The 57671-nt window shown below is 44.7% G+C and carries 51 protein-coding genes and 1 tRNA gene (2 of these 52 running past the window's edge); 22 read left to right on the top strand and 30 right to left on the bottom strand.

Going from position 1 to position 57671, the window contains the following annotated elements; all coding sequences use genetic code 11:
• Both CCC70_RS01035 and CCC70_RS01030 read left to right on the top strand, forming a co-directional pair.
• Positions 1-937, top strand: partial view of a bifunctional lytic transglycosylase/C40 family peptidase gene (locus CCC70_RS01035; RefSeq protein ID WP_287084092.1) — the 3' portion only. 68 nt of this gene lie to the left of the window's left edge; 937 of the gene's 1005 nt are visible here — the last part of the coding sequence; its start codon lies off the left edge, out of view; it ends in the stop codon at positions 935-937.
• Between the two features lie 16 nt (positions 938-953).
• Complete coding sequence (locus CCC70_RS01030) at positions 954-1862, top strand: conjugal transfer protein (RefSeq protein ID WP_118209960.1); 909 nt, start codon at positions 954-956, stop codon at positions 1860-1862.
• Between the two features lie 80 nt (positions 1863-1942).
• Here CCC70_RS01030 and CCC70_RS01025 read toward each other — a convergent pair whose 3' ends face one another.
• Positions 1943-2299: a helix-turn-helix transcriptional regulator gene (locus CCC70_RS01025; RefSeq protein ID WP_118209959.1), complete on the bottom strand. Its 357-nt coding sequence runs from the start codon at positions 2297-2299 to the stop codon at positions 1943-1945.
• Between the two features lie 332 nt (positions 2300-2631).
• On the opposite strand from CCC70_RS01025, the gene CCC70_RS01015 reads away from it, so the two are divergent.
• The 8 genes from CCC70_RS01015 (at position 2632) to CCC70_RS00980 (ending at position 10859) form a co-directional block, all read left to right on the top strand.
• Entirely contained in the window at positions 2632-3324 is a 693-nt protein-coding gene (locus tag CCC70_RS01015) for a response regulator transcription factor (protein WP_118209958.1), read from the top strand.
• Between the two features lie 2 nt (positions 3325-3326).
• Positions 3327-4556, top strand: a complete 1230-nt coding sequence (locus CCC70_RS01010; protein ID WP_118209957.1) for a sensor histidine kinase — start codon at positions 3327-3329, stop codon at positions 4554-4556.
• A 62-nt stretch (positions 4557-4618) separates the two neighbouring features.
• Positions 4619-5314, top strand: a complete 696-nt coding sequence (locus CCC70_RS01005; RefSeq protein WP_118209956.1) for an ABC transporter ATP-binding protein — start codon at positions 4619-4621, stop codon at positions 5312-5314.
• Positions 5298-7640: an ABC transporter permease gene (locus CCC70_RS01000; RefSeq protein WP_118209955.1), complete on the top strand. Its 2343-nt coding sequence runs from the start codon at positions 5298-5300 to the stop codon at positions 7638-7640. Before CCC70_RS01005 ends, CCC70_RS01000 begins: the two co-directional genes overlap by 17 nt.
• 571 nt (positions 7641-8211) lie before the next feature.
• Positions 8212-8634: an RNA polymerase sigma factor gene (locus CCC70_RS00995; RefSeq protein WP_009009557.1), complete on the top strand. Its 423-nt coding sequence runs from the start codon at positions 8212-8214 to the stop codon at positions 8632-8634.
• Positions 8631-8870: a helix-turn-helix domain-containing protein gene (locus CCC70_RS00990; RefSeq protein ID WP_009009556.1), complete on the top strand. Its 240-nt coding sequence runs from the start codon at positions 8631-8633 to the stop codon at positions 8868-8870. Before CCC70_RS00995 ends, CCC70_RS00990 begins: the two co-directional genes overlap by 4 nt.
• Before the next feature lie 573 nt (positions 8871-9443).
• A complete protein-coding gene (locus CCC70_RS00985; protein WP_011861908.1) occupies positions 9444-9638 on the top strand; it encodes a DUF3173 domain-containing protein in 195 nt (64 codons plus the stop codon).
• 36 nt (positions 9639-9674) lie between these two features.
• A complete protein-coding gene (locus CCC70_RS00980; RefSeq protein WP_118024894.1) occupies positions 9675-10859 on the top strand; it encodes a site-specific integrase in 1185 nt (394 codons plus the stop codon).
• 80 nt (positions 10860-10939) lie between these two features.
• Here the strand turns inward: CCC70_RS00980 and guaA are convergent, their stop codons facing one another.
• From guaA to trmB, 6 genes are all read right to left on the bottom strand, one after another.
• Positions 10940-12517 carry a glutamine-hydrolyzing GMP synthase gene (guaA, locus tag CCC70_RS00975; RefSeq protein ID WP_021652384.1) on the bottom strand — a complete coding sequence of 526 codons (1578 nt, stop codon included), beginning with the start codon at positions 12515-12517 and terminating at the stop codon, positions 10940-10942.
• A gap of 100 nt (positions 12518-12617) precedes the next feature.
• On the bottom strand, positions 12618-14180 hold the full coding sequence (locus tag CCC70_RS00970; RefSeq protein ID WP_118368526.1) for an alanine/glycine:cation symporter family protein: 1563 nt from the start codon (positions 14178-14180) through the stop codon (positions 12618-12620).
• An 812-nt stretch (positions 14181-14992) separates the two neighbouring features.
• A tRNA-Lys gene (locus CCC70_RS00965) sits at positions 14993-15065 on the bottom strand.
• A gap of 94 nt (positions 15066-15159) precedes the next feature.
• Positions 15160-15333: a hypothetical protein gene (locus tag CCC70_RS00960; protein ID WP_158293305.1), complete on the bottom strand. Its 174-nt coding sequence runs from the start codon at positions 15331-15333 to the stop codon at positions 15160-15162.
• Positions 15334-15447: 114 nt separating this feature from the next.
• Entirely contained in the window at positions 15448-16776 is a 1329-nt protein-coding gene (locus CCC70_RS00955; protein ID WP_138276701.1) for an MATE family efflux transporter, read from the bottom strand.
• A 10-nt stretch (positions 16777-16786) separates the two neighbouring features.
• Positions 16787-17443, bottom strand: a complete 657-nt coding sequence (trmB, locus tag CCC70_RS00950) for a tRNA (guanosine(46)-N7)-methyltransferase TrmB (RefSeq protein WP_110103698.1) — start codon at positions 17441-17443, stop codon at positions 16787-16789.
• 629 nt (positions 17444-18072) lie between these two features.
• Here trmB and CCC70_RS00945 point away from each other — a divergent pair.
• The 9 genes from CCC70_RS00945 to CCC70_RS00905 all read left to right on the top strand — a co-directional run bounded on the left by CCC70_RS00945 (position 18073) and on the right by CCC70_RS00905 (position 26620).
• Positions 18073-18393: a hypothetical protein gene (locus tag CCC70_RS00945; RefSeq protein WP_173723319.1), complete on the top strand. Its 321-nt coding sequence runs from the start codon at positions 18073-18075 to the stop codon at positions 18391-18393.
• Between the two features lie 19 nt (positions 18394-18412).
• On the top strand, positions 18413-19456 hold the full coding sequence (locus CCC70_RS00940) for a V0D/AC39 family V-type ATPase subunit (protein WP_021653135.1): 1044 nt from the start codon (positions 18413-18415) through the stop codon (positions 19454-19456).
• 18 nt (positions 19457-19474) lie between these two features.
• The gene (locus CCC70_RS00935) at positions 19475-21415 is read left to right on the top strand and encodes a V-type ATP synthase subunit I (protein WP_044962505.1); all 1941 of its coding nucleotides are present in this window, start codon (positions 19475-19477) and stop codon (positions 21413-21415) included.
• Positions 21416-21482: 67 nt separating this feature from the next.
• The gene (locus CCC70_RS00930; protein WP_015525392.1) at positions 21483-21914 is read left to right on the top strand and encodes an ATP synthase subunit C; all 432 of its coding nucleotides are present in this window, start codon (positions 21483-21485) and stop codon (positions 21912-21914) included.
• 1 nt (position 21915) lies between these two features.
• Complete coding sequence (locus tag CCC70_RS00925) at positions 21916-22224, top strand: V-type ATP synthase subunit F (protein WP_118368530.1); 309 nt, start codon at positions 21916-21918, stop codon at positions 22222-22224.
• Positions 22225-22236: 12 nt separating this feature from the next.
• Complete coding sequence (locus CCC70_RS00920; RefSeq protein ID WP_118368531.1) at positions 22237-22824, top strand: V-type ATP synthase subunit E; 588 nt, start codon at positions 22237-22239, stop codon at positions 22822-22824.
• Positions 22817-24586, top strand: coding sequence for a V-type ATP synthase subunit A (locus tag CCC70_RS00915; RefSeq protein WP_118752346.1), 1770 nt, complete (start codon positions 22817-22819; stop codon positions 24584-24586). The genes CCC70_RS00920 and CCC70_RS00915 overlap by 8 nt, the downstream gene beginning before the upstream one ends.
• 15 nt (positions 24587-24601) lie before the next feature.
• A complete protein-coding gene (locus CCC70_RS00910) occupies positions 24602-25984 on the top strand; it encodes a V-type ATP synthase subunit B (RefSeq protein WP_015525388.1) in 1383 nt (460 codons plus the stop codon).
• Positions 25985-25996: 12 nt separating this feature from the next.
• Complete coding sequence (locus tag CCC70_RS00905) at positions 25997-26620, top strand: V-type ATP synthase subunit D (RefSeq protein ID WP_059086266.1); 624 nt, start codon at positions 25997-25999, stop codon at positions 26618-26620.
• A 658-nt stretch (positions 26621-27278) separates the two neighbouring features.
• Here the strand turns inward: CCC70_RS00905 and nagB are convergent.
• The 6 genes from nagB to CCC70_RS00875 form a co-directional block, all read right to left on the bottom strand.
• Positions 27279-28022, bottom strand: a complete 744-nt coding sequence (gene nagB, locus CCC70_RS00900) for a glucosamine-6-phosphate deaminase (protein WP_015525385.1) — start codon at positions 28020-28022, stop codon at positions 27279-27281.
• 103 nt (positions 28023-28125) lie between these two features.
• On the bottom strand, positions 28126-29436 hold the full coding sequence (locus CCC70_RS00895; protein WP_021653144.1) for an alpha-L-fucosidase: 1311 nt from the start codon (positions 29434-29436) through the stop codon (positions 28126-28128).
• 30 nt (positions 29437-29466) lie between these two features.
• Positions 29467-30312 carry a carbohydrate ABC transporter permease gene (locus CCC70_RS00890; RefSeq protein ID WP_021653145.1) on the bottom strand — a complete coding sequence of 282 codons (846 nt, stop codon included), beginning with the start codon at positions 30310-30312 and terminating at the stop codon, positions 29467-29469.
• A 20-nt stretch (positions 30313-30332) separates the two neighbouring features.
• Complete coding sequence (locus tag CCC70_RS00885) at positions 30333-31253, bottom strand: carbohydrate ABC transporter permease (protein ID WP_044962507.1); 921 nt, start codon at positions 31251-31253, stop codon at positions 30333-30335.
• Positions 31254-31343: 90 nt separating this feature from the next.
• The gene (locus tag CCC70_RS00880; RefSeq protein ID WP_059086268.1) at positions 31344-32699 is read right to left on the bottom strand and encodes an ABC transporter substrate-binding protein; all 1356 of its coding nucleotides are present in this window, start codon (positions 32697-32699) and stop codon (positions 31344-31346) included.
• Positions 32700-32763: 64 nt separating this feature from the next.
• Complete coding sequence (locus CCC70_RS00875) at positions 32764-34128, bottom strand: alpha-L-fucosidase (protein ID WP_227945571.1); 1365 nt, start codon at positions 34126-34128, stop codon at positions 32764-32766.
• 243 nt (positions 34129-34371) lie between these two features.
• On the opposite strand from CCC70_RS00875, the gene CCC70_RS00870 reads away from it, so the two are divergent.
• Complete coding sequence (locus CCC70_RS00870; protein ID WP_118062556.1) at positions 34372-35436, top strand: LacI family DNA-binding transcriptional regulator; 1065 nt, start codon at positions 34372-34374, stop codon at positions 35434-35436.
• 3 nt (positions 35437-35439) lie between these two features.
• A complete protein-coding gene (locus tag CCC70_RS00865) occupies positions 35440-36456 on the top strand; it encodes a LacI family DNA-binding transcriptional regulator (RefSeq protein ID WP_118752344.1) in 1017 nt (338 codons plus the stop codon).
• A 185-nt stretch (positions 36457-36641) separates the two neighbouring features.
• Here CCC70_RS00865 and CCC70_RS00860 read toward each other — a convergent pair whose 3' ends face one another.
• The 13 genes from CCC70_RS00860 to trxB all read right to left on the bottom strand — a co-directional run bounded on the left by CCC70_RS00860 (position 36642) and on the right by trxB (position 53139).
• Positions 36642-39125 carry a transglutaminase domain-containing protein gene (locus CCC70_RS00860; protein ID WP_118752343.1) on the bottom strand — a complete coding sequence of 828 codons (2484 nt, stop codon included), beginning with the start codon at positions 39123-39125 and terminating at the stop codon, positions 36642-36644.
• A complete protein-coding gene (locus CCC70_RS00855; RefSeq protein ID WP_118752342.1) occupies positions 39125-39871 on the bottom strand; it encodes a copper homeostasis protein CutC in 747 nt (248 codons plus the stop codon). The genes CCC70_RS00860 and CCC70_RS00855 overlap by 1 nt, the downstream gene beginning before the upstream one ends.
• A gap of 28 nt (positions 39872-39899) precedes the next feature.
• A complete protein-coding gene (locus CCC70_RS00850; RefSeq protein ID WP_015525379.1) occupies positions 39900-40661 on the bottom strand; it encodes a DeoR/GlpR family DNA-binding transcription regulator in 762 nt (253 codons plus the stop codon).
• 420 nt (positions 40662-41081) lie between these two features.
• Complete coding sequence (locus tag CCC70_RS00845; protein ID WP_287084089.1) at positions 41082-42395, bottom strand: M28 family metallopeptidase; 1314 nt, start codon at positions 42393-42395, stop codon at positions 41082-41084.
• A 205-nt stretch (positions 42396-42600) separates the two neighbouring features.
• Positions 42601-43290: a C40 family peptidase gene (locus CCC70_RS00840; RefSeq protein ID WP_270389266.1), complete on the bottom strand. Its 690-nt coding sequence runs from the start codon at positions 43288-43290 to the stop codon at positions 42601-42603.
• Positions 43291-44045: 755 nt separating this feature from the next.
• A complete protein-coding gene (locus CCC70_RS00835; protein ID WP_118752339.1) occupies positions 44046-44903 on the bottom strand; it encodes a YitT family protein in 858 nt (285 codons plus the stop codon).
• Positions 44904-45081: 178 nt separating this feature from the next.
• Positions 45082-45924: a Cof-type HAD-IIB family hydrolase gene (locus tag CCC70_RS00830; RefSeq protein ID WP_118752338.1), complete on the bottom strand. Its 843-nt coding sequence runs from the start codon at positions 45922-45924 to the stop codon at positions 45082-45084.
• 160 nt (positions 45925-46084) lie between these two features.
• Positions 46085-47764, bottom strand: coding sequence for a glycoside hydrolase family 13 protein (locus CCC70_RS00825; protein WP_118752337.1), 1680 nt, complete (start codon positions 47762-47764; stop codon positions 46085-46087).
• Between the two features lie 199 nt (positions 47765-47963).
• On the bottom strand, positions 47964-48794 hold the full coding sequence (locus CCC70_RS00820) for a PTS system mannose/fructose/sorbose family transporter subunit IID (protein ID WP_118062548.1): 831 nt from the start codon (positions 48792-48794) through the stop codon (positions 47964-47966).
• Positions 48791-49606 carry a PTS mannose/fructose/sorbose/N-acetylgalactosamine transporter subunit IIC gene (locus CCC70_RS00815; RefSeq protein ID WP_118062547.1) on the bottom strand — a complete coding sequence of 272 codons (816 nt, stop codon included), beginning with the start codon at positions 49604-49606 and terminating at the stop codon, positions 48791-48793. The genes CCC70_RS00820 and CCC70_RS00815 overlap by 4 nt, the downstream gene beginning before the upstream one ends.
• Before the next feature lie 104 nt (positions 49607-49710).
• On the bottom strand, positions 49711-50742 hold the full coding sequence (locus CCC70_RS00810; protein WP_287084088.1) for a PTS mannose/fructose/sorbose transporter subunit IIAB: 1032 nt from the start codon (positions 50740-50742) through the stop codon (positions 49711-49713).
• A gap of 434 nt (positions 50743-51176) precedes the next feature.
• Positions 51177-52214: a LacI family DNA-binding transcriptional regulator gene (locus CCC70_RS00805; protein WP_270427410.1), complete on the bottom strand. Its 1038-nt coding sequence runs from the start codon at positions 52212-52214 to the stop codon at positions 51177-51179.
• The gene (gene trxB / locus CCC70_RS00800) at positions 52201-53139 is read right to left on the bottom strand and encodes a thioredoxin-disulfide reductase (RefSeq protein ID WP_114001924.1); all 939 of its coding nucleotides are present in this window, start codon (positions 53137-53139) and stop codon (positions 52201-52203) included. The genes CCC70_RS00805 and trxB overlap by 14 nt, the downstream gene beginning before the upstream one ends.
• A gap of 168 nt (positions 53140-53307) precedes the next feature.
• Here trxB and CCC70_RS00795 point away from each other — a divergent pair, with 168 nt between their 5' ends.
• The gene (locus tag CCC70_RS00795; RefSeq protein ID WP_270427408.1) at positions 53308-55080 is read left to right on the top strand and encodes a DUF885 domain-containing protein; all 1773 of its coding nucleotides are present in this window, start codon (positions 53308-53310) and stop codon (positions 55078-55080) included.
• A gap of 10 nt (positions 55081-55090) precedes the next feature.
• Here the strand turns inward: CCC70_RS00795 and CCC70_RS00790 are convergent, their stop codons facing one another.
• The 4 genes from CCC70_RS00790 to tnpA all read right to left on the bottom strand — a co-directional run.
• Positions 55091-55372, bottom strand: a complete 282-nt coding sequence (locus CCC70_RS00790; protein ID WP_021651190.1) for a hypothetical protein — start codon at positions 55370-55372, stop codon at positions 55091-55093.
• A gap of 5 nt (positions 55373-55377) precedes the next feature.
• Positions 55378-55791, bottom strand: coding sequence for an acyl-CoA thioesterase (locus CCC70_RS00785; protein WP_270427407.1), 414 nt, complete (start codon positions 55789-55791; stop codon positions 55378-55380).
• Between the two features lie 364 nt (positions 55792-56155).
• Entirely contained in the window at positions 56156-57484 is a 1329-nt protein-coding gene (locus tag CCC70_RS00780) for an IS200/IS605 family element transposase accessory protein TnpB (protein ID WP_118625136.1), read from the bottom strand.
• 44 nt (positions 57485-57528) lie between these two features.
• Positions 57529-57671 carry the 3' end of an IS200/IS605 family transposase gene (gene tnpA / locus CCC70_RS00775; protein ID WP_118625308.1) on the bottom strand. It continues 289 nt past the right edge of the window, so the window shows 143 of its 432 coding nt (coding positions 290-432); its start codon lies beyond the right edge, outside the window — the gene reads right to left on this strand; it ends in the stop codon at positions 57529-57531.

Below are 57671 nucleotides of genomic sequence, written 5' to 3'. Positions count from 1 at the left end.
GGTGGTGATTGTCTTCTCGGATGAGGAAGACGGCGGAAGCGGCGGAAACCTTATCTATGGGGGTGTGAGCGTATCACAGGAAGTCCTCGCCCATAAGCCTATGCTGGAAAAGTATGCAAAGGAATATGGCATAGAGGAATACTTAAATGTACTGCCCGCCATCATTCAGGTGGAATCCGGCGGCACGCTAGAAGACGTTATGCAGTCCTCGGAATCTCTGGGGCTTCCCCCGAACTCCCTGAGTACAGAGGAATCCATTAAACAAGGCTGCAAGTATTTCTCGGAACTGCTCGCAGCGGCAGAAACAAAGGGCTGTGACTTAAACAGCGTGATTCAATCCTATAATTACGGCGGCGGTTTCCTAGACTATGTGGCAGGACACGGAAAAAAATACACCTTTGAACTGGCAGAGAGCTTCGCAAGGGACAAATCCGGCGGAAAGAAAGTCACCTACACCAACCCTGTTGCGGTAGAGAAAAACGGGGGCTGGCGATATTCCTATGGAAATATGTTCTATGTCCTCTTGGTATCGCAATACCTGACCGTGGCACAGTTTAATGATGAAACGGTACAGGCTATCATGGACGAAGCCTTAAAGTATGAGGGCTGGACGTATGTGTACGGGGGCGATTCCCCCTCCACTTCCTTTGACTGTTCGGGACTGGTGCAGTGGTGTTATGGAAAGGCAGGAATCGCCCTGCCACGGACAGCTCAGGAACAGTACAATGTAACGCAGCACATCCCCCTGTCCGAAGCAAAAGCAGGGGATTTGGTCTTTTTCCACTCCACCTACAACGCCGGAACCTACATCACCCATGTGGGGCTGTATGTGGGAAATAACCGGATGTACCATGCCGGAAATCCCATTGGCTACGCAGACCTGACAGGCTCCTACTGGCAACAGCACCTTGCCGGAGCCGGACGAATCAAACAATAAGAAAGGATGAACCGATATGATTCAGATTAGAAAAGAGGATAACCAGAAAAAGCAGAAAGAAAAGAAACTGAAAGTTTACAAAGTCAATACCCACAAAAAAACCGTAATTGCCCTGTGGGTGCTGCTGGCAGTGAGCTTCCTGTTTGCCGTCTATAAGAATTTCACGGCGATAGACATTCATACTGTCCATGAAACCAAAGTAATTGAGGAAACCATCCTCGACACCCACAAGATAGAAAACTTTGTGGAGAATTTCGCAGAAGTCTACTATTCATGGGAACAGTCCGCCGCTTCCATTGATAACCGGACAAACGCTTTAAAAGGGTATCTTACCGGAGAACTGCAAGCCCTGAATGTAGATACTGTCCGAAAGGACATCCCCGTATCGTCTGCCCTGACCGATTTTCAGATATGGGAAATCACAGAAGAAAAGGAACAGCATTATGAAGTGACTTATACGGTGGAACAGCGTATTACAGAGGGGGAATCCGGTAAAACCGTCCGTTCCGCCTATCAGGTGACGGTCTATGTGGACGGCTCTGGAAACCTGACGATTATCCAGAATCCTACCATCACCAGCGTTCCCGTAAAATCCGGCTATACGCCAAAAACGGTACAAAGTGACGGTACGGTGGATTCCATCACCACAGAAGAAATCAACGAATTTCTCACCACCTTTTTCAAGCTGTACCCTACGGCAACCGCAAAGGAGCTGACCTATTATGTGAATGAGGGCGTGCTGAAACCTGTGGGGAAAGAATATATCTTCTCGGAACTGGTGAATCCGGTCTACAACCGAAACGGAAATCAGGTGACGGCTTCCCTTGCGGTGAAATATCTGGATAACCAGACCATGACAACACAGGTATCGCAGTTTGACCTTGTGCTGGAAAAGAACGGGGAAAACTGGAAGATTGTGAAATAGAGCTATATAAATACAGAAGACACATTGTATTTCTTGAAAGATTACAATGTGTCTTCTCATTAAAATTCTGTTCTGGACATTCACCTGTCCTCTGTTTCGACTTTGGCTATCTCTTTTGCTGTGGCGGTGACTACCCGTATTCCTTTCTCGCTCATACTATCAAGCAATGTATCAAGTTGTCTGCGTTGTGTATCTTTTTCCGCTGATTTATCTGGGAAAAAGAATTGGTCTACGGATATATCATAACGTGTTACAAGCTCATAAAAGATTTGCAAACTCGGCTGTTGCCCTTTATTTTCAATGTTAGCAAGATAACGTGGTGAGATATACATTTCATCACTTACTTTCTTGCGGCTCTCTTTTCGTTCGGTTCTCGCTGCTTTGATAGCTTGTCCGAAAGCCTTAAAGTCATATTTAGCTGTTGGTCTTTTTGCCATATTTATTCACCCATATACATTCTACTGTTCCTCTTTCATACTGAATACGTCTACACAGTTCCTATTTATAGCCATAATAATTCATAGACTTGCACTTGCTATTATTCGTATGTCCGACTATAATTATACTGATATGATTTGTAGAAAGGACTTGGGTGTTATGGAATATATGTCTTGCCACGAAGCAGCGAAGAAATGGGGGATTTCTGAACGACGTGTACAGATTCTTTGTAAGGAAGATAGAATACCGAGAGTTTCAAAAATCGGTTATATGTGGTTGATACCAAAGGATGCAGAAAAACCTGTTGACGCAAGGAGAAAGGAGTTTAAGCATGAGTAACTTATTACTTTTAGAAGATGATATTAGCTTAATAGACGGGTTGTATTACTCTCTAAAGAAAAATGGTTTCTACGTTGATATTGCCCGTACTGTTGAAGAAGCAGAAAAGCAATTAGCGCAAATCGAAAAATACGATTTGCTTATTCTTGATGTGACACTGCCGGACGGAACAGGCTTTGAGGTTTGCAAAAATGTGCGGAAACATAACAAACAAATACCGATTATCTTTTTGACTGCTTCTGATGAAGAAGTCAATATTATTCGTGGCTTGGATTGTGGCGGGGACGATTATGTTACAAAGCCCTTTAAGTTGGGGGAACTATGTTCCCGTATTCGTGCCTTGTTACGACGTGCAGGAGTAACACCTCAGGACAAGGCAAGTGTATTGAAATGTGGGGACATTTCGATTGACTTTTTAAGTTGCCGCGTAATTTTGAACAATAAAATACTAGAACTGACAAACGCAGAATACCGTCTGCTTTGTCTGTTAGTACGAAATGCAAATCGCATTGTTTCTAGAGATATTATTCTAAATGATTTATGGGACGGTACAGGAAATTTTGTTGACGATAACACCTTATCGGTTTATATCCGGCGGCTTCGCGAAAAAGTGGAAACTGACGCTTCCCACCCGCAGCGCTTAATAACCATTCGCGGCTTTGGTTATCAGTGGAAAGAGGTGTAAGTATGAATATTTTTCGTGACAAGCAAATAAAACACTTTTCTCTTTTTATTGCTATATACAGTATTTTACTTGTGGGAGTTTCTACATGGTTTTCTATAAATCAATTAAATACAGCAAAGTCTATGTATCTGGAACATGATAGAGCTATTGTATCTGCCTTGTTGGAACAGGCGGTTTCAAAAGAAGTAATTGCCAATGCTATTTCTTCCACAGATATAAGTACCGCGGGAATGGAATTTTTAGATAATCTGGGAATTACCACAAATACGTTTGGTAGCTTGTTGCCACATTTTTCCCAGTTTCAATATCACTTTTTGCGTATAGCATTAGGAGGGGGAATTTGTCTAGTGATAATTCTTGTCATTGGGGTTATTTCTTTCCTACAAATTAGAAATAATCTATATCGACAGTCTGGAAAAATTATAGATAACTATATTAACAATGACTATTCTTGTCATTTACCGCAAGACAGTGAGGGGGAACTTTTTCGTTTATTTGCTTCTGTTGAACAGCTTGCAACTATGCTTAAAGCCAAAAGTGAAACAGAACATAAAACAAAAGAATTTTTGAAAAGCACAATTTCAGATATTTCACATCAACTGAAAACTCCATTAGCAGCTTTGATGATGTATCAAGAAATTATAGAAGCGGAACCAGATAATATTGAAACAGTAAAAAAATTTTCGCAAAAAACCGGAACCGCCTTAAAACGAATAGAACAGCTTATTTTGTCTATGCTTAAAATCGCACGTTTAGATACTGGAAATATTCTTTTTGACAAGCGTACCTGTCTTATACAGGAATTAGTTAAAAACGCTATCAGTGAACTTACAATAAGAGCTGCACAAGAAAAAAAACAGATTATTGTAAATGGAACATCTAATCAAGTTATTATGTGTGATATGGATTGGACAAGTGAAGCGATTGGGAACCTTGTAAAGAACGCGTTAGACCATACAGAAATAGGTGGAATAATAAAGATTACTTGGGAAAGTACACCAACTATGATACGAATTTTAGTTTCTGATAATGGAAGTGGAATTGCCCCGGAAGATATACACCATATTTTCAAACGCTTTTATCGCAGTAAATATTCCCTCAACACTCCGGGAATTGGGTTAGGACTTCCTCTTGCAAAATCTATTATAGAGGGACAAGAGGGGCTTATTTCTGTTCAAAGTGTTTTACATGAAGGTACTACTTTTTCAGTTTCTTTCCTTACGAAATCGTAAGGTGAAATTCACCGGATTGTAAGCTGCTCCTGTTATCCTTTAAGAAAGGAGGTCTATGATTTATGGAAATTTTAAAAGTTGAAAAATTATGTAAAACTTACGGGAAAGGCGAAGCAAAAGTAAATGCTTTAAAAAATGTGTCTTTCTCTCTTGAAAAAGGGGAATTTGCCGCAGTTGTAGGTGAATCTGGTTCTGGAAAAAGTACTTTGCTTAACTGCATCGGTGCTTTAGATATGCCGACTTCAGGCTCTATTTTTATTGACGGGCAAAATCTGTTTTCTATGAAAGAAGAAAAACGGACAATTTACAGACGACGCAACATAGGATTTATTTTTCAGTCATTCCAACTTGTGTCTGAGCTGAATGTAGAACAAAATATTATTTTCCCTCTACTGTTAGATTATCAAAAGCCAGACCCTAAAAAAGTAAACGAAATCCTCGATTTACTTGGATTGGCAGAACGCCGCTATCATTTACCTAGCCAGTTATCCGGAGGACAGCAACAACGAGTAGCGATTGGGAGAGCTTTGATAACACAGCCAAAACTAATTTTAGCTGACGAACCAACGGGAAACCTCGACAGTAAAAATAGTCAAGACGTTATTGATATGCTTATCAGTGCGTCAAGACATTTTAAACAAACAATTTTGATGATAACGCACAATAATAATTTAACATCTTCGGTTGACAGGGTGTTTCGTGTGAGCGACGGTATTCTTACAGACTTAGGAGGGACAGCAAATGAAGCATTATCTTAAACTTGTCCCTATATTGACCAAAATCCACCGCAAGCAAAGTAGAATGACCCGTATTTGTATTACTCTTGCGGTTATTTTGGTTGCTGTCATGTTTGGTCTTGCCGATATGTATTTACAGGGTGTTACGCAACACGAAATAGAGAAAAGCGGAAACTGGCATTATGCGTTTCATACTATTGATTCGCAGACAGCTTCCTTTATTTCAGCTCGTCCAGAGGTAAAAATTTCCGGGTGGCATAATACAGTTTCTTCTGAAGCAGGATATTCTATTAAAGAACAGCCTATTACTATCAGCGCACAAGATAAAAGGGTTTTTGAAGATATATTTCTGAACGGGATTGCAGAGGGAGAATATCCAGACGCACCAAACGAGATTGCAATATCTTCTTCACTTAAAGATACTGCTTCTGTTTTGTTGAATGATACAGTTGAATTGTATAATCCGAACGGAAGTGTGGCAGATTATCAGATAGTTGGCTTTTTAGATGATACAAAAACTTCACGCTTGATTGCTGAGAATTTGCCGATTGTAGTAATGACACCAGAGGGTTTAGGAACGCTGGCTGTTTCTAGCGCTAATGAAAGTTATGTTGCCCAGTTTTCACATTTATGCAATATACCGGACGCAATCAATGATATAAAAGCAGCCAATCATCTGACTGATGAACAGATAACCGGAAATACTCCTCTTTTGAGCATACAAGGGCAAATAGAGGGGAAAACAGGTGTAAACCAGATTTATCAAGTAGCCTTTATTCTTTCACTTATTGTCATGCTGACTTGCATTTTGATGATTTCAAGCAGTCTAAACAGCAATGTCGCAGAGAGAACAGAATTTTTTGGTATGCTCCGGTGTCTGGGGGCAACCAAAAGACAAATAATGCGATTTGTACGCTTAGAGGGGCTGTATTGGTGTAAAACGGCTATTCCCATTGGAATTATATTCTCCATTGTGATTGTCTGGATTTTGTCTGCCGCCATGCGGGTAATAAGTCCAGAATGGTTTTCTTCAATGCCGATTTGGGGTATTAGTTGGATAAGTATAGTCGCAAGTATTTTGTTAGGATTGCTGACCGTTTTACTGGCTGCCTGTTCTCCGGCAAAAAGAGCCGCAAAAGTTTCTCCGCTTACCGCTGTATCAGGGAATGCTGGACAAATAGCTACGTTTCACAAAGCAGCTAACACAAAGACATTTAAAATTGAAACCGCATTGGGTATTCATCACGCAAAAGCAAAGAAAAGAAATTACATTTTAATGACAGGGGCATTTGCTATCTGTATTACATTGTTTCTCACGTTCAGTACACTTGTTGATTTTATGCAAAATGCTTTTGTGCCCCCGGTTTATACGCCGGAATTATCCATAGCAAGTGAAACTAATACTTGTTCGATTGAGAGCGAAATGTTAGCACAGATTAAGAAAAATAATGATGTCAAGCGGGCATACGGACGTATGTTTGCTTATGATGTTCCATCAGAAAATAATGGAAAAAGCTACAATGCAAATCTTATTTCCTATGAGGAAAATCAATTTCAATGGGCGGCGGATTCTTTGGTAGCAGGTTCCATAGAAACAGTTATGCAGCAAGAAAATCAAGTGCTATTCGTACAGACGGGAAATGTTAATGTACAAGTTGGCGACAAGATAACTTTATCTATCAATAATACGAAAAAAACTGTTACGGTTGCAGGAATTTTGTCTGATAGCCCCTTAGCCCGTGTAAAGGGTACGGAAACCTTTTTCTGTTCGGAAGCAACCTTTAGCGCACTGACCGGAGAAACTGGCTATACTATTATCGACATTCAATTTGAGAACAACGCTTCCAGTGAAGATGTAAACGCAATTAAAAACATATTTACTAATGGTGGCGTAATATTTTCAGACAGCCTTTCTCAAGTGCAGCAGCAAAGAAATCTGTATTATACTTTTGCAGTTCTTGTTTACGGCTTCCTATCTATTATCGTTGCTATTACCATTTTCCATATTATGAATACAATCAATCTGGGAGTTGCCGCAAAAATGAAAGAATACGGAAGTATGCGAGCGATTGGAATGAGCAATCGCCAACTTATAAAAATGATAATCGCAGAAGCAGGAACCTACGCAATAAGCGGAGTGATTTGGGGTTGTATCATTGGACTTCCTATGCACTGGGTTATCTATGTAAGTCTTATAACAAATATTTGGGGAACAGCATGGAGTGTTCCGTTTATTCCCCTTATACTCATAATCGCTATTGTACTGTTGACTTCTCTTTTGGCAGTTAAAGGACCTGCAAAACGGTTACAGCGAATGTCTATCGTCGAAAATATTAGTGCACAATAATCTTTTGAGAGGGGGAATTTCAAAAGTGCCCCCTCTTTTTCTATCTTACAAATCCGTAAGCTAAAATTCATCTTAAAGTAAGTTGATATTGATAAAATAAATCAAAACATAATATTTGTTTGTTATCTGCCGGACGACGGCAAAAGAAAAAAAAGCCGTCGTAACGCAGACAGATTTTCACGTGCTTTTGAAGCGGTGGCTTTGATTTTTAGAGCCGCCGCTTCTTTTTGTCTATTACTGAACCAACAATGACGCAGAATATAAATAGCGGCATTTAGGAGGATTGCCGCTATGGGGATTTCTTTGCTGCTATATAACGTACATAGGCTACATTCATTAAAAAAAGTATAGCTCCTCCACTGTGGAAGTCCAACTTTGAATATGAACTGACAAGTCATATTTATTCTACTGTTATTTCTCATGCACTCATTTTTATTTTAAAATGGGTGTATTTTTTTATTCAAAAATGCAACTGTGCCCCCTGTCCTGTCGGGACTAAGAGCGAAAAGGGGGAAAGAAGCAGAAATTCCTATCAACTCGCTCCCTTTCAAGGCTGGAAAGGGGGTGAGCAATAATGAAGCCATCTGAATTTCAGACAACCATAGAGAACCAGTTTGATTATATCTGTAAAGTCGCTATGGAGGATGAACGCAAAGACTATCTCAAAGCGTTGTCCAGACAGTGTAAACGGGAAACCCTGTTCTGTGATATGGACGATTACACCGTCAATCTGTTTTCTTCCGAAGACACCTATCCATCCCACTTCCATACTTTTGAAATGGATGGATTTACTGTCCGCATTGAAAACAGCCTGTTAGCCGAAGCATTAGAAAGTCTGGACGGAAAGAAACGTGACGTTATCCTGCGATATTATTTTCTTGGATTTGACGATACGGAAATCTCAAAAATTCTGGAAGTCAACCGTTCTACCATCCAGAGAAGAAGACACGCCGGACTGGAATTTATCAAAAAATTTATGGAGGACGAAGCATGACAGCAAAGCACCCTATGATTCCGTTTCCTGTGATTGTAAGAGCTACGGACGGCGATATTGAAGCAGTCAACCAGATTGTACGCCATTACAGCGGTTTTATTGCCAGCCGTTCCATGCGTCCCATGAAAGACGAATATGGAAATACCCACATGGTTGTAGATGAAACCCTACGCCGCCGGATGGAAACACGTCTGATTGCAAAGATTTTATCTTTTGAAATCAGGGAACCAAACTAGAAATAACGCTCGCCTGTGGAAGCGTGGACAAACCCATGCTTCCCAGACAGAGCTTGCCAGTCTATTAAAGTGCATTATCACCAGTGCATTTTAACAGGCTGATAAAGCCGGATTGTTCCTTGAAAAAGAAAGCGTCTAATCAACGCAGCATAAAGCAGCCGAATACGTTTCGATAGAAAGAGAGCCGTTGGGCTGGCACGCCGTAACCCACCAAAGGAGGGATGATACCGGATAGCGATTCCTGCCAGCGTTCCATAAGTAGCTTACCGCAGAGCTGCCGCCATGACCTTTCTATTGTGATAATGATACTTCCGTACAGCCTTAGTCCGTGTGATGATGTAGCACCGCTGGCAAAGGGTACGGCTGGATGAGAACCATGCAGGGGTGAGATTCCCATGAGCTTTAGCGAAAGCTGTTCGGCTTGCTTAGATACCATTTTGAATTAGAATTTTTCATTCAAAATCAAATAACTATTTGCAGGAAATACAATCTTAATATTACTTTTGCCACAAAATCTGATATAATATAGACAGATATTGAGGGTTCCATATCTGGTCTATGGAAAGGAGGAACATGATTACAGTAACAAAAAAAGACTTAATAGAACTGGGTTATGGAACTTCATTCGCAGCAGACATCATAAGAGAAGCAAAAAAACTTATGATTTCAAAAGGGCATACCTACTATCAGTCACGCAAACTGGACAGGGTTCCCAGAGAAGCTGTGGAAGAATTGCTAGGGATTACTTTTACTGATAAATCGAACTGATTGTACTTCTTGCACATTTATGTAAGGAGTGAAATCATGGCAAAAGACCCTATTAAGAAAGCAGAAAACGGAACTTATTATTTTAGAGCAAACTTAGGTTTTCATCCGATTACCGGAAAACAGATTCAGAAATACAAAAGTGGATTCAAGACAAAAAAAGAAGCCAGAGAAGCATATTCAAAACTTATGCTGACATCCACAGAGGAATTAACAGAAAAGAAACAGCAGCTATCTTTTCAACAGTTTATTGAGGAAACTTATCTTCCTTGGTATAAAACACAAGTAAAGGAAAGCACCTATCTGAACCGCCGTTCTACCATTCAGAAGCATTTTTCATACTTTTACAAAATGACGGTGGATGAGATAGAACCCATTAACGTCCAGAACTGGCAGCTTGAACTCGCAAAAGAATTTAGTCCAAACTATATCCGTATTGTACAGGGTATGCTCTCTATTGCCTTTGACAGAGCAGTTGTTCTCGGTCTTGCAAAGAAAAATCCATCACGAATGATAGGAAACATCAAGAGCAAGAAAACAAAAGTGGATTTCTGGACACTGGATGAATTTCAAAAGGTAATTTCCCTGCTCTACAAGGGAGATTATTACGAACATTACCTTTTCATTTCATACTGGCTCCTGTTTATGACCGGAATGAGAATCGGAGAAGCCGCAGCCCTGCAATGGTCGGACATCAACTTTGAAACCGGACTTTTAAGTATAACAAAAACGCTGTACTATAAAACAATGGACGAATACAAATTTGTGGAGCCAAAGACACAAGCTAGTATTCGCACTATCTATATTGACACAGATACCATCAAAGAATTGAAAGCATGGCAGGAAGTACAGCAAAAGGTTTTAAAGGGCTGCGACCTTGTACTAAGCTACAATGGGATTCCCACCAGTAAGCACACCCTCCCACGGGCATTAGAAAAACTTGCTGGATTGGCAGGCGTACACCGTATCAAGATTCATGCACTCAGACATTCCCATGCTTCCCTGCTCATCAGTATGGGTGAAAATCCTTTATTGATTAAAGAACGTCTGGGGCATGAAAAGATACAGACTACGTTAGGAACCTATGGACATTTATATCCCAACACCAACGTGGAAGTTGCCAAAAAATTAACTGGTGTTCTCACTTATACTCCGGCAACAACCAGTGTTGCCGATTACACCAGCAATCAGCATACAGCAATCTATCACAGAGCCATTGAATAAAAAAATGCAATCAAAATGCAATTCTAAAAGGAAAGAGCCTCAAAACCCTTGAAAATAAAGGCTTTGAAGCTCTGCTCCAACTATTCAAACTCAATCGTTCCAGGCGGCTTACTTGTAAGATCATAGAATACGCGGTTTACGCCCTTAACTTCATTAATAATACGGTTCATCACCTTATTAAGTACTGCATAAGGAATCTCAGCAGACTCCGCAGTCATGAAGTCAATGGTCTTAACGGCGCGGAGCGCCACTGCATAATCGTATGTTCTGAAGTCTCCCATTACACCTACGCTTCGCATATTTGTAAGGGCTGCAAAGTACTGGTTCGGCATCCAGGACGGATCTTCTCCGTGTTCTTTTTTGTAGTCGGCGGCTGCATTGTCGACTTCTTCACGGTAGATGTAGTCTGCATCCTGTACGATGCGTACTTTTTCCTCGGTGACTTCACCGATGATACGGATTCCAAGTCCCGGGCCCGGGAATGGCTGACGGAATACCAGTCTTTCCGGAATTCCAAGCTCAAGGCCAGCTTTACGGACCTCATCTTTGAACAGGTCACGAAGCGGCTCAATGATTTCTTTGAAATCAACGAAATCCGGAAGTCCTCCTACGTTGTGATGGGATTTGATCACTGCGGATTCTCCGCCGAGACCGCTCTCTACAACGTCCGGATAAATGGTTCCCTGTGCAAGGAAATCTACAGCACCGATCTTCTTGGCTTCCTCCTCGAAGATACGGATAAATTCCTCACCGATGATCTTACGCTTCGCTTCAGGCTCTGTAACACCAGCAAGCTTATCGTAATATCTCTGCTGTGCATTCACGCGGATAAAGTTCAGGTCAAACTGACCATTCGGTCCGAATACACCCTCAACCTCATCACCTTCATCCTTACGAAGAAGACCATGATCTACAAATACGCAGGTAAGCTGCTTGCCGATCGCTCTGGAAAGAAGTCCTGCTGCTACGGAGGAATCTACACCACCTGACAGGGCAAGGAGAACTTTTCCATCACCGACTTTCTCGCGGATCTCTTTGATCGTGTGTTCAACAAAGGCATCCATCTTCCAGTCTCCGGCACATTCGCAGACACCAAGCACGAAGTTGGACAGCATTGTCTTTCCTTCTACTGTGTGCAGTACTTCCGGATGGAACTGGATCGCATACAGTTTCTTCTCTTCATTCTGTGCAGTTGCTACCGGACAGTCTGCAGTATGTGCAGCGATCTCAAATCCCGGTGCAGTCTGGGAAATATAGTCTGTATGGCTCATCCAGCAGATTGTTTTGTCGGATACATTTTTGAAGATCCTGGAATCTTTCTTATCGATGAGAAGCTCTGTCTTACCGTATTCGCTGACATCTGCCTTCTCAACTTTTCCGCCAAGGACATGCATCATGAGCTGTGCTCCATAGCAAAGTCCAAGTACCGGAATACCAAGCTCAAATAATTCTTTCTGGTAAGTCGGTGAATCTGCCTCATAGCAGCTGTTTGGTCCGCCGGTAAGGATGATTCCCTTAGGATTCATCGCTTTAATCTTCTCAAGATCTGTCTTGTAAGAATAAATTTCGCAATATACATTGCATTCTCTGACACGTCTTGCAACCAGCTGATTGTACTGACCGCCAAAATCAATGACAATAACTAATTCTCTTTTCAAGGCTTTCCTCCTGTTTTTTATAACATCTTTAGAATCTGTTACTCATTATAAATGAGTACATGCACTTTTACAATGCTAATTTTATCTCCCGCCGGACTTTTTATTTTCCGGAAAAATTTTTCACTGCTTTTTCTGCCTGCTCATCCCAGTAAGCGCAGTCATTTCTTCCAATTATCTCCGATGTAAACGGAGTACCATCATTCTTCTTATAATGTCTGGTCGCCCGGAAAACATATTTCGCACCGACATAAACGATCGGTACGTTGAAAAATACGATCAGAATATTTCCAAGATCAGAAAATGCCCAGAGATTTCCAAGCTCCAATCCTGCGATATTACAGAGAATACCAAATGCGGCAACAAAAAGACCAATACAGCGTACAAAATTAATACATATCTTATCCTTGCGGATACGGTTTGCTGCGATTTCCGAAAAGCTGATCATTCCAAGCAGACAGGTAAATGCAAACAGGCAGAAACATAAGGTTACAAGAAATGTAACGATCCCGTTCATTGCAGTTCCCGGAGTCAGCACAGCAATGGACTCCGTATATTTGGGAAGTTTGTCAAGAGCCTGCCAGCTTTCCGCATCTGCTCCCGTCCAGCAATGTGCCATAACTACCACAAATCCGGTAAGTGTACAGATCACGATGGTATCAAGAAAAACTCCCAGAGAAGCGATCACGCCCTGCTCGCATGGATGCTTTGCGTCAGCTGCTGCCGCTGACATGGTAATCGTTCCCTGACCAGCTTCATTGGACATCAAACCTCGTTTTACGCCCTGTGCAAGAACTGTTCCAAAAACACCTCCAAAAAATGCATCCGGCTTAAAGGCTCCTGCAAACACACTTCCGAAGAAATACGGAATACGGGTAAAATTCAATATGATAAGAAGTAACACTACTACCATATAGAGCACTGCCATCACCGGCACCATCATATCTGTCCATCTGGATACTTTTTTGATTCCGCCAAATGCGATAGCTGCTGTGAGGATTACGATCAGCGTACCTACTATATAATAGAAGGCTGATCCGCTTGGGATGGTTTTTCCGGTTACGATCTCTGCCATGCGTCCTACTGATGAAACAACGTTAAAGCCCTGTGCCGGCAGACAGCAAAGCGCATACAGAATATACAATACCGAAAGAAAAACACCGATCCATACCTTATTTCCAAGAAGCTTTCTCCCATAAAAAGGAAGACCTCCTACGAACTCATCGTCCTTCTTCTCCTTGAAAATCTGAGCAAGGACACCCTCCATGTATGCAACTGCCATCCCGAAAAACGCAGATATCCACATCCAGAACAGGGCCCCCGGTCCACCCACTGCAATAGCACCTGTTACGCCCAGGATATTTCCCGGTCCTACACGCATAGCTGAACTCAGGAAAAACGATGCAAGCGGCGAAATTCCTGTTTCCACAACACGTTTCTCCGTCATGGTCCTGATTCCTTTTTTAAAGTAAGTCACTTGCATAAAACCGATCCTAAAACTGAAAAAAATCCCGGACCCAAGAAGTAGTATGATCGCAAATGATATATTCCCCAGAATCGGAATACTGCTGTACCAGTCAAAATTCGTGGGGAACTCCCACAGAAAATCAGACAGTGGACCGATAAAGCTGAACACTCCATTGATTGCCTCAAATACTCTCTCCATAGCCATCTCCTCCCTTTTTATCTGAATACCTCAGAATTGAACCATTTTCCGGATATTACATTTTCCGCTGAATATAAAATATAGATATATTCATTTATACCCCTCAGAAAAATTTCCGCACCTGTTCATATAACATGTGTACCACATCCATCCTCGTTCATTTCCCCTCCGGATTTTTATGCTATGGTTTATTATACCGTATCGGCTTAAAAAAGTCTTATTTATTTTCACTATTTTTGTACAAATTTCAGAATTTTCTATTCTTACAAGCCCCACCGACTGCTATTGCTTTTCGCACCCCCCGCAGGGGACTTACTTGATTCGAGTCAAGCGGATATTCGCAATCCGCTTCGCTACGCGGCTTTACACCGAATAACTGCTTCACAGTTTATCAGACTTTATAAGATATTTAGACTTTCCTCACAAATTTTTAAAACGCTTCTCACAGTTCCATCACATTTTGACGGTATATTATTAATCAAATAAAGCACAAAGCTTTTTCATCTTATAGATCATTACTTATTTTTCTTTTCATACTCTGCCGGGTCCCTTCCAAGACCCGGCCCTCCTTTTTATCTTCTTACAAACTCCCATAGTATACCATCCTTTCTTTATTCAAAAGGATCTATACCTATAATCATGGTGTCTATATTAGACATTCTGATTCTATCTGATGATCGACATTTTCATCTCGGTCCATTTACTCCGCATCACTTCACGCCCAGATATCCTTATCCCCCCTGAAACCCGAATAAACACAACAAAAAAACACCGTCCCCGCAGCTCTATATCTGCAAAAACAGTGCCTTTAGTGCGTCTTCAGGGGTTCGAACCCTGGACACCCTGATTAAGAGTCAGGTGCTCTACCAACTGAGCTAAAGACGCTTATTTAATTGTTTGTCTTTCGTTTTTTGTTTCGTTCGTTCCTCAAGACATGTTGTATTATACGTTATGATTTGAAGAAAGTCAACACCTTTTTTTAATTTTTTTTATTTTTTTCTTTTTTATTTTTTATATCTTCATTTGATGCAATTTTATCCAGCATTTTTTCCATTTCCGACAACGAATTTCTGATATGGGCAGCCTGGCTGTTAATGCTGCGGCTTACCGTATGGAGATTCTGCTGCAAGGATCTGAATTTTCTTTTTTTCAAAGCTTATGGCCTCCTGCTTTGCGCAAATACCTTTCCAACATCACGGATATTTTATTATATGAAAATATCCTGATCTGTTTCCTGATATTTGCGCAAAGTATTTAAAGCGGACTCTTAGAAATCCACTTTTTTCCACCAGCGCCATACCAGCACCACCGCCAGCACTGCCGTAAGGAAATCCGAGATTGCCTGAGAAGCCAGAACGCCATGATACCCTGCCACCTTAAGAGCGATCATCAGTACAACCGCAAAGACCACTCCCTGTCTGCTCACTGATAACAGAAAAGCTCCCATAGCCTGTCCTGCAGACTGAAACGTACAGGTGCTGATCAGCACGATTCCCATACACAACATTCCCGCCAGCTGCAGCCGAAGCATCAGCGCGCCATTTTCCACAACGGAAGGATCGCTCATAAAGATCTTTACCATCTGCGGGGCAAAAAATCCAAGTACCGCCATCAGTACAAGCGCCATTCCTCCCTCAAGAAGATATGCAAACTTCAAAGTTGCTTTCAACCTTGTGCGGTTTCTCGCGCCGTAATTGTATCCGGTCAGCGGCTGTCCACCAAAGGCAAAACCAACCAGGACCAACGCAGCGATCATATTAATTTTCATAACGATTCCCATAGCTGCAACCTTATCGTCACCAAATCCCAGCAACGCTCGGTTTGTCAGCGCAATTCCGATGCTCTGCATCAGATTAGTAATAGAAGCCGGAATACCAATGGCAAAAACCGCTCCGATCTCCGACCTGGAAATGTGAAATCCCCTGGGATCCACAGAAAGATTTTTGCTCTTTTTAATAAGAAACCATACAAAGAAAATATCGGTACAAACATTTCCGATCACGGTCGCTGTAGCTGCGCCGGCCGCACCCCAGCCCAGTACAAAGATCATGATCGGATCCAGAATAATGTTTACAACTGCGCCAAGTACAGAACCAACCATCGAAGCCGTCGCAAATCCTTCTGTTCGTAACTGATTGGACGGTGTCAGCGCAACAATGATAAACGGCGCACCCAGTGCAATACAGGTATAATACTGTGACGCATACTCCCAGGTGGCCTCGCTTGCACCCAGAAGTCCCAATACCAGACTTCTGAAGATCATCAGTACAGCCGCAACTGCAACACCGCTGACGATCGCGCCATAAAAGCTGAATACGCTGATCCGCTTTGCGTCCTCGTATCTTTTTTCTCCAAAAAGCCTGGAAATAAAAGAACTGCCGCCAAGTCCAAAAATATCTCCCAGCGCGATCATCAGCGTAAAGATCGGCGATCCAAGGGCAACCCCCGCCACCAGATCCGTATTGCCGGTTCCTGCAATAAAATACGTATCCACCATATTATAAACAAGTGAGATAACCATACTGAACACAACCGGAAGTGCCAGCTTAAAATATGCCTTTGGTATAGGATACTTTTCAAAAATTTCTTCCTGCATCTTATTCCCTCTATTTCTGTCTGATCACCATTTTACAGATCGGATTTCCCATAGAAGAAAACTTCTCCTCATATTCCGTCATGACATTTCCCTTCACCAGCTCCTCATCATGATGAAGATCAAAGGTACACACCTCCAGATTCCAATCGGAATCCCTAACCTCTTCCAGGGAAAACTCAAACAGACCACGGTTATCTGTCTTAAACTCTACAGTTCCTTCTTTTTTCAAAATCTTCTCATATCTTGCCAGAAATTCCTTGGACGTAAGTCTTCTCTTTGCATGACGCGCCTTCGGCCACGGATCCGAAAAATTCAGATAGATCCCATCAACCTCATCCTTCTCAAAAATCTCCGGCAGCAATCTTGCATCCACCCTGATAAAAACAAGATTGGAAAACTCCTCTCCTGCCGCTTCCAGTTCCTCTCTCTTCTGCAGCGCCCGAAGAAGCACACTGTCATACATCTCAATTCCCACAAAATTTCTCTCCGGATGAAGTCTTGCCATATCCATCAGAAAACGCCCCTTCCCCATACCAACTTCCAGAAAAAGCGGTCTCTTCACTCCAAAAACCTCATTCCACTTTCCTTTAAACCTCTCCGGCTCATCAATTACCCACTCACAATCCAAAATAGCATCCTTAGCACCCGGAATATTTCGTAATCTCATAAATAACCTCCAATAATCTTTCCATAATAATGTCTCAATGATTCTTATCAAACAACATTCCAATACTCAACTATACATGTAACCCCCACCCCGCCGCAAGCAAAAAATAAAAAAAATCCTCAACCAAGCAACAACAAAAACGCCTCGCCGTCCACCCCAACACCACCGCATCCTCTCAAACCCAACCAACCAGGCGACAGCAACGCGCCTCGCCGTCCACTTCCAACACCATCCGCATCCACTCAAACCCTCTCAACCAGGCGACAGCAACGCGCCTCGCCGTCCGCATCCAACACCATCCGCATCCACATACATCGGCTCAACCTCACACATCCAACACCGCAGCATACATACACAAGTCAACAACCTCACACCGCCACAACCAAGAACTCCTAAAAAAAGCCCGAGGGGTGTGCAGAGGGGCCGTGGCTTTACGGCCCCTTTGCGGTTTTCATTTTTTCCCAAAACTCAATCATCGTCTAATAAACAAATTTCTTTTTTTCGTCTCTTTTTGAACATATTTATTCAATAATTGCAAAAAATTTAACAATTTTTTAGTTGTTTTTACCATAAAAAAGGTGTATCATATAAAAATCAATTATAAACTATAAACAAATAAGGAGGGCGCTATGGAACAAATCCTAAATAAGCTTTCGGAAATCGAAGCTACAGCCAATGCCATCATGCAGGACGCTGTGCGACAGAAACAGGCTCTCTCGGAAGAAGCAGAAAAACAGACGAAGGAATTCGACGCTTCACTTGAAAAAGAAACCAGCGACGAGATCCGGAAGATCCGTGAAGATCTGGCCCGTGAGAAAGACGCCCGGATCAATGAGCTTCGTGCAGAAACCGAAGACCAGCTTTCCAGGCTGGACGCCTATTACGAAGCCCATCACGAAAGTCTTTGCAGCGAGCTGTTTCAGAAAATAACAGGCATCACCGAAACCTGAAGGGAAAGGAAGTGATTCAATGGGCTCTGTCCTCTCATACAGCGGACTCTCCACCAAAATCCGCGCCATGCAGAGCAGGCTTGTGACAGATGAGCAGCTGGAAGAAATCGTTCAGCTTCCCAATGTCCCCCAGGTAACAGCCTACCTGAAACGGACTCCCGAATATCAGAATATCTGGTCCGGTCTCGATGAAAATGATCTTCACCGCGGACAGATAGAAAAACTCCTGAAGAAATCCATCTTCCTGAATTTTTCAAGGCTTTACCACTTTGCAAATCAGGAACAGCGAACGTTCCTGTCGCTTTACTCGAAGCGTTATGAGATCCGCGTCCTGAAAGAAATCATGACGAATCTCTTTGACCACCGGGACACCGATCCCGTAGATATTTCTCCCTACCGCGATTTTTTCAGACATCATTCCAAGCTGGACATTGACAGGCTTACCGCCTGCACCAATATGGATGAATTCATTGCGGCACTGAAGGGAAATGATTTTTTTATTCCGCTGTCTCAGGTCAACGAACGTGGAAATGCCACGCTTTTTGACTTCGGCATGGCACTTGACCTTTCGTATTTTTCACAGATCTGGAATGTGCGGAAGAAGCTTTTCAAAGGTAACGATCTGAAACAGATCACCAAGGCTTACGGTGAAAAATTCGATATGCTGAACCTGCAGTTCATCCAGCGCTCCAAACGCTGCTTTCAGATGGAACCGGCTGCTATTTACGCATTGCTGGTCCCCATGAACTACAAGCTCCGCAAAGAGGAGATCACCACCCTTGTGGAGGCCCCTACACCAGAAGAGTTCCGTCGTATCTTCAATGGAACTTATTATGGTAAGAAATACGAACAGCTGACCGTCGCCAGTCTGGAAGAATTTTATAACTATATTCTTCGCAGCATACTGGAACAGGAAGCACGCAAGGATCCCTATTCCGTAGCAGTCATCTATTCCTATTTATATCACAAAGAACATGAAGTCAACCGTCTGACCATTGCCCTTGAATGCGTGCGCTATGGCGTGGACCCAGAACAATCCCTGCGTTATATACGCAACGGTTAATAACCAGGAGGTAGCAACGTGATTGAAAAAATGAATTTTCTGAGCATCACCGGTCCCAAGGCAGATATCGACCGGGTTGTAAACACCTACCTGTGCAAGTACGAGATCCATCTGGAAAACGCTCTCTCAGAGCTGACCACAGTAGAAAGTCTGACGCCTTTCCTGGATGTCAACCCCTACAGAGATGCCTTAAATTCCATCAATACCATTTATGAGGAGCTGAAAACTCCTCCGTCCACTTCCAACAGAAGCCCGGGTATTGAAACAGCACTTTCCACAGTAAAGGAGATCCGCTCCCAGGCGGATCAGCTCCAGAAGGAACAGTCCGAACTGGAAGAAAAATGTTCCTCTCTGGAAGAATCACTGCGGATCATACGTCCCTTCCGAAATATTGATTATGATATTTCATCCATACTTCATCTGAAGTATATCCATTTTCATTTCGGACGTATCGAGAAACAGTATTATGAGAAATTCAAGAAATATATTTACGACAATCTGAACACGATCTTCCTTAAATGCGATGAAGATGACCAATACGTCTGGGGCGTTTACTTCGTACCGAAGCATGATGCGCACAAAATTGATGCCGCCTACTCTTCTATGCACTTTGAAAAGATCTTTGTGCCGGATAATTATACCGGAACTGCCCAGCAGGCATTTTCAAGCGTAAGCAAACAATACGAGGATGCCCTGAAGCATCTGGAAGCACAGAAACAGAAATACCAGAGATTTCTTGCGGATCAGGCAGAAACCATCGTTACCGCCAGAAACACACTTCTTCAGTTTTCCAGAAATTTCGATGTCCGGAAAGCGGCAGCCTGCACCGGAAAGCATGAAAATTTCTATATTCTCTGCGGATGGATGACAGAAGCCGACACCAGAGCTTTTCAAGCCGATATCTCATCCGACGAAAAAATCTTCTGCCTGGTAGACGGAGAAGATACCAATACGCCGGAGCACGACCAGAACCATCAGCCGCCGACCAAGCTGAAAAACCCGAAACTTTTCAAGCCCTTTGAAATGTATGTAAAAATGTACGGACTTCCCGCCTATGGCGAGATGGACCCTACCTGGTTTGTTGCCATCACCTACTCCTTTATTTTCGGAGCCATGTTCGGTGATGCAGGACAGGGACTCCTGCTCTTTATCGGAGGATTGCTCCTGTACAAGCTGAAGCATATCGATCTTGCCGGAATCATCAGCTGCGCCGGAGTCTTTTCCACATTTTTCGGTCTGATGTTCGGAAGTATCTTTGGATTTGAGGATGTCATACCTGCTCTGTGGCTGCGGCCTGTGGACAGTATGACGACCATACCTTTTATCGGAAAACTGAATACCGTATTTATCGTTGCCATCGGCTTCGGCATGGGAATCATCCTCCTGTGTATGGTTTTCAACATCATCAATTCCTTTAAGACGCATGATGTTGAAAAAACCTGGTTTGACACCAACGCTGTGGCAGGACTTGTATTTTATGGCTCCGCAGTTCTCTGCATCGGACTCTTTGTATCCGGGCATGCAGTTCCGGGTGGTGCAGTCCTTGCCATTATGTTTGGTTTACCGCTGCTTCTTATTTTCTTCAAGGAGCCTCTTACAAACCTGGTAGAAAAAAAGGCCGAGGTTATGCCAAAAGAAAAAGGCATGTTTATCGTACAGGGTATCTTTGAACTGTTCGAGGTTATCCTGAGCTACTTTTCCAATACACTCTCCTTCGTGCGTATCGGTGCTTTTGCAGTCAGCCACGCAGCTATGATGGAGGTTGTACTTATGCTTGCAGGCGCGGAGAACGGCAGTCCGAACTGGATCGTCATCATTCTCGGAAACCTGTTCGTATGCGCTATGGAGGGCCTGATCGTAGGTATCCAGGTACTCCGTCTGGAATATTACGAAATGTTCAGCCGTTTTTACAAGGGCAGCGGACGGAAATTCGAGCCGTTCTGCTCAAAAAACAAATAAAATGCCAGAGTCGGAACGCATTCTGATCCGGGCATTCAATTAAACGAATATTAAGGAGGTCATCATCATGACAGTCATTACACAGATCACAATCGCAGTTGCACTTGTACTCAGCATCATTCTTCCATTTGGTTATTATCTTCTCGGCGAAAAAAGCCGCGGCCGCTACAAAACAGCTCTTGGTGTCAACGCCTTTTTCTTCTTCGGGATCATGCTTGTTGCCATTGCAGTAACATTTGCAGGCGGAGCTTCCGTACAGGCTGCTACAGGCGCTGACGCAGGCCTTGCAACAGGTATGGGTTACATCGCAGCAGCACTTGTTACCGGACTTTCCTGTATCGGTGGTGGTATTGCCGTTGCCAGTGCGGCAAGCGCAGCACTTGGAGCGATCAGTGAGGATCAGAGCATCCTTGGTAAATCTCTTATCTTCGTAGGTCTTGCCGAAGGTGTTGCTCTTTATGGACTGATCATCTCCTTCATGATCCTGGGTAAACTTTGATATGAAAATGTATCTGATCAGTGACAATATTGATACTCTGACAGGAATGAGACTGGCCGGTGTAGAGGGTGTGATCGTTCATAAGCACGACGAGCTGAAGGAAGCTCTGGAGCGCACCATCGCAGACAAAGAGATTGGAATCATACTCCTGACCGAAAAATTCGGCCGGGAGTTTCCTGAGATCATTGATGATGTCAAGCTTCATCACAAAACACCTCTCATCATTGAAATTCCTGACAGACATGGTACCGGCCGCAGACCTGATTTCATTACATCTTATGTAAATGAGGCCATCGGATTAAAATTATAGGCAGGTGATATTATGACAATTGAAGAGAAGCTTACACACTTCTATGACACCTCCGTGGACGAAGCACGCCGTCAGGCGGAAAAAGATGTCCGGGAACACAAGGAAGCCCTGGATGCCGCACTGGAGGAACATAAAAAAATGTCTCTGGGAAATGCTGCCAGTTCCCGCAAAGCCGAGATCGCAAACGCAAAGCGTGAGATCAACAAGGCACTTTCCGCAGAGCAGCTTCACATCCGGCGAAACTGGACTGCCAGACAGAGCCGCTTAAAAGAAAAACTTTTTGCAGATGTCCGGGTACAGATCCTGAAATTCATGGAATCTCCCCGCTATGAAGAATATCTTTGTACAAAGATCGAGGAAGCTGTCTGCTTCGCGGAACACGATGAGATCCAGATCTATCTTTCAAAAGAAGATGAACCCCGTCTGAAGTCTCTCACTGTAAAGACCGGTTTCCCGCTGAAGGTTTCCGATGAATCCTTTATCGGCGGGATCAAGGCGATAATCCCTGAAAAAAATATCCTCATCGACAATTCCTTTGAGGAAGGCTATCAGGCAGCTTACAGAGAATTCAAATTTGACGGAGGTCCAGCACATGAGTAAAACAGGTATTATCTACGGTGTTAACGGTCCTGTTATCTACCTCAAGGGCGACACCGGCTTCAAGATCTCCGAGATGGTCTATGTAGGCCCCGAAAAACTGGTTGGAGAAGTCATCGGTCTTAAGAAACATATGACGACCATACAGGTTTTTGAGGAAACTACAGGGCTGAAACCCGGAGAAACTGTTATCGGAACAGGAGACGCTATTTCCGTTCTCCTTGGTCCGGGAATCATCCACAATATTTTTGATGGTATCCAGAGACCTCTGGCAGAGATTGCCCAGGCCTCTGGAAAATATATTTCCCGTGGTGTCAGCGTTGACTCTCTTGACACAGAAAAAAAATGGGAAACCCACATTACCGTAAAGGAAGGTGACGTCATCGGTGCAGGCACGGTTATTGCCGAGACACAGGAAACCGCCTCCATCCTTCACAAATCCATGGTTCCGCCCACGATCACACACGGAACCGTTATCCATGCAGCTCCTGACGGTGCCTATACCGTTCTGGAGCCCATTGTTACCATCCGCCTTGATGACGGAACTGAAAAAGAACTGGCACTTGCCCAGAAATGGCCGATCCGTGTTCCACGACCGACCTACAAGCGTTTCCCGGCCAGCGTTCCACTCCTTACCGGTCAGCGAATCCTGGATACCCTTTTCCCTATTGCCAAGGGAGGCACTGCCGCAGTTCCCGGTGGATTCGGAACAGGAAAAACCATGACACAGCACCAGATCGCCAAGTGGTCTGACGCAGATATCATCATCTATATCGGCTGCGGCGAGCGTGGAAACGAGATGACACAGGTTCTCGAGGACTTCAGCAAACTGATCGACCCGAAATCCGGAAACCTGATGATGGACCGTACCACACTGATCGCCAACACCTCCAACATGCCGGTTGCAGCCCGTGAGGCTTCCATCTACACAGGTGTTACACTTGCGGAATATTACCGTGATATGGGTTATGATGTAGCAATCATGGCAGACTCCACATCCCGATGGGCCGAGGCTCTCCGTGAGCTTTCCGGACGTCTGGAGGAGATGCCTGCAGAGGAAGGCTTCCCTGCATATCTGGCAAGTAAGCTTTCCGCCTTCTATGAGCGCGCGGGAATGATGCAGAACCTGAACGGAACAGAGGGTTCCGTATCCATTATCGGTGCAGTTTCCCCTCAGGGTGGTGATTTCTCCGAGCCTGTTACACAGAATACGAAACGATTTGTCCGCTGCTTCTGGGGACTGGACAAGGCCCTTGCCTATGCCCGCCATTTCCCTGCTATCCAGTGGCTGACCAGTTATAGCGAATATCTGGAGGACCTGACTCCCTGGTACAGAGAGCATGTTTCCCCGAAATTCGTCTACGACAGAAACCAGATCATGGCAATCCTCAATCAGGAAAGTTCTCTTATGGAAATCGTCAAACTGATCGGAAGCGACGTTCTTCCGGATGACCAGAAACTGACGCTGGAGATCGCCAGAGTCATCCGTCTGGGTTTCCTGCAGCAGAACGCTTTCCACCAGGAAGACACCAGTGTTCCTATGGAAAAACAGTTCCTGATGATGGAAACCATCCTCTATCTCTACGAGAAATGCCGTGCTCTTGTAAACCGTGGCATGCCGGTTTCCGTACTGAAAGAGGATAAGATCTTTGAACGTATCATCGCCATCAAATACGAAGTTCCAAACAAAGAGCTGGAGCGTTTTGATGAATATCATAAAGATATCGACCGCTTCTACGACAATGTACTGGAAAGAAACGGTTAAAGGAGGGATCAGTTTATGGCAATCGAATATCTTGGCCTGAGTGAAATAAACGGCCCTCTTGTTGTCCTTGAGGGTGTAAAAAACGCATCTTACGAGGAGATCGTGGAATTCCACATGGAGGACGGCACCCAGAAGATCGGCCGTATCGTGGAAATCTATGAGGACAAGGCCGTTATCCAGGTTTTTGAGGGAACTGACAATATGTCCCTCGGCAATACACACACACGTCTTACCGGACATCCTATGGAGATCGGGCTTTCTCCTGAGATCCTGGGACGTACCTTTAACGGTATCGGCCAGCCCATTGACGGGCTTGGCGAGATCACACCGGAGGTCAGCCTGAACATTAACGGGCTTCCGCTGAATCCGGTAACCCGTGAATATCCACGAAACTATATCAACACCGGTATCTCCGCTATTGACGGACTGACCACACTGATCCGCGGCCAGAAGCTTCCGATCTTTTCCGGTAACGGTCTTCCACATGATAAGCTGGCTGCACAGATCGTTCAGCAGGCTTCCCTGGGAGCAGACTCCGATGAAAAATTCGCCATTGTTTTTGCAGCAATGGGTGTGAAATACGACGTAGCGGAATTCTTCCGCAGGACCTTCGAAGAAAGCGGTGCGTCCGACCACGTTGTGATGTTTTTGAACCTTGCAAACGATCCGGTTGTAGAGCGTCTTCTGACACCGAAGATCGCCCTCACTGCCGCTGAGTATCTTGCTTTTGAAAAAGGCATGCATATCCTGGTAATCCTGACTGATATCACCTCCTTCTGTGAGGCCATGCGAGAGGTTTCCTCCTCCAAGGGTGAGATCCCTTCCCGAAAGGGTTATCCCGGATATCTGTACAGTGAGCTTGCAACCCTTTACGAGCGTGCGGGAATCGTCCGTGGCGGCACCGGTTCTGTAACCCAGATCCCAATCCTGACCATGCCAAACGACGACATCACACACCCGATCCCCGACCTTACCGGATATATCACAGAAGGCCAGATCGTACTGGACCGCCAGCTTCACGGTCAGGCGATCTATCCGCCGATCAATGTTCTGCCATCCCTGTCCCGTCTGATGAAGGACGGTATCGGTGAAGGCTTCACACGTGCTGATCATCAGGATGTTGCCAACCAGCTCTTCTCCTGCTACGCAAAGGTAGGCGATGCAAGAGCTCTGGCATCCGTTATCGGTGAGGATGAGCTTTCTCCGCTGGATAAGCAGTACCTTGTATTCGGAAAAGCCTTCGAGGCAGAATTTGTAGGACAGTCAGAAACAGAGAATCGAAGCATCATCGAAACTCTGGATAAGGGCTGGGAGCTTCTTGGCCTTCTTCCAAGAGAAGAGCTCGACCGTATCGATACCAAAGTTCTGGATCAGTATTACAGAGAAACCGTCCGTTAGTGAGGTGATTTTATGGATCCGAATACCTTTCCCACCAAGGGAAATCTCATACTTGCAAAAAACTCTCTGGCTCTTTCCAAACAGGGCTATGAGCTTATGGACAAAAAGCGTAATATCCTGATCCGTGAAATGATGGAGCTGATCGATCAGGCAAAGGATATCCAGTCCCAGATCGATGAGACCTTCCGTACCGCTTATGCGGCTCTTCAGAAGGCAAATATGGAAATTGGAATCGCTTTCGTAGACCAGATCTCTCATACCGTTCCTGTGGAAGATTCCATCCGGATCAAAACCAGGAGTGTCATGGGAACCGAGATCCCTCTTGTGGAATATGACAAAAAAGCAGGCAACACGCCGACCTACGCCTACTACAGCACCAAGCTGTCCCTGGACGAGGCCAAGGCAGCCTTCGAGCGTGTAAAGGAGCTGTCCATCCAGCTCTCCATGATCGAAAACGCCGCCATCCGTCTTGCCACCAACATCAAAAAAACCCAGAAGCGTGCCAATGCGCTGAAAAACATCACCATCCCCAGATACGAAACTCTCACCAGAGATATCACCAATGCTCTGGAAGAAAAAGAGCGTGAAGAGTTTACTCGTCTGAAGGTGATCAAACGTATGAAACAAAATAGTTAAAAAAATCCTCCGCAGATCTTTCCGGTTCTGCGGAGGATTTTTTGGTTATCCACATTTATCCACACCTGAAAATGACTTTTCAACACCTTGCAGTGATCGTTTTAACTGGGCACTGTTCTTTTTTATCCTCATTTCCATACATCCGATAGTCCCTCTTTTAAATAGATTAGTTTTTCAAGAATTCATTTATTATTATCTGATTATTTGTTTTTATTCTTTTATATTATGTCTTTTTTGCAATAAATTTTATGATATTTAGAATTTAAAAATGTCAATAGTTTTAAAAACTTTTTTCCCATTTTTTACAATTTTATCATTTTACACAAAACATATGTTTAAATTTATTTATGTAAATCAGGTCATCCACATGGTTATCCTTGTGGATAATGTGGATAAATTTGTGCATAACTTGATTATTGGCGGATTTGCGGATTTTTGTCATGTGGAAAACTTTTTGGAAAGTTTTTCACTTATCCACCATGGTTCGACAAGTTTTGTGCATATTGCCATAATGGTATTTTGGGGCTGCTGATTCCTTCATCTGCATGTTTCCAGCCGTTCTCAAAATACGTCCGGAAAGTATCAAAAAAAGCTCCGGTCCTTTCTCACAATGAGAATTGGATCGAAGCTTTTTCTTTTGATCAGGCAGATATTTATCTTACAGCAGTCCCTTCTCACGGATCAGCTTTAAAGCGCCTTCATCGGCCACTACCGTCACATCCGGGTGAAGCTGCAGGATAGATGCCGGCACGTTGGGCGTGATCGGTCCGTAGAGAGATTTGTAAAGGGCATCTGCCTTTGCCTCTCCGGTAGCGACCAGAAGGATTTTCTTTGCAGTCATGATGTTTTTGATACCCATGGTATATGCCTGCTTCGGCACATCATCCATAGTCTCAAAGAATCTTGCATTTGCCTTGATGGTGCTCTCCGTAAGGTCTACGCAGTGAGTCTCCTTCTCAAATGCTGCACCCGGCTCGTTGAAGCCGATGTGGCCATTTCCGCCGATTCCAAGCAGCTGCATATCGATACCACCCACGCTGCGGATGATCTCATTGTAATCCGCACAGGCTTTCTCACTGTCCTCTTCCAGTCCGTTTGGCACATAGGTTCTTGCCTTATCGATATTTACATGGTCAAACAGATTTGTGTTCATAAAATAACGATAACTCTGATCGTTGTCTCCGGAAAGTCCTTTGTATTCATCAAGATTTACGGATGTGATCTGCGAAAAGTCCAGATCTCCTTTTTTGTACCACTCGATCAGCTGCTTGTACATTCCCACCGGTGTGGAGCCTGTAGCAAGTCCGAGAACAGCGTTTGGCTTCATGATGATCTGTGCAGACATGATGTTTGCCGCTTTTCTACTTACGTCATAGTAATCTTTTCCTGTATAAATGATCATAATCTTTTCCCTTCTCCTTATGGTAAAAAAGAACAACCGGATAACTGAGATTCACATAACTCCTGCTTTTCCTGTCGTTCTTTTTTATTATTGATTCGTTTTTTTACTCAGCCATCTCTACTTCGAGAACATAGTCTACCGGGTCCGGAAGTACCGGGTCAGGTCCCAGATCAACGAATGCGATATCCGGGTAATCGCTGTGCATCCATGCGTTGGAGATTGGCACCTCATGTCCGTCATCCAGTGCACGCACCTTCACGATCTTATCCTTATCAAATCCCAGAAGCGGAAGTGGTCCCAGTGTATTCTCATAAATATGCACATAGTATTTGTTTCCGTTTCTGGTGATACGTCCGTAATCCGGCTTCGGAATGTTTTCAGCCGGTACACAGCCGTAGATACTGTCATGATTCTTATCCATCCAGCGACCGATCTCAGCCAGGATCGCAGAAGATTCCTTCGGGAATTTACCTTTGGCATCCGGTCCTACGTTCAGGATCATATTTCCACCCTTGGAAACACACTCTACCAGCTTCTTGATCAGCATGGAAGCCGGTTTGTAATAATGATCGTTTGCACAGTATCCCCAGTTGTTGTTCATGGTGAAGCATGCTTCCCAGACCATCGGGTTGCCTTCCTTATCGCAGATTCCTTCCGGCGGGATGATCTGCTCAGGGCTTACGAAATCGCCATGGTACGGTGTCGGATCACACTCATACAGGGATCCTCTTCCCTCTCCGCTGGCTTCCAGGCGGTTATCGATGATAACCTGCGGCTGTAAGCTGCGCACCATGTTGATCAGCTTGGTTGCGCCCCATTTTTCCCCTCTCATATCGTCGTAGGAGAAATCAAACCAGATGATATCGATCTGTCCGTAGTTTGTACAGATCTCTTCTACCTGATTATACAGATATTCTGTATAACGTGAGAAATCACGGTTCTCATTTCCGCACTCTTTGTGGTTTCTCATCGGATGGATACGGTCTCCGTAATGCGGATAATCCGGATGATGCCAGTCAAGCAGTGTGAAATAGATTCCAACCTTAAGGCCTTCCTCACGAAGCGCCTCTACATACTCCTTGATCAGGTCTCTTCCTGCCGGTGTGTTTGTTACCTTGTAATCTGTATATTTACTGTCAAATAAGCAGAAGCCGTCGTGATGCTTCGCTGTCAGGACTACATATTTCATACCTGCAGCCTTGGCCTCTTTTGCCCACTGCTTCGGATTGTAGTCCCTTGCATCAAATTCTTTCATAAACGGAAGATATTCTTCCTCAGGTATTTCCTCTACGCTTCGTACCCACTCGCCTCTTGCAGGGATAGAATATAATCCCCAGTGGATAAACATTCCAAAACGGGCATCCTGGTACCACTCCATACGTTTTTCATATTCTTTTCTGTCAAACTGATACATGATTTTTTCCTCCTGTTTAGATTAAAAGCATCAGCCTTTGATAGCTCCGGAAAGCATACCTTTTTCAATCTGTTTATGGAACACGATGTAAATGATAAGCATCGGAATTACGGACATTACTACATATGCAAACTGACTTCCGATCTCCTGTGTATGTGCAGAAGAGAAGTTCAGCATCGCACGTGAAACTGTGAAATATTTGGTATCTGTCATCAGGATCATGGAGAATACAAGTTCACTGTATCCATAGATGAATACGAAGATCGCCTCTGTTGCGATGATCGGCTTGCAAACAGGGAAAAGGATCTTCCACAGCAGCTGCCAGTTGTTACATCCATCAATGATCGCCGCCTCATCCAGGTTCCTGGAGATTCCATCCATGAATCCTGTATAAAGGAATATCGCCTGGGACATACCAAACGCAACATAGATCAGGATCAGGAAGAACAGGTTGTTCTTTGCATTTAATGCTGTTGCAATGTTGTTGATCGGGATCAGTGTACAGTGAACCGGAACCATTACTCCGATCATGAAGAATACATATACCCATTTCAGGAATTTGTAATCTTTTCTTGATAAGATGTATGCTGCCATCATTCCGACTACAGTATTAAATACAGTTGTCAGAGTCGCTACAACCAGGGAGTTCTTGATGGTATTCAATGCATCCGCTGTTTTGTTTGCGCTGATATAGTTCTGGAACATAATCTTCTTAGGGAAGCTTAACAGGTTCAGGTAAATCTCTGAGTTTGTTTTGAAGGAAGCCATTACGGTCACTACTACCGGAAACAGTGTAACAACTGTCCACAGGATCGCGATAATGTACAGCGCTATCTTTCCTCCATGCATTTTCTGTTTATTAGCTGTTTTTTCCATATCGTCTCTTCTCCTTCCGCCTACATTGCAAGATCTTTATCTTCACGGAACAAATGATTGGTCACAAGACTCAGCACAACACCCAGCACTAACAGAATAACGCCGTATGCACTGCTTCGTCCGAACAGCTTATAGGAGAATCCCTGTGTATAAAGCATGATTGAAGGTGTGGAGCTGATATCGTTCGGGCCTCCTCTTGTCATTGCCCAGATGATATCGAATACTTTCAGACATCCTGTAATACACAAAATAGAGAATACCTTGAAGGAGTTTTTCATCAGAGGAAGGATGATATAGCGGATCCTCTGCCATCCTGTAGCACCATCCAGCGCTGCAGCCTCATTTAACTCATCAGGGATCGCCACCAGACCAGCTGCAAAGATCAGCATGTTATATCCGGCATACATCCATTCGTTTACCAGAACAACGATCCAGACGTTTACAGTCTTTATCGTCAGCACATCAGGGATCGTACCATGAAGGCCGAAAATATTTTCAATGGTATTAAAGATACCAAAGTTCGGATTTAACATAAATGTCCACATCAGGGCTACTGCTGTTGTTCCTAACATATTCGGAAGGAAGTAGCAGGTTCTGAAGAATCCGGTTCCCTTGATCTTTGCAGTTACCAGCATTGCGAGACCAAATGAAAGCGGCATCAGGATAACGAAACCACCGATCATAAAGTACACACTGTTGAGCATTGCATTCCAGAACAGCTTATCTGAAAAAATCTTCTGATAGTTCTCAAGTCCTACCCATTGCTTTGCCGCACCAAACATACCGTTCCATTTACGGAATGATAAGCCTACGGTATCAAAAACAGGGTAGATGACAAAAATAACAGTTATTAAAATTGCCGGAAGAAGGAACGCTAAAGAAAGCGTAAGATCTTTTTTATCCAGCTTCTGTTTTACCTTTGGTACAGATTTACCTGCCATATGTATACCTCCGTAATAAACAAGGGGAAGCAGATGATGCTTCCCCCTGTTTCTCTTATCCACACATCATGCGTTCAGTCAAAATTCTCTTTATTCGTAAGCAGACATTTTGTCAACGATATCGTCTCCAACTTCCTGTGCACTTGCGCCTGTCGCTAATGCCTGAAGAGAATTACGGATTGTATCCATAGCTGCTGTGTTGCTGTCATATGTAGGAATCTCAAGTTTAGACTCTGTATTCTCAGCCATGATCGCATTTACATCGTCAAGCAGATAGTTACCTGTATCAATCGTAACCTTCTCAGCATATGTTGTCGGGCTGGATTTGCACATTTCGTTGATGGAATCTACACTTGTAAGGTATTTGATGAATTTAACAGTTGCTGCGATTTCCTCATCGCTCTTGTTTAATGTAGTGATGTAGTATGTATCAGAACCGCCGCCCATCTCTACAGTCTTGTTTGCTTCGTCGATATAAGGAATTCTTGTAACACCGATCTTCTGAGCATCGAAGAGAGTTGTATCGGAGTCATTCTGGAAGTTACCGCAGTTCCATGTTCCGTCAACTGTGAATGCAGCTTTTCCTGCCTCGAACATATTTCTCTCTGTGTTGAAGTCTGTGCTGAGGATTCCGTCTCCCCAGTATCCTGCATCAATCATATCTTTCATCTTCTGATAGATTGCAACCATCTTCTCGCCGTTGTAAGCCTCTTTGTCGCTTGCAAGATCATCTGCGATGCTTGTTCCGTAAGCTTTCAGAGCAAGAGCACTCATCAGATGCTCGAAGTGATAGTTATCTTTGTCAGAGTAGTTGAATGGCTGGATTCCTGCATCTTTTAATTTTGCGCAGGCATCAACAAGATCATCCCAGGACTCCGGAACATCTACGCCAACCTGATCAAGGTAATCTTTGTTGTAGTAGAGACAGAGCTGATAAGCGGACCACGGAATACCATAGGTTCCTTCAATGCCGTCAAACTGTGTTGTCTCCCATGCAAAATCCTGAACTCCCTCTTTCCATTCCGGATACTGTTCAAAGTATGGTGTCAGATCCAGTATATATCCTGCATCTACATACTCTCTTGTACGGCTTCCGCCATACTGAAGGAATGCGTTCGGTACATTACCGGAAGCGAAATCTGTTGTAAGCTTCTCTTCGTAATCAGACTCTGTAGAAATACTCTCATCTGTTACATGGATCTTTCCTTCGTTCTCTTTATTGAACTCTTCAAGTGCTTTGTAATACCATTTAGCCTGTCCGTCTGTATCAGATCCGTTGTTAAATCTGAATGCTACACGAAGCTCAACGTTTTCAAAATCCATATTGTCTACATCGTAGTTTGTGTCACCTTTTGCAAATACGGCGCTTCCTGTTACGCCTACTGTTGACATTGCTGTTACACCGGCGAGACACAGTGTTGCAACTTTTTTCATTCGTTTCTTCATGAATAAATCCTCCCTTAATATGATTTTTTATTATATAGTTTTCCCATTGATGTTCATAAATTGATCAATCGATGATCGCCTCAAAGATCGGCTCTTCTTCCTCAAGCTCCAGGCATACACAGTAGTTCTTTGCCCCCTGAAGCTTCTCCGGAAGCTCTACCTCTATCATCGAGTTTCCTTCGCAGCACTTTAATGCGCGGCACGGAAGCTTTTCTCCTGTGCTTACCACATATGCACCCTTTAACTGGTTACCGATGTTCAGTAACTCAACACGATATCTCGGTGCAAGTACATGTACGTAAAGCTTATGTGGTCTCTTTGTAAATTCAATGCTCGGGATCTCATACGGATAGATACCAACATTCTTGGTTCCGTAAATTGCTTCCGCATTCTCAGTCACGTATTTACCAACCTCATTCATAACCTCGACACAAGCTTCCGGAACAGTTCCGTCTGCCATTGGTCCTACGTTCAGCAGGTAATTTCCGCCTCTGCCGACGATCTTGAGAAGAAGGTTCAGGATATCATCCGGATTCTTCCAGTTTGTATCGTATTTATTATAACCCCATGTATCATTTACAGTTGCCGGTACTTCCCAGTCACCGTCGTATGGAAGACGTGGGATAAAGTTATCACCGGTGGTCATGTAATCGCCCTTCTGGTGTCCGATACGTCCGCTGATGATGCAGTCAGGCTTAATACCCTTAACCCAGTCTCTTAATTCCTGAGCTTCGTCTGCGGTCATTCCCATCGGAGTATCAAACCAGATCAGGGAAATGTTATCGTAATTCTCAAGAAGCTCTTTTAACTGCGGCTTGCATTTCTCATCGAAGTATGTACGGAATTCCGGCTTCCATTCGTTCTTGTCTTCGTAATCCTTCTTATAGGCATTGTCATCATCCCAGTCCTGAGCCTGTGAATAATAGATACCCATTGTCATGTCATATTTCTTACAAGCATCGGAAAGCTCTCTTAAGATATCTCTTCCTGCAGCCTTCACTACATTAAAATCACTGACTTTGGAATCGTACATTGCGAATCCCTCGTGATGCTTGGAAGTAAGAACGATATATTTAACACCCCACTGCTCTTTCGCTCTTTTCACAAACATGTCCGCGTCAAATTTGTCCGGATGGAACTCATCTTTCAGCTTTCTGTAATCTTCCTTGTCAATGTTGAGATTGTTCTCGATCCACTCTGCGATACGGTCTGTCTTGGTGACCTCGCCGGTCTTCGGATCTTTCCACTCTCCTGCAAGGATGGAATAAAGTCCCCAATGGATGAATAATCCGTATTTGGCATCTTTATACCACTGCTGCTTTGTGTCTGCCATAACCTTCTCCTTGTTTCGTATAGCTGATTTTCTTGTTACGTAAAACGTTTCGTTTTTTGTTAAGACTATCTTACCGCATCCGAAGCAGCTTTTCAAGTAAAATCATAGGGCAAAAATCATTTTTCCTATTTTTTACAATTATTCCGTCTTGTTTTTGTGTATTTTTTCGTATCAGGTTTTGTTAAACGTTTCATTTTTATCAATTTTATGTACAATACACTCGTTTTTTCTGATACTTTATGTGTAAAAAATGCCTTGTGTGTTGAGGCATTTTCTTTTTCATGATATAATATGAAAATACTATATTATCTGTAAATGCATCAGAACCGGAGGCTTTACATGAACGTTACAATCAATGATATCGCCCGTGCGACAGGCCTGTCCACCGCAACGATCTCCAAATATATAAACCACAAAAAAATACGGGAAGAAAATCGTATCCTTATAGAAAAGGCAATTCAGGAGCTTGGATATACCCCAAACCGGAATGCCCAGCTTCTCCGTGCCAAAAACACACATACCATCGGTATCCTGATCTCAGATCTTGGTAATTATTTCTGGGGCGAGCTTGTCAACTCCATTATCAAGCATTTCACAGATCATGGCTATACAGTTATTGTCTGTTCCTTCTTTTTTGAACATCAGAAGGAGATCGATACGATACAGGATATTATCTCCCAGCACTTTGACGGAGTTATCATGCTCCCATCCTGCTGGCATGATGACCTGTACCAGCTTTTACAGAATGCTGGCATACCGGTTGTACTGCTCGATCAGATTCCTGCTTCCATGAGACATTTTCCTGTAGACTGTGTCATTTCTGATAATTACAAAGGCGGTGCACTGCTGGCAGAGCACCTTTTGGAAAAAGGCCACACAAAGGTCTGGATCATGGAACAGTATCTGGACGCCTACACCATCGAGCAGCGGATCCAGGGCTTTGTGGATGTATATCAGAAAAATGGCATTGACCTTCTGAAGCAGCAGGATTCTTTCCCCCCTGTTTCCTTTGGTTCCACTGCAGAAACGATCACCCAAAGCAACCTGCATTTCCAGAAGCTTATTGATTCTTCCGATCCCCCTACTGCTGTTTTTTTTGACTGCTATCTCTCCGCAATGGGTGGTTTAAGCGCTGCCAGCCAGGCACGGATTTCCGTTCCTCAGGATATTTCCTTTGTGTGCTTTGATGATGATCCGCTTTTCAAGACCATGAGCGCGACTATGACCTGCGTCTCACAGGATCTGACAAGCATGGGGAAACATGCTGTGGAATTACTTTTAAAAAGGATCCATGGAGACTATACGGATTTTCCAAAAATAGACATGCTGGATGTTGTATTCCACCCGCGGCGCTCTGTAAAAGACCTGTCCGAACACAACAGTACAGCATCCGGAAAGGATTGATTTATGAGTGCAACCATCAAGGACATTGCCAGAGAAACCGGTCTGGCACTGGCCACCATTTCAAAATATATCAACGGCGGAACTGTACGGCCGCAAAACAAAAAGCAGATCGACGAAGCGATCCGGAAACTGAATTACGTTCCACGAAATACGGCCCGGGGACTTCGTTCCTCCAAGACTTACCGTATCGGTCTGGTATCCGGTCCTCCCAATACTCCGCATAATGCTTTTCTTCTGAGCAAAATAGAAAACACCATGCGCGCTCACGGTTATTCTCTCACATTTATGAGCGGCGACAAATATAAGGATCATGTCAATAAATTCGTCCCTCACATGCTCCGTTCTGGGATCGACGGCCTTATCATTACCTCTTTCAGTCTGAACCAGGACATCTGTTCTGCTGTGGAACACGCCAAAATCCCTGTTGTGGAGCTGGAAGAACACAGCCATTTCCACCGTACAGACTGTGTACAGACCAGCTGTACCTCCGGAGCCTATGAGATCGTGGAGCATCTGATAAAAATGGGGCATCAGAAGATCGCCCTTGTCACCGGTTCTCCTGCATCCTATACCGCATGCGAACGAAAAAAAGGCTATCTCCGGGCACTGGAAGACTACGATATTCCTGTTAACCCCGATTATATCATCGCTGAAAATTACGCAAACGACTTTGGATATCAGGCAATGCAGAAATTATGGAATCTTCCGGAACGTCCGACTGCCGTATTTTCTGCGAACTATACACTATGCCTCGGTATTTATGAAGCGATCTACAGCCTTGGCATCCGGATCCCGGAAGACCTGTCTGTTGTCTCCTTTGATGATTTTGAACTGTCCATGCTGCTTTCTCCTCAGCTGACCGCTGTCCGTCAGCCGCTGACCGGTCTGGCAGAGCAGGCCTGTGATCTGCTGCTTCGCAGAATGAACGGAGACTACAGTGATTTTCCAAGGACGATACGCCTGAAGCCAGAATGTATCTACCGGGATTCCGTGCGTGATCTCTTTTCTGATGCTAAGTAATGCAAAGCAACTTTTATTACGGCAATTTCGGGAAGCACAACAGGCATTTTCATTCCGATCTGCCCGCATATTCTGAGCATCTGAACCACTGCAATAATTTCACAGCTTTTACAGGGGGCACAGACCGTCACCGACACAGTCGATGATACGGCCTGTGTTCCTTCTGTATATATCCGTTATATCTGTCACAGCAGTCTCAGCAGCATATCTCCGGTTCCCACATTGTATCCGCTGGTTGCATAGATCCCATTCAGACTTCCGTTTGTCACAATGATCAGCGGAAGCTTATCCGGATCTACGTACATTCTTCTTCCCAGTGTATTGATGATCTCTGAAAAATCATCATATAAGATCTGAACATTTCCAAGCTTACCCAGTGCTCTTGAAAGGGTAGGGGTCTCCAGCGCTTTTTTGCTTTTTACTACAAAAATGATCCTATTCGCATATCGGGAAAAAGCTTCTTCCTGCTCCATCATCTCATTTAAGATATGCTCCGTCGGTTCTTTCTCCTCTTCCAGAAACGCCAGGATATGCTTCCCATCTGCCGTCAGTTCTGACGCCTTCACGGTGCTTCCATCCTCTTTTCTGAGAGTAAATTCCGGTATAGAAATATTCTCCAGCATGTCTTCCAGGTTTGCATTCCGAAATGCCAGCTCCACCCTCTTCATTTCTCCGATCTGAACCTCAAAACAATATTCCGCTGCAAATATATTTCCATTTGGCAGTCTATTTGAGGTAAGGATCCTGTAATTTCCCGCTTCCAGCGGCAGCTTCATCATCTGATCTCTGAAATTTTCGGCTTCCAGCTTCCGTGTGATATATTTTCCGGCTTCCAGTTTTGCAATGCTCCAGTTCTGGAAATATTTCCACTGTATATCCTCACTTGCCTTCAGAAGAATCGATGCGTTTTTCTCCGTTTCCGCAGATACCGGGATGAATTTTCCGTTTTTCATATACTCCATGGAACGGTCATGAGGGTTCAGGCGTGCCGGAATTCCCAGCGTTCTCGCCATTGCCACAAAAAGGATCTTCTTTGACAGAATGCTTCCTGTTCCCGTTTTCAGACATCCGGACGGCGTGGTGATCACACTGCTGCGTTCTTTCTCCGGGCTGGAAATGATCTTATCCTCAATCCATTTCCGAATCTTTGCCGGATCCTTTTGCAGCATATTTTTCTCTTCTTCCGACAGCTGCTCAAGGATCGCTTTTCTGTATTTCTGCAAAACTTCATCGTCAACTCTCGGGTTCAGTACATATGGTACAAAAATATCTGCATCCATGTTTTTTTCATACGGCAATGCAAATTTCAGATGCTCCTCCAGAACCTGGCTGATACAGTCTGTTCTGTCTTTCTCTGTGAGGACTTCAAGGAGTTTTTTTCTCATTGAAGAATCTCCGGTTTCTTTTTCCAGGAATTTCCGACACTCCGGATTGCTCAGGTTTCTTACCTTCTGTTCCCTGTAAGCGTTTGCCTCTGCCAGACGTCTGCTGCCTCTTTCCTTCTGCTCCGGTGTTGGCATATCTTTATTTACAGGTGCATCATGAGGTGCGATCATATCGATTTCCGTCCACTCCTCATAAAAAATACCCTTTTCCTTTCCTACGGGCATCAGACAGATCTCACAACAATCCTCTGTTTTTGTATCCATGCTGTTTTCTGCATGCAGCCATTCTCCATCTGCATACATCCTTGCAGAAATATGAATACTTCCAAGCCCTGTTGTCAGGCTGACTTTTCCCAGACTGTCGGTTTTCAGTTCTGCGATCGGGGCATATTCCGAATAATTCAGCACCTCAAAAGAAACTTCTGCACCTTCTGCCGGTTTTCCATGTGAATCCTTTACGGACACAGTGATCTCTTTTGTCAGTGCATATCGTTTCAGCTCGTTGAGCATAGTCACCATACCATCTTTGCCGATCACTTCTCCCTCCGGGATCCTGGTATCAAAAACTCTTGAATGGACCATCATAGCCCTTGAGGAAGCGTTGGTAAACCATCCCTTATTCAGGATCTCCTCCGGCTCACAGGCTCCCAGAAAATACCAGCTTCCATCACACCAGATTTCCACCCAGGCATGATTGTCATCACAATGAGACCACTTTGGTGCATATACCTGACGGGCAGGTACACCAACACTTCTCAATGCATTAACGGTAAATACAGATTCCTCTCCGCATCTTCCGTTTCCTCTGCGGTATACGGCAAGTGCAGACAGGGTACGATCATCTGTACAATGATAGGTAGCCTCCTGTGCACACCAGTAGTTCACCTCCAGGGCAGCTTCCCGGAAGCTCATTCCCTCAGTTCTCTCTCCGATCTCCCTGCGGAAAAATGTACGGCAGGGTGCGATCTCCTCCTCATTTACTCTATGAAACAGCACATAATTCAAAAAGATTTCCTCCGGTAGCTCTGCCACCCCGGAGTTTTCCTTCCATAAATGTACGCCATTCTCCGCATAATCCAGAAATACTTCAAACGCGTAATTTCCGATATCACTGTACGGCATGAACGCATATAAATATTTGCACGCCAGAGCCACTTCGTCTGTGCATTCCGCAAGCTTTTTATCAATCTCCGCAAAAGCCTGCGGTAACCCCATCACCTGCTCCCGATATTTTTTTTCAATCCGATCACGGTTTTCTTTCAGAAAAATCTTCCCCTCAGCCATTATAATTCCTCCAGAACTTTCTTTGCAGCACGAACATTTTCAATATCTGTACGCCATATCTCATATTCACTGAATGTCGGAAGTCCCATATTGACACCTTCCTTGCGAAACTGCATCGCACTGTCCGTTACAACCTTGCCGCTCATATGATAAGCCTTGATCCCGGTAAGAGGATAAAGCTGGCGGATCACTTCCGCACCGACGCCACTCCCCGCCTGGATGGTGATACGTCCCTGACTCCTGGTTTCCAGTTCCTTCAAAAGCTCCGCACCCTGAAGGCAGGTATTCTTCTGTCCGGAGGTAAGGATCGTATCGATTCCCAGCGAGATTGCCTGTTCCATAGCCTCGATCGGATCTGCGCACACATCAAAAGCCCTGTGCAGCGTAACAGACATATCTCCCGCCGCATCCATCAGCTCTTGCATCTGTTCCATATTCAAGGTGCCATCCGGTTTCAGGATACCTATTACAACACCCTCCGCTCCCATTTTGCGGAAATCCTTTACGGCATTCCTTATCATAGAAAATTCCGCATCTGTATAACAGAAATCTCCAAACCGCGGACGGATCAGCGCATGGATCCGGATATCTGAACGCTTCCTTATTTCCTCAAAAAGCCATGGGCCGGGAGTTGTCCCCCCGATGATCAGATTGCTGCAAAGCTCCAATCTGTCCGCACCACCCTCGGCTGCTGCCATGGCGGATTCCACAGAATCCACACAGGTTTCCAGAATATAGTCTTTCATGTAAAAATCCCCCTTTATTACTGTCTGCTCAGAGTAATTTCACTCCGGTATTCCTCAGTATGTTCACAATGGTATCATCCGGAAATTCATCGGTAATGATCCCGCTGATATCATCAAAATGTGTATATTTATAAGATTCGTTAAAATAAAACTTCTCTCTCTCCATAACCACATATTTATGTCTGCTACTCTGCACTGCCGCCTTCTTGGTCAATCCATCCTCCACTCCGGATGTAGTAACTGCAAAATCTGTCATATCCACGCCACAGCTTCCCAAAAATGCCCGGTCAAAGCTGTACTGCTTGATCACCTCAATGGCCGCAGCTCCCATAAATCCGTTCACCGAACGGTACATAGTTCCCCCTGTGCCTATGGCCGTGATGGACGGATTCGCAGCAAGGATCTGCAGGATATCGATCATATTGCTGACAACCACAACATGCATACCCGACGAAGCGATAAGCCTTGCCAGCTCTATATTTGTAGTGGAAACATCCAGAAAGATCGTTTCGTTATTTTTGATCAGCTTGAAGGCTTTCGCAGCGATCACTTTCTTCTTATCAAGATTGTACATACGCCTGTCTACTACGTTTCTCTCCAGAGGATACTCCTGTGACAGGATCGCTCCGCCGTAAGTCCTCTTTAATCTGCCTGCATTTTCAAGAATCTTGAGATCCTTGCGGATACAGTCCTCCGTAACCTGAAACATCTCGCTTAATTCTTTGACCCTGACTTTTCCTTTTTCGCGGAGACATTTCTCTATTGCATTCTGTCGTTCTTCTGTAAACATGGTCCTATCTCCTCATTCCTGATTTTTCTGTGATAAAAGTTCCAGAAATCAATACTCCGCAAAACAATATCCGGCGCATTGATCCCTGGAAAGCCTGTGATTTCAGTATAACAGTTCGATATCTTACTGTCAATTATTTTGTATTATTTTTTATTGTTTTATCGTATTTTGATCAAATCAAGTAATTCCACTGGTTCAATTGCGAACCTCCGCTTGCCCCCTGTTCCTGGAATCCCTTACAAAGCTGCAAATATCCCCCTGACTCAAAGCCACATGTTCCCTTGCGGAATTATAAAGGTCAATAAACATTGAAAATATTGAATAACTTATGAGGACTTGTCTGTACTCTTCTCGAAACAGACAAGTCCCCACAGTTCCATAACAAATATCCAGTTATGAGCAGATAAAATCAGATTTTTACTATCTGCACATATATTCATCCAGCTCTCCGATAAATTTCTCCGGCATCTTTCTCTCAAATGGGAAAACCTCCGCATTCCCCAGTTCATCTGCAATACATCCCAGAAGGATTGCACTTCTCTCCAGCGACCAGGCAGACAGCAGATCAATAGTATCATAACGGGTATGCATGCCAAAACCATCCCGGTTCAGAGTCATGGCCGGAATTCCCTTCCATGCAAAAGAATTGGAATCACTTCCCCAGATCTGATTCTTCACAGACGCTCCGATCCCTGCTCCGTCAGCGATCTCAAGAAGCTTATCACAAACAGAAGCCTCTCCCGTCACTCCCAGAACATTTCCTCCGATCAGCTGCCCGGCCAGATCTACATTCATATTAAAACGATGCGCTCCAAGCTCACTCTCATGAACTCTGATATAATCCCGGCTGCCCAGCAAACCCTTCTCCTCAGCACCAAACCACACAAATTCCATAGTCCTGCGCGGTCTATACTGCTGAAAATATCTGCAAAGCTCCATGATGATCGCTGCCCCAGCCATATTATCATAGGCCCCCGGTCCCTCCGGCACCGAATCATAATGCGCCGTAATCGTCAAGATCTCATCTTTCTTATCCGTACCTTCGATCCTCGCCACTACATTACGGGATCTGCACGCCGTCACATCCTGTTCCACAACTAAGCACACCTCAGACGCACCCTCCGTCACCAGCTCCACTGCATCCTTATAATGAAGATTCGCCCCCGGAATCCTGCCACTATATTTTTCCTGCATCTTGTGAATATCCTCTGCAGACTCCGACAATCCTTCTGTCTCTTCTGCTGCATCCCCCGGAAAGATCATCGGCAGGCTGTGCTGACAGGGAACCCTGTCCACTCCTTCATCCAGCGGAGAACCCTCCACACTGATAAAACCAACAGCTCCGGCGCTCACCAGTCTCTGATACACATCACCACTCACCCGGCCATTCACCATAACGATCTTACCCTTCGCCCGTGAAAGACTGACAGCATCTCCATTCTCCACATACAAAAAATCCGCTTTCAGACCTTCTGCCCCAGTATTTCCACATCTTCCATACCCTGTCACCACATACTCCTTCTGATAAGGCTCCACAACCTTAAGCACCGCTCTGTTGATCCGAAAGCCCCAAAAATCAAACTCCTCCATCCGATTCTTCACTCCGAAGCTGTCCAAAGTATCACGGATCATCTTCGCCGCCTTCACTTCCCCCGCAGTACCCGCTTCTCTGACAAAATCAAACCCTGTCAAAAACTCCATCTGCCGCCTGCCACTGATTTCCTTCGTATTCATACCCCCACAACCTTTCTGAATTTTTTCCAAGTCCCACCCACTGCTTATTGCTTTTCGCAACCCGCAGGAGACTTACTTGATTCGGTTAAATTATACACTATTTTTCTGCAAAAAAACTGCCTGCAGCTATTTTTCAGCCAACCCGGCCAAAAAATCTCCGCAGACAGTTTATATTTCACATCTATAGATCAACCGTATCTATATCCTAAACCACAAACGAACCAACCGCAGCCGGAGTCCGGTAATCATAGTCGGAAACCTTAATCCCTGTAGCCGCTGTACTGGCGTGAACGATCTTGCCATCACCAATATAAAGAGCCACATGATCAATACAACCCTCACCATAAAAAACCAGATCACCAGCCTCAATATCCGCAACACTCTTCTTCTCAGAAGCCGAACACTGAGCTGCAGCAACACGAGGAAGCTCATACCCAAACTCCGCAAACACAGACATCACAAACCCCGAACAATCCGCCCCGTTAGTCAGACTCGTACCACCATAAACATAAGGATTCCCCACAAACTGCAGCGCAAAATCCACAATCCCCTGCCGCTTCTCCAGACGCGCAGCCTCAGCAGCCTTCCGCTCCTCTTCCGCCTTACGCGCAGCCTCAGCAGCCGCTTCAGCCTCAAGCCTCTCCTGTGCGATCACCTCAGCCTCAGCCTTCGCCTCCTGATACCCCTGAACCTCAGAAACCGTCTTATCCGCCAGAGCACTGGCAAAAGCAGAAATAGAATCCGCACCATCCGAAAAACCATCCTCAATAGAAAGCTCCTCCACATCTCCATCAGACACAGCACTGACACCATCCACATCCGCAAAAACAACAGAAGGAACCACACCCACAAGAACAGCACTCAGAACAACAGCAGCAAATTTCTTATAAAACATAAACAATAAAACTCCTCTCAGAAAACCACGCAGCAGCACCCACCCATTCAGGCAGACATTCACAATCCACTTCGCCACGCTCCTCATTCGCCATTTTGTTACATTTTTATTAAATTTGTTACGCAAGTGTGTATCCTACCATAAAAACCCCCACCTGTCAAACCCCTTTCACAAAACCTCCACACACCAATCAGCCATCCAGCACAGCGACGATGCCCCAGCCATCACCTTCACCACAGGAAACTCAACCTTTCTCCCAGTCATCCAGCACAGCGACGATGGCTTCCACAAGAAACTCAGCCCTTCCTCCCAGCCATCCAGCCCTCATCAATCCCCACTTCCGCCAGTCGCCCCACACCCCCACCACTACCTCCCGCCCGGAACCGAACAGCCGGGGAGACGGGTGCCGGTTGGCTACGACTCTGCAGGAGGGGAGCTGATTCTTGGCTGGCGGAAATCTGCGTTGTTTTTAAAAAGTCCGCTGTCTGAGCGGCAGCAAGCCGCGAGTTCGGACTTTTTAAAAACGGTTTTAGCAGAATTCCGGCAGCCTAGAAGCCAGCCCCCGACGAAGCCCGGAGCAAACCGGCACCCGTCTCCCCGGCGTCCGTCATCCGACATCCGCCCTCCACCCTCCACCACAAAAAAAGAGCGCCCCGCAGCCCATCCAGACCACAAAGAACGCTCTCCTAATTCCATCAGCTTACAATCATACACAATCACCTACGATCAGCATACAATAATCCCATACGATCGCATCAAATATAACTCATAAACCCCTTCCCAACAACCTCACTACTCTTAGTAACCATCAAAAACGCCTGCGGATCCACCTCATCAATAAACCTCTGCAGAAGCACCGCCTGTCTCACATCAACAACCGTCAGAATAATCTTCTTATCCTTATGCGAATAAACACCCTCCCCATGATAAACCGTAGCACTCCGATCCAGCCCATTCATAATAAACTCACAGATCTCATCCGGCTTACTGGAAATGATCGTAAAATACTTATTCAGCTTCATCCTCTCAATAGACTTATCGATCATCAACGTCTTAGCCATAAGCCCCAACACAGAACAAAGCCCCGTAGTAAGATCAAACACCATAAACGAAACAACAACGATCACACAATCCACTGCAAACAATGCACCCGAAATATTCATCGTAGAATACTTCTTAATGATCATCGCCACAATATCCGTGCCACCACCCGAAGCATTCTCAAAAAACAGCAGCGCCGCAGCCAACGCTGGCAAAATGATCGCAAAGCAAAGCTCCAGCATAATATTCCCCGTCAGCGCTCTGTCCATAGGAAAAACCTTCTCAAACACATTCAGAAGCAAAGAAGAAACAACCGTAACATAAGCCGTCTTCACTCCAAAATCCCGGCCAAGAACAATAAACCCGATCACCAGCAAAATCAGATTGATCACCAGGTTGATCTGCGCAGACGTCATCGGAATAAAATGCGAAAACACAACCGCCATACCCGAAACACCACCAAAGGAAAAATTATTCGGAAACTTAAACACATAAATCCCCACATCCATCAGAACAACAGCAAATGTGATAATGATATACTCCATCACACGCTTCGGTATCAGATTTTTCATTAAAAAATATCCTCCTGATCTCCTCAAAAAATTTTCACTGGGAACTACCGGTCAAAGCCGGCAATCCCCTCATCCTCTTCGTTTATCATACCTTATATCACAGAAAATGAAAATAAAAAAAGACAGAGAAAAATACATTTCCCTGTCTCTTATGTCAGCGATCACGATCGCCCACAGCTTACAGCCCGAAAAACCTCTCCAGAAATTCCGCCACACCATCATGATCATTATCTCCGGTCACCTCATTGGCGGCATCCTTTACATACTGTTTGGAGTTGCCCATGGCAACACCAATGCCCGCACCCTCCAGCATTTCCAGATCATTCTCATTATCTCCGAAAGCGATCACATGCATCCGGTCAATACCAAGCTTTGTGCGGAGCATGGCAAGACCCACACCCTTGTCCACACCTGCAGCATTAAACTCCGCATTGCCGCTGATGGAAGTGGTCACTGCCACATCATCCAGATCCTTCCATTTCTCGCGAAGTTCCCTGCTGTTCTCCATATCATCAAAATAAATATTGATCTTCTCTGCCTGATCCAGAATATCTTCCTGATGATAAAAATCCTTAACATATTTATGTCTGCTGAGAAAATAATCCACAAAGGTTTTCTCCAGCAGATCTTTGTCCGCTACAGATGCCACATAATCTCTGGCATCCGCATCGGAATAGGCGATCCCATTTGCATAAGCCTCTGCGATCCAGCCTTTTGCACCGCTGTTTTCCACCTCTTTCAGGATTTTTCTCACCATTCCTTTTGGCATGGTTTTTCGCCAGATCATCTCATTTTTATCGTAATCCCAGACAACACAGCCGTTTTCCACGATTCCCCATTTCACACCCCGGAGCACAGAAAACTCCTGGGGAATCAGCTCTCTGGTCCTTCCGGTTGCCGGCACCACATAATGTCCGTCATCGATCAGACGTTGCAGAACATTTCTGTTCCTTTCAGAGATCTTATTCTCGCTGTTCAGAAGAGTTCCGTCCATATCCACTGCAATGATATATTTTTCCATAAATTCCTCCTGTTTGTCTTCTCCTCACAGGCAAAAAGCGCATCTGCACTGCACCCGTATATCCTTTGGCAGTACAGATACGCACAAATACTCATACCTGCTCTCTGTAAAGCGGAGACTTTTCTTCCACTTTACTACTACATATACAACAGCTCAGGAATTACCGGATCCTCATCATAAACGCCTCGTACGGTCTTAAGTCCGCTTTGATTCCTGTTCTGTCCTTATAGTTTGCAATCTTAATATCCTCTTTATCGGACACATATTTCACAAGACCTTCTGTACTTACCGTATCCTCAGAAAGGTTTGCCACCACGATCCACTGCTCTTTGTCGGAGGTTCTTAAATATGCAAAGATCCTCTCATCTTCCGGAAGAAGGAGCTGATAGTCACCTTCTGTGAGAAGCTCTTCCTCATGACGAAGACAGATCAGATCCTTATAATAATAAAACACGGAATCATTTTTTTCCAGAGCTTTTTTTACATTGATCTCCTGGTAACGATCAGAAATGCGGAACCATGGCTTACCGGTCGTAAATCCTGCATTTTCGCTGTCATCCCACTGCATCGGAACCCTGGCATTGTCACGACTCTTGTTCCATACTGCCTTGCGAAAATCATCCTCAGAAATGGTTTTGTTCTTAACGACAAGATCCTGATATGCATTACGAACCTCGATATCCTCGTACTCCTCCAGCGGAAACTGCACGTTTGTCATACCGATCTCCTCTCCCTGATATACATAAGGAGTTCCCTGCATACCATGGAGAACGGTAGCATAAGCCTTTGCACATTCCTCGCGGTAAGTAGTATCATTTCCCCATCTGGAGATCACACGTGGCTGGTCATGATTTTCAAAATACAGAGCATTCCAGCCCTTGTTATAAAGCTTGTTCTGCCACTCACTCATAACACGTTTCAGATCACGGAGATCAAAAGGCTTCAATTCCCACTTGCGGTTTACAGAGCCCGGAATACGGTCGATGTTCATATGCTCAAATGTGAAGATCATATTCAGCTCCTCACGCTCCGGATCTGTAAACAGTCTTGCAACCTCCGGTGTGGAGCCCGGCGCCTCACCTACCGTCATACAGTCATATTTTGAAAGCACCTCCCGGTTCATCTCATGGATAAACTCATGAAGTCTTGGTCCGTTGCTGTGATATTTTCCTGTATAATACTTGCGGTCATCCGTTTTCGGGTAATCCGGGAAGGACTGATCCTTGGAGATAGACGCGATCACATCCATGCGCCATCCATCAGCACCTTTATCCATCCAGAACTTCATCAGATCATAGATTTCCTTACGGACAGTTTCATTTTCCCAGTTGAGATCCGGCTGCTTTCTGCTGTAGAAATGAAGGTAATACTGGCCACGCTCTTCGTCATATTCCCAGGCACTTCCGCAGAAGCTGGAACCCCAGTTGTTCGGCTCACTGCCGTCTGCTTTCGGATCCTTCCAGATATAATAATCACTGTATTTGCTGTCTTTTGACTTCCGGCTTTCCACAAACCATGCATGCTCATCGGAAGTATGGTTGACAACAAGATCCAGAACGATCTTGATACCATGCTCATGAGCTTTTTGGATCAGCTCATCCATGTCCTCGTTACTTCCGAAACCTGCGTAGATCTTCCGGTAATCACTGATATCGTAACCGTTGTCGTCCTGTGGGGAGTCAAAAACAGGACTAAGCCAGATCACATCGATCCCAAGGTTCTGAAGGTAGGGGAGCTTTTCAATAATACCCCTGAGATCGCCAAAGCCATCTCCGTTGGAGTCCTTAAAGCTTCTTGGATAAATCTGATATACAACGGAATTCTTCCACCAATCTTTCATTTCTTATGTCTCCTTTATTTTGCATTGAGCAGATATTTATAATCCGTATTTGCTGCTTATTTATATCCGGTCAGGTGTTCTTCAACTGCCCTTTTTGCGGTCAGTTATTTCGATATAACTTTTTTTAGGCTTTTTTATAGGCGGACCCTATACGGCCCGCCTTTTCATAATTCTGATCTTTATTCCTTATCCTTAAGGCTTATGCAATTCCAAGAAGAGAGAGAAGGATGCTCAGGATGATAACACCAATGATCAGAACTGTGATGCTGATATTTTTCTTTTTCAGCAGATAGTAGCACAGAAGAGTCAGTCCAAGAGGAACGATGCCGACAAAGATCTGGTCCAGCATGTTCTGGAGATTCAGAACAGATTCACCCTTCATGGTGAGTTCATAAGTGGAATTAAAGGTTACCATGCTGGCAGTCATGCCGCCGACCATGATCAGACCTACAATGCTGGCAGCCTTTGTCAGGATGTTCATAAGACCGCTTGCATAAACCTTCTGGATGTATTCGGAACCAAGCTTGTATCCCAGGAAGGTTCCGTAATATTTCACAAGAATAGACGGAATATTGAAAAGAAGCAGGAACACGATCGGTGCCAGAACGTTTCCGGATGCACCAAGACCTACTGCGATCCCGGCCGCGATCACACGGAGAACGCCCCAGAAAATGGAATCACCGATGCCGGCCAGAGGTCCCATCAGAGAGGATTTGACTGCATTGATAGAGCTTGCATCAAAATCCTTCTGCTCGCTGTTTTTCTTCTCCATGGAAGCTACAAGACCCATAATGAAAGTGGAACAGGTGATGGTTGTATTGAAATAGGACATACTTCTTGTGAGGGCTGCTTTTTTGCCCTCCTCATCATTTTTGTAAAATTTGTTGATAAACGGCATCAGGGAATAACAGAAACCGGAAGCTCCCTGTTTTGCCGGGCTTACTGCCGCATACAGAGTGAAGGAACGCCAGAACGCTTTTCTCAGCATTTTTCTTTCATCTGCAGGAATGGATTTCGTTAAATTACTCATGAGAAAAATTCCTCCTCTTCTTCATCAAGATATTCGTCAGAACCACCGGCTGGTGAAGCTGCCACTCTCTGTGCCGCAAGCTGGTTCAGCTTGTAATCGTTCATACCAATGGAAATGGCAATGATCACACCGATCACGGCAAGGGCGATCAGCGGAAGCTTTAAGTATGCTGCAAGAACAAAGCCCAGGAAATAAAACATACAGATCTTGTTGTCCCAGAGCATCTTCATCAGCATTGCCATACCTACTGCCGGAAGAAGTCCGCCGCAAACTGTCAGACCATTCATAACAACATCCGGGATGGCATCCAGAAGTGCGCTGACTGCGTCAGATCCGAACAGGATCCCGAAGAATGCAAACAGAGAATATAAAAACCAGTTTACAGCCCAGAGCCCATAGTGAAGAGCAACGATCTGTTTTTCTTTTCCTTCTGCTGCCAGGCGGTCAAAGGTTTTTGCAAACATACCTACAATAAAGATATAAAGAACTGTTTTGATCTGAAGACCAAGGATACCGATAGGAAGTGCCAGTGTCAGGGCAACCTCAGAGCCTTTGCCAAGCATGATGGCAAAAGCAGTTCCTACAGCTGTGGCGATTCCGGGCTCTGCCGCAGAAGCACCGCCGATATTTACAACTCCCATGAAAACAGCTTCCAATGAAGCTCCGATGATAACTCCTGTATGAAGATCTCCAAGCAACAGACCTACCAGCGGTCCGATGACGATCGGACGGTTCAGCATGGTAAATCCGATCAGCTCTGCACCGCCGACGCAGATAAATACGGCAAGTGCTACAAGAAATGCATTTAACATTTTTTCTTTCCTCCCTTTTTTGTGTTACGTCTTATTCATTCCGTGGACATTCATATTTCACGGTTTACATTCAGCACTGTTGCGCTCATTCTTTTTGATAGGTATCAGTTTAATTTGTCCAGTACATCCTTCACAAGCTTCTGCTCATCATTGGGTACCTGCTGCATACAGGCCTTCGGATCAAGAGCCACCAGCTCTTTCAGTGCCTGCTGTTCTGCTTTTGTCAGCATGATAGTCGGGGTCAGGACAAGCTTCTCGGAAACATCGATTCCATCAAAACGTCCCGTATTTCCTACATTGAGGAATCCGATCTCACCAACACTCTGTCTTATCTTCAGAGCATCCTTTACCGTTCTTGTCAGAACCAGAATACGCATCCTGGATGCCTTCGGATTGTTTAAAATACGAATGGCTTCATCCACCGGTTTGATCAGCGATTTGATTCCGCCCGGTACGGCCATTTTCAATGCCATCTTCTGGGTGTTATCGTTAGCTGCCTCGTCGTTAGCTACCACGATTCCCTGTACAGCCAGCTGTTTGGTCCAGGTCATGGCAACCTGTCCGTGGATCAGACGGTCATCTACACGAAGTGCGGTGATCTTTGCTGTGGAATTGTCATAGGACTGGGGAGCCAGAGCTTTTTTCGGTGCGGATTTTTTTGCATACGATGCAGCACCTTCTGAAATCTGCGCAGTATTTTCGATACCCTGTGCAGTATCTTCTTCAGCATTTTTTTCAGATGTGGATTTCTTTCCACCGCCAAGGTCTACCATCTGAAGCTCTTCTCTGGCATCATCGATGAACTCCTGGATCTCCTCCTCTGTCACATCGTCATCTGCCATCATGACCTGCATCAGGACCGGAAGGTTGGTTCCTGTAATCAGTGTGACATTTTCTTTCTGGCTGTATCTCAGAAGCTTCTGATTTACGCTTCCTCCCATCAGATCTGTGAAAACGAAAATCCTGTCGTTTTCATGCTGTGCGAAATATTCTTCAAACTTTTTCTCCACATTGTCTTCCGGTGTCACATAAGCATCAATGGTTGTGATCTCAGCCATTTTTCCAACGATCAGCTCTGCTGTATAACGAATGCCGGAGGCCATTTTTCCATGTGTGGCGATCAGAATCTGTTTCATCTGGTATTCACTCCTTCTGTACTCTTTCCCTTTGGTTATGTACCTAACCTTTATGTTCACACTATAGCATCAAAGTTAGGCTGTGTAAATAGGTTATGTACATAACCTATTATTACAACAAGTTCAAAATCATGGTTTTGTGCAGGTTTCACATAGAACAGCAAATGTTTATTATCCACATCTTCAGCACGAACCTACACAGGATAACTCTTTTACGATTTCAGGTAAATTTACAAAAAGCCGAAAATACTCTGACTGTCAGACACTGACAGTTCCCGTATATTTCGGCTTTTGATATCTTTATATCTCAGATTTTCTGTACTCTTTCTCTGTACTCTTACTATATTGAAAGTCCCGATTTTCTGTTTTTCACAGTTCTGCAGTGACTTCTCGTATCTACCCCCCTGATCAGATCAGGTACATTCTCTGCAGACTTACTTTTCCTCATGCTGCGGCTGTACAGATCTCCTGGGGATCAGCGTGACCGGAAGCATGATCTCATTTTCACGCTCTTTTTCCACTCCATTGATCCGTTCCATCAGAATTTCCACTGCAAGAGACGCCTTCTGCTCCACATTCTGACTGATAGTAGTCAGACGAGGCACGGAAAATTCCGCATAGCTGATGTTATCGTATCCTGCAATTCCGATTTCCTCCGGAATCTTTACTCCACGACTGCTGAAAAAGCTGATAGCCTCCAATGCATAGAGGTCCGACAGGAAAAACAGTGCGGCCTTTGGTTTTTTCCGCTGGAGCAGCCACGCATAGCTTTCTTTTCGTTTGGCGTAGTTCATTCCAAGAGCAGTAAACTGCACCTTCTGCTTTTTCTTTGCAAGATCCTTCGCCGCCCGCTGAGCGCCCATGTAACGAAGATGATCCACACCATTATCACGGCCTGCACAAACCTGGATATGCTCATAGCCGCATTCCAGAAGATATTTTGTCATAAGATAGCCGCCACTTTCGTCGTCCAGTCCGATATTCAGGACATGGTTTTCCTGGCCTGCATCAAGCTCACCATATGCATCAATAGAAACGATCGGTTTGTTGATCAGCTGATAGATTTTTTCGCAGTTGCTTTTGCTGAAGGAAATGGCAATAACACCATCTACATCCCAACCCATGACCATCTGGAATATCTTATCTGTATCCTTTGCGGAATACAGCATCAGATAATATCCCAGTTCCTGCACGTATTTCTCGATAAAACCGATGATCTTTCCATAAAAAGGATCTCCGATGATAGAATCCTTGAAGTCTTTATGATAATTGATCACAACTGCGATCAGCTGGGATTTTTCTTTATTCAGAACTCTCAGTCCCATTTTCTGGACATACCCCATCTCCCGGATAAGATTCTCGATCTTCTGAATATTGGCAGGAGATACTTTTTTTGTTTTTCCATGTATGACGTTGGAAACAGTTGTTGTACTCACGCCTGCTCTTTGCGCGATTTCCTTAATCGTTGCCATTATCTTTCCTCCAGAGATATTTCTGTGCGGAAGCCACTGCATTGGCTCCGTCTGAAACAGCAGTTACTATCTGGCGAAGTGCCTTGGTACGAATATCCCCCGCTGCAAAAACCCCAGGTGCGCTGGTAACACCCTCCTCTCCTGCACAGATATATCCATTTTCATCCAGCTTGAGCTGGTCCTTTACAAGTGTCGTATTAGGAACGATCCCCACAGCAATGAAAACACCTTCTGCGGTCAATTCCCTCTCTTCATTTGTTTTTATATTACGGATCTTAAGACCGGTCACTTCATCCTGTCCCAGAATCTCAAGGGGAACACTGTCCCACACCATTTCTATATTCTCACAGGCAAAGACTTTCTCCTGAAGTGCCTGATCTGCTCGAAGCGCATCACGGCGATGAACAAGATATACCCTTTCACAGAGGCCGGAAAGAAAAACTGCATCCTCTGCTGCCACGTTTCCTCCCCCCACTACCACTGCGGTCCGATCCTTATAAAAAGCTCCGTCACAGGTAGCGCAGTAGGAAACACCAAGGCCGCTCAGATCATCCTCTCCCGGGATATCCAGCTTCCGGTGCTCTGCCCCAAATGCAAGGATCAGGGCTTTCGCCTGATATTCATGCTTTTTTGTACGAATCGTCTTGATCTCTCCGGAAATATTTTCCAGGGAAAGAATCTTCTCTCGCTGCGGTTCCAATCCCAGCTTCCGGGCATGTGCCCCAAAGGCTTCTCCGAGATCCATGCCCGATATCCCCGGCATTCCCGGATAATTATCCACCGCATAGGTAGCTGTGACCTGACCGCCCGGTGCAAAGTTTTTATCGATCCATATGGTATTTAACCTGGCCCTGGACGCATAGATCGCTGCCGTGATCCCTGCCGGACCTCCGCCTAAAATTGCAAGATCATAAATATCACTCATGTTATTTCTCCATTTTTGTATATTTCCGCTCACATAATATCATAGATTCCGTAATTTTCCAATATGATAGAACAAAGCGCCACTCTGAAAGGACGTTACTGTTTGCTTCGAGACCATCAGCACTCTCCACATGGCATATGTCTGTAAACAGTAACGAAAGACTGTCGTATGTCTCTTAAAATCAGGAAAAATAAATCTCCTATTTTCATCACTCTGCTTCTTATCCTGGCACTTCTCACCGGCCTTACTGCCGGTTATTTTTCCGTTCACGGGATCACAGAAAACGGAAAATTCGAAGCCTTTTCCGGAAAAGTTTTTCAAAATGAAGTTTCCGGCAGCACCCTTACTCTCCATTATACCCTGGCACATCCGGAAAAACAGGGTATCCGGCGAAAAAAAGCTTCTCTTGGCACTGTCCCCACAGATATGAAAAATACATACCAGATCTGCAGCCAGTACGAAAAAAAGCTGAAATCCTTCCGCTACAGCCGCCTTTCCACGGAAAATCAGCTGACGCTGGACTCCATGCTCCTCTATTACCACACAGAAAAATCCCTGGGCGACAATTATCTGCTTCAGGAGCCTCTTGGCCCAAGTCTTGGTATTCAAGCTCAGCTTCCGGTTCTTCTGGCGGAATATGCCTTTTATGAAGATCGTGATATCACCGACTATCTCACTCTTCTTACCACCATCCGCCCATACTTTCGGAGCATCCTGGAATTTGAGAAAAAGAAATCCGAAGCTGGTTTTTTTATGAGTGACACCACACTGGACCGGATCCTGGCACAATGCAGTTCTTTTATCCAGAATCCCGACAACAATTATATGCTGGAAATTTTCCAGAAAAAGCTATCCGAATATGGAAAACTTCCTTCCTCAGAGCAGAACGCTCTGCTCCTGGCCCACCAAAATCTTATGAAAACAGAAGTCATCCCAGCCTATCAGGAACTTATGACCGGTCTGGAAGCTTTGCGTGGCACAGGAAAAAACACTCGTGGCCTGACTTATTTCAAGGGAGGAAAAGCCTACTATCTCTATCTTCTTCAGAGTCAGACCGGCTCTTACGTTCCTGTAAAGCAAATGGAAAAACGACTCTCCAGACAGCTTTCCGACGAGATCGGCATCGCAGGAACCATACTTCGACAAAACCCGGAGCTTCTGACTACTCTCAGCCGGGGAATCACTTTCAGAGAAATAAAGCCTGCCCAGATGCTGAATGCCTTGCAGCAGAAGATCCAAACAGACTTCCCACCTCTCACAGATGTCACCTTTGAGCTCCGCACAGTCCACGATTCCATGAAAGAATATCTAAGCCCCGCCTTTTATCTCACCCCACCTATGGATACCGGAACCCCCAATGTGATCTACATAAATCCGGCTGCCAGCTACCAGGGTCTGGAGCTTTTTACCACACTGGCACATGAAGGATTCCCGGGGCATCTTTACCAGACTGTCACCTTCCAACGCCAAAAATCCTCCAACATCCGAAATCTTCTCTGCACCTCCGGCTTTGCAGAAGGATGGGCCACCTACATCGAACCCTATGCCTACCAGTACGCCGCCGATTATATTCAGGATCCTTCTGCCACAGAGCTTGCCAGGATCTCCTGGCTGAACCGAAGCATCAATTTATGCATGTACTCCCTTCTGGACATTGAGATCCATTACAACGGCTGGACTCAGGCCGAAGCCGCCAGCTTTCTGAAAGCCTTTGGTATCGAAGACAGCGCCGTTGTCTCCGAGATCTACCAGTATATCCTGGAAACCCCAGGAAATTATCTGAAATACTACTGGGGCTACTTAAGCCTTCTGGACTTACGCACTTCCGAACAGAACCGCCTTGGCCAGGACTTTGATCTGAAAGCTTTCCACAGCCAGGTACTGAAGATCGGTGGTGTACAGTTCCCGGTGCTGGAGAAGTATATTGATGCGGAATTTTGAAACTGTTTTTTCACTCCAACCCAGCAAAAAACAGTTCATAAAAATCATCCTCACCCTCAAGCATCGGAGAATTCTCTCCGCCGCCATTGGTACTCCTCTTCATCGCTGCATAAAATTCCTCACCAGCTGCGATCAGATCCATCTCATAAACCGGAACCCCAAGCTCCCGGCACTTCTTACAGAAAGCAGCCAGCGGCGCTTTCTCCCTGCGGGTAGCAAGCAACATCTCCCGAAGCGCCGGGTCCCTGCGGGCCTTTTCCTTCAGATTATCAAGCATCTCCACAACTTCCATCAGACTCAATCCCCCTTCACACAGCTTCTGAACAGCACATCCAGTTCCGGAATCTCTTTTTTCAGAGAAACCAGCTCCCCATTCCTGGTAAAACAATGCTTCGAGGAAGCCTCTGTACAAACCTCACTTCTGGTCACATTAAAAAACTCATAAGCCAGCTCCAGAACCACACCACTGTACTTCTTCACCGAAACTGAAATCTCCACTACATCATCAAAAAGCACCGGCTTCTTATAAGAAACTGAAACCTCTGCAACCGGAGAAACAATCCCCCGCTTCTCCACCTCACCATAACCAAAGCCCAACTCCTTCATGAAATCGATCCGGGCCTCTTCCATCCATTTCACATAATTGGAATGATGGATGATCCCCATCTGATCTGTCTCATGATACTGTGCCTTACGCCTGTAAACACCCATGTTTATATCCTCTCTTCTGTAAAAATCTGACATTTGTCACCAGTAACAAAATATCCTCTTTATTTCTCACAAACCATACTCTTTATACAACTCCCTGCAAGCCTCCGCACTGTCTATGATTTTCCCAATCTCATCCATTCGACCATCCGCGATCAAACGATTGATCATGTAATCTGATATCCTTACAATTAATCTAGTGGATCTCACACGACTAAAGTCACATGCTCCTCAGTCGCTTTAAGCGACAAGGCTAAATATCGGCGGATACGCCTGTAGCTTAGGATATGCACAGTCATGCGCTTTTTCCATGCCAGATATGGCAAGTTCCCACACTGCAGGTAATCCGCTGTATATCTGCCTGTGTTTATGCTACTCTTAAGAGTTCCATTTCTGAAAATAGTTCTCTTAAGTCCGCATATACACATGAGATCCTACGCTTTACTGAAGGGACTTTTGCCTCCAGCAAAGACCTTTCCGTTGCCGGAAGGGGTTTTAAGAGTTCCCGGATAAAATATCTTGCTCCAATATTATAAGACGCCGAAAGATCACAGTTATATCTTTTTCCATTCTGGAATGTACATAAACTGTGATTGCCCGGATCACGGACAACTGTTCCTGACCCATCATAGGCAAGCCTGCTGGTATTCCACGCACAGATCCTGGATATCCGCATCCCTCTACGATGCGCCTGATGTTCACATCTTTTCTGGATATCCCTTTTTCTCCACAGATGCAGCTTCTGTTTCTTTCTTCCGGATATCTTTCCTTTTGTTTCCAGATACTCAAACACGATCACATCCGCATGGTTTTCTTCCGCATATCCTGTGACTGCTCCGGCGATCTTTCTTCCGAGTTCTGTGTTAAGACGCTTCGCATAAGCCCATCTGCTTTTCACCTGTGCAGAGCCATGCTCCCGTTGGAACCTGCTTATCCGTCCCAGCACACGGTACATCCGGTCTTTTTCACTGGAAAGATTGATAAACTTTCTTCCCAGGACAGTTCCATCTGACCGCATAATGGTACAGACTGCATCCGTATTGAGCCCTAAATCCACACTGCAGATGATCTGTTCTTTTGCAGGTGCCTTTGTAAGCTGCACCTCTTCTGTATAAGAAAAACGCAGTAAATATTTACGATGCCTTTTTTCCAGCACGGGAGCTGCAGCTTTTTTTCCTGCCCAGTTCTTTCTGAGATATTCCATATCTGTATGGCTGAAGCTGACCCGGAACCATTTCCAGTCATGACCGTCAAAAAGTTTCAAGTACGCTCTATCTTTTTCTTCTGTATCCTCACGGTACATCACATCACGATAAAATACCGGCATAGCATGATCACCACACCCCAGCTTCGGCCTGCCGCCTTTCTGATCCGTTTTTTCCCACAGTTCCAGCCTTGTCTTATATGATGATACGCTTCCCAGGGCATGCTGGATAGCTGCCCTTCTGAGATAAGAAGGCATCTTTGGAAAACGAAGGTCAAAAGCAAACTTTGCCTGGTTCTTTTTAGTGGTATGCACCAGATGTTCTGCCGTATTGAAACGTTTTTTAGGTTCCGTGATCACTGCCAGTTCATCCCATATCTGCGCATAGATCTCCGTCAGGCAGCTGACCGCAGTGCGATAAATATCCAGTGTCTGGCGGATCGGAATATTCTGTTTTCGCAATCCTACGCCATAACTGGATACTGTCCTCATCTTTTCTCCTCTTTCTTACAAATATAAAAACGTGTTCATTCAGATTACTGTTTTTCTTTTTGCCCTTCGATGTAAGAACATACCTGTTCCCTGCTCCTGTCACTTACCGTCACTGCACAATAAGATGGATTCCACAGATGCCCTCCCCAAAGCTCCTTCTTCAGTTCTGGATGCACAAGAAACATCT

This window comes from Blautia sp. LMAG:89, assembly GCF_008679485.1.
Taxonomy (GTDB): domain Bacteria; phylum Bacillota; class Clostridia; order Lachnospirales; family Lachnospiraceae; genus Blautia_A; species Blautia_A fusiformis.
Note: the sequence above shows the minus strand (reverse complement) of the source record. Positions and strands in the feature narration are given on the sequence as shown.

Coding starts and splice junctions, on each gene's coding strand:
- CCC70_RS01030 (WP_118209960.1), top strand. CDS start 954: ATGATTCAGATTAGAAAAGAGGATAACCAGAAAAAGCAGAAAGAAAAG.
- CCC70_RS01025 (WP_118209959.1), bottom strand. CDS start 2,299: ATGGCAAAAAGACCAACAGCTAAATATGACTTTAAGGCTTTCGGACAA.
- CCC70_RS01015 (WP_118209958.1), top strand. CDS start 2,632: ATGAGTAACTTATTACTTTTAGAAGATGATATTAGCTTAATAGACGGG.
- CCC70_RS01010 (WP_118209957.1), top strand. CDS start 3,327: ATGAATATTTTTCGTGACAAGCAAATAAAACACTTTTCTCTTTTTATT.
- CCC70_RS01005 (WP_118209956.1), top strand. CDS start 4,619: ATGGAAATTTTAAAAGTTGAAAAATTATGTAAAACTTACGGGAAAGGC.
- CCC70_RS01000 (WP_118209955.1), top strand. CDS start 5,298: ATGAAGCATTATCTTAAACTTGTCCCTATATTGACCAAAATCCACCGC.
- CCC70_RS00990 (WP_009009556.1), top strand. CDS start 8,631: ATGACAGCAAAGCACCCTATGATTCCGTTTCCTGTGATTGTAAGAGCT.
- CCC70_RS00985 (WP_011861908.1), top strand. CDS start 9,444: ATGATTACAGTAACAAAAAAAGACTTAATAGAACTGGGTTATGGAACT.
- CCC70_RS00980 (WP_118024894.1), top strand. CDS start 9,675: ATGGCAAAAGACCCTATTAAGAAAGCAGAAAACGGAACTTATTATTTT.
- CCC70_RS00970 (WP_118368526.1), bottom strand. CDS start 14,180: ATGGAGAGAGTATTTGAGGCAATCAATGGAGTGTTCAGCTTTATCGGT.
- CCC70_RS00955 (WP_138276701.1), bottom strand. CDS start 16,776: ATGCAGGAAGAAATTTTTGAAAAGTATCCTATACCAAAGGCATATTTT.
- trmB (WP_110103698.1), bottom strand. CDS start 17,443: ATGAGATTACGAAATATTCCGGGTGCTAAGGATGCTATTTTGGATTGT.
- CCC70_RS00945 (WP_173723319.1), top strand. CDS start 18,073: ATGGAACAAATCCTAAATAAGCTTTCGGAAATCGAAGCTACAGCCAAT.
- CCC70_RS00940 (WP_021653135.1), top strand. CDS start 18,413: ATGGGCTCTGTCCTCTCATACAGCGGACTCTCCACCAAAATCCGCGCC.
- CCC70_RS00930 (WP_015525392.1), top strand. CDS start 21,483: ATGACAGTCATTACACAGATCACAATCGCAGTTGCACTTGTACTCAGC.
- CCC70_RS00925 (WP_118368530.1), top strand. CDS start 21,916: ATGAAAATGTATCTGATCAGTGACAATATTGATACTCTGACAGGAATG.
- CCC70_RS00920 (WP_118368531.1), top strand. CDS start 22,237: ATGACAATTGAAGAGAAGCTTACACACTTCTATGACACCTCCGTGGAC.
- CCC70_RS00915 (WP_118752346.1), top strand. CDS start 22,817: ATGAGTAAAACAGGTATTATCTACGGTGTTAACGGTCCTGTTATCTAC.
- CCC70_RS00910 (WP_015525388.1), top strand. CDS start 24,602: ATGGCAATCGAATATCTTGGCCTGAGTGAAATAAACGGCCCTCTTGTT.
- CCC70_RS00905 (WP_059086266.1), top strand. CDS start 25,997: ATGGATCCGAATACCTTTCCCACCAAGGGAAATCTCATACTTGCAAAA.
- nagB (WP_015525385.1), bottom strand. CDS start 28,022: ATGATCATTTATACAGGAAAAGATTACTATGACGTAAGTAGAAAAGCG.
- CCC70_RS00895 (WP_021653144.1), bottom strand. CDS start 29,436: ATGTATCAGTTTGACAGAAAAGAATATGAAAAACGTATGGAGTGGTAC.
- CCC70_RS00890 (WP_021653145.1), bottom strand. CDS start 30,312: ATGGAAAAAACAGCTAATAAACAGAAAATGCATGGAGGAAAGATAGCG.
- CCC70_RS00885 (WP_044962507.1), bottom strand. CDS start 31,253: ATGGCAGGTAAATCTGTACCAAAGGTAAAACAGAAGCTGGATAAAAAA.
- CCC70_RS00880 (WP_059086268.1), bottom strand. CDS start 32,699: ATGAAGAAACGAATGAAAAAAGTTGCAACACTGTGTCTCGCCGGTGTA.
- CCC70_RS00870 (WP_118062556.1), top strand. CDS start 34,372: ATGAACGTTACAATCAATGATATCGCCCGTGCGACAGGCCTGTCCACC.
- CCC70_RS00865 (WP_118752344.1), top strand. CDS start 35,440: ATGAGTGCAACCATCAAGGACATTGCCAGAGAAACCGGTCTGGCACTG.
- CCC70_RS00860 (WP_118752343.1), bottom strand. CDS start 39,125: ATGGCTGAGGGGAAGATTTTTCTGAAAGAAAACCGTGATCGGATTGAA.
- CCC70_RS00855 (WP_118752342.1), bottom strand. CDS start 39,871: ATGAAAGACTATATTCTGGAAACCTGTGTGGATTCTGTGGAATCCGCC.
- CCC70_RS00850 (WP_015525379.1), bottom strand. CDS start 40,661: ATGTTTACAGAAGAACGACAGAATGCAATAGAGAAATGTCTCCGCGAA.
- CCC70_RS00845 (WP_287084089.1), bottom strand. CDS start 42,395: ATGAATACGAAGGAAATCAGTGGCAGGCGGCAGATGGAGTTTTTGACA.
- CCC70_RS00840 (WP_270389266.1), bottom strand. CDS start 43,290: ATGTTTTATAAGAAATTTGCTGCTGTTGTTCTGAGTGCTGTTCTTGTG.
- CCC70_RS00835 (WP_118752339.1), bottom strand. CDS start 44,903: ATGAAAAATCTGATACCGAAGCGTGTGATGGAGTATATCATTATCACA.
- CCC70_RS00830 (WP_118752338.1), bottom strand. CDS start 45,924: ATGGAAAAATATATCATTGCAGTGGATATGGACGGAACTCTTCTGAAC.
- CCC70_RS00825 (WP_118752337.1), bottom strand. CDS start 47,764: ATGAAAGATTGGTGGAAGAATTCCGTTGTATATCAGATTTATCCAAGA.
- CCC70_RS00820 (WP_118062548.1), bottom strand. CDS start 48,794: ATGAGTAATTTAACGAAATCCATTCCTGCAGATGAAAGAAAAATGCTG.
- CCC70_RS00815 (WP_118062547.1), bottom strand. CDS start 49,606: ATGTTAAATGCATTTCTTGTAGCACTTGCCGTATTTATCTGCGTCGGC.
- CCC70_RS00810 (WP_287084088.1), bottom strand. CDS start 50,742: ATGAAACAGATTCTGATCGCCACACATGGAAAAATGGCCTCCGGCATT.
- CCC70_RS00805 (WP_270427410.1), bottom strand. CDS start 52,214: ATGGCAACGATTAAGGAAATCGCGCAAAGAGCAGGCGTGAGTACAACA.
- trxB (WP_114001924.1), bottom strand. CDS start 53,139: ATGAGTGATATTTATGATCTTGCAATTTTAGGCGGAGGTCCGGCAGGG.
- CCC70_RS00795 (WP_270427408.1), top strand. CDS start 53,308: ATGTCTCTTAAAATCAGGAAAAATAAATCTCCTATTTTCATCACTCTG.
- CCC70_RS00790 (WP_021651190.1), bottom strand. CDS start 55,372: ATGGAAGTTGTGGAGATGCTTGATAATCTGAAGGAAAAGGCCCGCAGG.
- CCC70_RS00785 (WP_270427407.1), bottom strand. CDS start 55,791: ATGGGTGTTTACAGGCGTAAGGCACAGTATCATGAGACAGATCAGATG.
- CCC70_RS00780 (WP_118625136.1), bottom strand. CDS start 57,484: ATGAGGACAGTATCCAGTTATGGCGTAGGATTGCGAAAACAGAATATT.